This window comes from Nocardioides sp. GCM10027114 (assembly GCF_042659625.1).
Classification (GTDB): domain Bacteria; phylum Actinomycetota; class Actinomycetes; order Propionibacteriales; family Nocardioidaceae; genus Nocardioides.
This window is the reverse complement of sequence record NZ_JBHSSS010000007.1, coordinates 1-57466: the sequence shown is the minus strand read 5'-3', so window position 1 is coordinate 57466 and position 57466 is coordinate 1. Positions and strand designations below refer to the sequence as shown.

Sequence of the window (57466 nt, the reverse complement as noted above, 5' to 3'; positions counted from 1 at the left end):
GGCGTGGGCCAGGACGGCCAGGCCGTCCAGGACCAGGTCGGGGGCCACGGTGAGCAGGACCTGGTCCTTGCGTGACAGCGGCTCGCCCTCCATGGCGTTGCCGACGACGACGACGTGGTCCGGCGGGTGGTGCAGGAACGACGAGAGCTTCCGGCTCGTCGCGAAGCCCGCGCCCCCACGGCCGGTCAGGCCGGCCGCGTCCAGCATGGCCACCAGGTCGGCGGCGTCGGGCATCGGCGTGGGCGCGGTCCCGCCCCCGTCGAGCAGCCGGGCCGGCGTCGCCGGGCCGAGGCTGGCCACGGTCTGGTGCACGGAGGTCATCGCGGGACACCTCCCGGTGTGCGGCGCAGCGGGCGGACGGCGACGGGTACCGGCCCGCGGGCGGCCGCTCCGGAGCGGCCCGGCCGCCGCGGGATGCGGCGGTGGCCCCGGGACCTGACGCCCGGCGTGAGCCGCCAGCCGAGGGCCACCACGAGGAGGGCGGTGCAGGCCGCCACCAGTCCCAGCGCCCACGGCGCCCGGCCGTCGGTCCCCGCCCCGAGGAAGTGCAGCGCCGCCAGCGGCCAGGCCAGGAGGGTGAGGGCGTGCACCACCGCGAAGCCGCGCGGGCTCAGCCGGCCGCGCAGCAGGCCGGTCGCCGAGCCGACGAGGACGCCGTACGTCGCGAGCACGCCGAGGCCGACCCAGACCGGCGCGTAGCCGCTGGTGAAGGGCACCAGCGCGGCGAGCGTGCTGACGCCCGCCACCGAGTCCAGGACGACCGTGACCACGTGGACGGCCAGCAGGCCGAGGGCGGTGAGCGCTGCCGTGTGGTGCAGCTCGAGCAGCCCGTAGCGACCGACTCCGGCGACGTCGCGGCCACTGCGGCTGAGGATCCCCAGCAGCAGCGCGAGCGTGAGCAGGACGAAGGCGACGATCCCCGTGCTGCGGGAGACCCACCACAGGACCTCGTTCATGCCGCACGCTCCCGGGGGAAGGTGCACCGCTGGTGCGTCTGCCCGGTGTGGTCGACCAGTCGCAGCGGGGCGGGGTGGGAGGTGAGCCAGTCGTCGACGGCGTCGCCGAGCACCAGCGCGGCGGTCGACCAGGTGTTGGCGGCGACGCAGGTGCGCGCGACGGCCGTCGCGGTGCGCCACGGCCCCGAGACGGACCGCCCGCTCCGGGGGTCGAGGACGTGGCCGGTGTCCGGCGCGTCCGGGCGGGTGCGGCGGTGCAGCGTGCTGGACGTGGCGATGGCCATGCCCGGCTCGAGGGTCACGACGAGCTCCGGGTCCGAGGGGGCGTCCTGCACCCGGACCTGCCACCCGTGGACCGGGCCGGCGCCGGCCGTGGCGATGTCACCGCCGAGGTTGACCAGGACCCCGCCCCCGATCCGGCGACGGACGAGGTGGGCGGCGAGGTCGGCTGCGTAAGCCTTGCCCAGGGCACCGAGGTCGAGCCGGACTCCGTCCGGCAGCCACACCCGGTGGTCGAGCACCTCGAGATCGGTCCAGTGCGCCGTGGTCGCGTCGCGGCCCGGTCCGGCGGATCCGTCGCGCCAGCGGAGGACGGCCTCCCCGATCGTCGGATCGACGGCACCGCCGGTGGTGCGGGCGGCCCAGAGGGCGGCGGTGATCGCGCCGGCGAGCACGGGCGAGACGTGGTTCCACCCTGCGCGGAGTCGCACGATCTCCGTGTCGTCGCGCCACGTGCTGAGCGCGTCCTCCACCTCGTCCATCACCCGGTCGCACCCCCGGCGGGCTGCGAGCAGCTCCTCGGGCTGGGTGGTGACCACGCTGCAGGTGGTGCCCCAGCGGTCCCAGGTCTGCGCGAACGTCATCACGACCCCCTCGTGGTGCTGTGGGCGGGGCCGCCGCTCCCGTGGGAGACGCCGCTGCCGTGCTGATCCGCCGGCACCACCGTGGTCGTCTGGCCGTTGACCTGCTGGAGGTCGGCCAGCGCGGGGGCGGCGAGGCCGCCGGCGAGGGCGGCCGACCCGGACAGGGAGAGCGCCACGAGGACGGCCTTCGCCCTCCCGACGCGACGGATGCGGTCCTGGGGTTCCATGTCAGGTCCTCCACTTCGTTCTGCCCGTGTGCCCGGCTCCGGTCGGCGAGCACCTCGATGACCCGATGGTGGAGCCGGGAGCCTGAACGCCACCTGACCACCGGCCGTCGCTGCCCCACACGTGGCGGCGAGCGGGGCAGACTGGAGGGGTGAACGTCGGTGTGTGCGAGGACGACCCGGTGATCCGCGACGTGCTGGTGCGCGGGCTGCGCCACCTGGGGCACGACGTGGTGGCGGCCCACGACGGGGCGGAGGCGATCGCCCTGTTCGTCGGCTCGCCGCTCGACGCTGTCGTGCTCGACATCGGCCTGCCGGACTCCGACGGCCGCGACGTGTGCCTGGCGCTGCGGGCGTCGGGCCAGGCGGCGCCGGTGCTGTTCCTGACCGCCCTCGGGGAGACCCATGACGTGCTGGCGGGCTTCGGCGCCGGGGCCGACGACTACGTCGCCAAGCCGGTCGAGCTGTCGGTCCTGGCCGCCCGGCTGGAGGCGCTCGCACGCCGCGCGCCCCGCGAGGTCGGTGACGACTCCCTGGCGCTCGACCCTCGACGGCACGCCGTCCGCACCCCCGGGGGCGAGGCGCTGCTGTCGCCCACCGAGTTCCGGATGCTCGCGCTGCTCCTCGGCCGCCGCGGGGAGGTGGTACGCCGGCGCGAGGTGCTGGCCGCCGGCTGGCCCGACGGCGCGATCGTCCAGGACAACACCGTGGACGCCTTCGTCCACAAGATCCGCAAGAAGCTCGCTTCCGTCGAGGCGCCGGTCACGGTGGAGACGGTGCGGGGAGTCGGCTACCGGGTTCCGGATGACCGTGGCTGAGCCGCGGGTCCGGGGGTCGAGGGCCCGACTCCTGTGGCGCAGGCCGGTCCTCGTGGCGCTCGCCGGCAGCGTGGCGACCGGGCTGGTCTTCGTCGCCATCGTGGCCTGGAGCGTGCAGGGCCTGACCGCCCGGGGAGCCGACCAGGTCCTGGACGACCGGACCGCCGCCGCGCGGGCGGCAGTGACCACCGGTCCCGGCGCGCTGGTGCGCGTCGACGCGGACCGTGTCGAGCCGGGGACGGTCGTCTACGACGGCGACGGTGTCGCCGTCGCCGGCCGCCCGCTGGCGAGCCTGGCCGCGACGTACCGGGAGCTCGCGACGTCCGGGAGCCCGACGACACGGACGGTCGGCGACGACTACCGGCTGCGGGCGACCCCGCTCACCGGGCCGGACGGGACCCGGTTCACGGTCGTGGCGGTCGCGGAGGTGCGGGGCTACGAGAGCGCCCGGCGGCTCGCTCTGCTGCTGGCGTTCGCGGCTGCCGCCGCGCTCGTCCTCGTCGCCACGAGCGCCGCGGCCTGGGTCGGCCGCCAGACCATGCACCGGGTGGACCGCATCGCCCGCACCGCCCAGGCCTGGAGCCGGCACGACCTCGACCGTCGGTTCGACGTGGCGAGCGGGGATCCGGAGCTCAACCTCCTCGCGGACACCCTGAACGGGCTCCTCGACCAGGTGTCGGGCGCGCTGACCGCCGAGCGGCGGCTGACCGCCGAGATCGCGCACGAGCTGCGTTCGCCGTTGGCGGCAGTGCAGGGCCTGGCCGACCTGCTCGCCCTGCGGGACGACCTCGACGACGCCGCGCGGCAGGACGTCGCCGGCATCCGGGACGCGTGCGCTCGCATGGCCCGCACCATCGCGACGCTGCTCGACGCGGCCCGACTCTCGCCCGGGGGAGCGCGCCGCGCGACCTCCCTCCCAGCCGTCGTCGACGCTCTCGTGCAGGCCCTGCCCCCCGGCCGCACTGTCGAGCTGCCCGACCGGGAGTCCGCCACGAGCGTCGCCGTGGGGGTGCCGCTCGACGTGGCCGTCCGCACGGTGGGGCCGCTCCTCGACAACGCACTGCGCCACGGCGACCGGGCGCGCCTGGTCGTGGACGGCGGATCCGACGGCGAGGCGGTGGCGGTCCACGTCGACGACGACGGCCCGGGGCCGCCGGAGGTGGACCGGGAGCGCATCTTCCTGCCCGGGGTCAGCTCCGGGACCGGGGCCGGGCTCGGGCTGCCCCTGGCCCGCAGGCTCGCCCGTGAGCTCGGAGGAGACGTGACCACAACCCGCACCGAGGACGGGTGGACCCGCTTCACGGTCCGTCTCCCGGGCGCCTCGCCCGACGATCCCACGGGTGAGGTCGCGGGGGCTGCCGCCCCGGCCCCCGAGGGTCCCCCCGTGACGCGCCCCTGACGGGGCCGCGCCTCAGCCCGCGGCGGCACCGACCTCGAACGTCACGTCGTCGACGAAGCAGAACGCCCAGTCCTCGCCGGGCTCGGCGCTTCCGATGACCGCGTGACCGGTGGCCTCGTGGTGCGCGCGCGAGTGACGGCCGGCGGAGGAGTCGCAGCAGCCGACGTTGCCGCACGCGAGGCACACGCGCAGGTGCACCCACTGGTCGCCGGCGCGCAGGCAGTCGAGGCAGGCGGCCGCGGTCGGCAGGACCGGGCGTGAGTCCGCGGCGTGCGAGCAGCCCGAGTCGTCGGGGACGGGCACGTGCATGAGACGGGTGGTGTCGGCCCAGGTGCGGTCGCCGGTCCCGGGCGGCGGGATGGCCGGGCGCGGCATGGCGAGCCGGTCGAGCATCGCCTGGAACAGCCGCCACCGGCTCGCCACGGAGGGATCGACCACGTGGTCGACCCCGGCCGCCGCCAGCGCGTCGAGGTCGACGTCGCCGTGGGCGCGCACCATCAGCGGCGCGTCGGTGAGCCCCCGGACGACCGTGGCCACCCGGGCCGCCTGCTCCGGCTCGTCCTCGGCGATCACGACCATGCGGGCGCGCGTCAGCCCGGCCCGCTCGAGCACGGCGACCCGTGTCGAGTCGCCGGTGATCACGGGTACGCCGGACTGCTCGGCCGCCAGCGCTCCCGCCGGGTTGAGCGTCGTCATCACCACGTCGACGCCGCGGCCCTGCAGCTCGCGGGCCAGGGCGATGCTGTCCTCTCCCCACCCGAGCAGGACGACGTGGTCGGCCCGGTCCTCGTCGTCGGCGTGCGAGGGAGCGGCCTCGGGGAGCTCGGGCGCGGGCTGGCCTCGCAGCAGCCGGTCGCCCGCGGCGGCGAGAGCGGGGGTCGCGACCATCAGCAGGACCGTCGTCGCGACCACGGCCTGGAACCCGTCGTCGCCGAGGCCGGCCGGGCTCAGGCCGGCGTCGTCGCCGACCGTGAGCAGCACGAACGAGAACTCCCCGATCTGGCCGAGCAGGAGCGCCGCTGCCACCGCCTGCCGCCAGCCGACCCCGGTCGGGAGCAGCGCCGCGAAAGTGGTTGCCGTCTTGAGCAGCAGGACCGCCGCCGCGAGGCCGAGGACGAGCGGCAGGTTCGACACGAGGAAGCCGAGGTCGAGCAGCATGCCGACGGACACGAAGAAGACCGCCGAGAAGATGATCTGGAGCGGAAGCACCTCCGAGAGCGCCTGCGTGCTCTGCCGCGACTCGCTGACCACCAGGCCCGCGAGGAACGCCCCGAGCGAGACGCTGACGCCGGCGAGGGCGGTGAGGTACGCCGTACCGAAGCAGATCGCGACCACCGCGAGCAGGAACACCTCGGGCGAGCAGAGCGCGGCGACCTTCTCGAGCACGGGAGGCATGAGCCGCCGGGCGACCACGAGCACGACAGCGACGACGGCCACGGCGGTGCCCAGCGCGCGCACCAGTGCGCCCGCGCCACCGTCGGCGTCCGCGCCGAGCAGCGGTACGACGACCACCATGGCGACGACGGCCAGGTCCTGGAGGATCAGCACCGAGAGGGCCAACCGGCCACGGACCGTCGAGGTCTGCCGCCGATCGGCGAGGATCGTCAGCACGATCGCGGTCGACGACAGCGCGACCACGAACCCCGTGAAGAGGCCGGTCCGCCAGTCGTCGGTGGCGAGGCCGACCAGCAGGGTCGTGACCAGCGTCGCCAGCAGCACCTGACCGCCGCCACCGAACACGATCCAGCGCCACACCCGGGCCAGGCGTTCGAGGGAGAACTCGATGCCGATGGTGAAGAGCAGCAGGATCACGCCGACCTCGGCGGCCGCGTCCACCGCCTCGGTCGAGGCGACGAGGCCGAGCTGGGCGGGCCCGATCAGCACGCCCGCCAGCAGGAACCCCACGATCGGAACCACCCGGGCGCGCACGCTCAGGTAGCCGATCAGCGCCGCCGCGACGACGAGCGCCGCCGCCGGAGCGAGGTACGCCGGCACCTCGGTGCCCGCCAGTACGGTCATGCCCGCTCCTTCCGCGCGCGGATCCAGCGACGGTACCGGGCGCACCACTGGGAGGTTTGGTCCAGTGCGGAGATGGGGAGCATGATCGCGCCGAACCTGTGGACGCGAGGATGAACAGGGGGAGGTTCGTGGCGGGGGAAGTGCATGCCTCGTTCTCTGGGATGACCCAGCTCGCAGACCTCTGCCGTGACCAGGAGGTCCACCTTCGTCGGGTCGAGGACCTGGTGCACGGTCCGTGCGCGAACGTGGGCGCGTTCTCCGGCTTCATGGCTTTGTTCGCTTCCGCCTACCAGGATGCGCAGGCAACGGTGGCCGAGGAGATCGGCGCCCACTGGAGTGCCGACGAGGTCCGAGACGAGATCGTCGGCGACGCACGCGCCGAGATCGATCGACTCGAGCGGGACGATGCCGAGATGTCCGACCGGTACCGTCGGCACGCGTCGCTGAGACGTGGCGAGAAGATCGTGGAGTGGAGTCCATGACAGGCAAGCGACAGCTCACTCCTCGGGAGGACGAGCACCTGAACCGGACCGTGAAGCAGCTCGAGTGGTGGGCGCTCCTGCGGGTTGCCTTCCCGCTGGTCTTCGTTGGCTTGGGTGGGGCGGGCCTCTACGGCGCTTTCGCCTGGGGCCCCGATGGGGTCAAGGTCTTCTGGCTGGGCGTGCCGCTCGGCCTCGCCGGGTCGGTGTGCGCCTTCCTCGGCTACCGCGGCCGGCTCCGTGAGATCAGCGAGCCGGGGGCGCCGACTGCCCGCCACTACCCGTGGCTGTTCATCGGGTGGGCACTCGTCGTGGCAGGGCTCCTCATTCCGCCGTACTCCGTGGCCTGAGCCACCTGCCGGCGCGTACTCCACATTGGGGCTTCACTGCGTCCCGCAACCCTGCCTAGCGTGGGTGGCCTCGATGCGCGGGGTGCCTGAGAGGGAGTGGAACCCATGCTGAAGAGACTGACGGCCGGCCTCGCCCTGGCGCTGGTGGCGGCGGTGGCCCCGCCCGCGAGCGCCGACCCACAGGGATTCATCGAGGACGAGCTCGACTTCGGGTTCTTCTACGGGACCTTCGACCAGCAACCCAACGTGGCCCTGTTCTCCGGAGGGCCACTCGAGCAGTTCTGCGACTTCAACGATCCCGGGACGGCGCCGCTGCGCGTGTTCCTGCGCAATGACGGCACGGTCGACCTGAAGGTCAACGACAAGCACCAGCCGATCTACCTCTACGAGACGGACTTCAACGACATCCCGACCTGGCTCGGGGCGATCTGTCCGGGGATCGCGGAAGGCGATGCGCCGCCCCAGCCGTTCGCCACGGGTCAGGCCGACCTGAAGGTGCGCATCAGCGTCATCTCGGACGACCTCCTCGAGATCTTCAACTCCGTCAACGGCAAGGCGATGGGGACCGACGGCACCGAGTACAAGGTCCGTGGCACCGCCGACCTCGTCGTCGAGAACGGCGTGCCCGTCGGTGACCCGCGGGACTTCGTCGGCTTCAAGCTGACCGAGATCCGCCGCTGAGGTCAGCGCACATCAGCCGCTTGACCAACCTCCCCGGGCAGTACGGCTAGTCGGTGCTCCCCGGGGGCGGCCTCCAGCGCGACGGGTCCTGCTCGAAGCGGCGGAACTCGTCCAGCACGATGGTGGCGAGGTCGGGATCGAGGTCGCGGTGCTGCCAGACGAGCTCGCGGAGATGGTGCTCGAAGTGCCGGTGGTGACGGAGCGTCTCCTCGGCGACGGCGAGCTCGGGACCCGCAGGAAGGGCCACGGTCGCCCTGCCGGCCGACCGGCCCACCTGGAGCCCGACCAGGAACGCCGCTGCGACCATCACGAGTCCGATCGCTGCGCCCATGCCAATGCCCTTCCCTGCGTCCCGCCTGACGAGTGGCTCACTCGAGAACTGCGACCACCACGGTACGCCGCGGCTGGTGGCGCCCAGGTCACGCCGCAGGGCGTCCCTCGTGGTCCCGGCATGCGCAACGGCCCCGATCCACGGAACGTGGGTCGGGGCCGTTGCGCGCGGGATCAGATGTCGAAGTACAGCTCGAACTCGTGCGGGTGCGGCCGCAGCGCGACGGGCTGGATCTCGGCGGTGCGCTTGTAGTCGATCCACGTCTCGATCAGGTCGGGGGTGAAGACGCCACCCTCGAGCAGGAAGTCGTGGTCGGCCTCGAGCGAGTCGAGCACCGCGTCGAGCGAGCCCGGCACGGTCGGGATGTTGGCGTGCTCGTCCGGCGGGAGCTCGTAGAGGTCCTTGTCGACGGGCTCGTGCGGCTCGATCTTGTTCTTGATGCCGTCGATGCCGGCGAGCAGCATCGCGGAGAACGCGAGGTACGGGTTCGACGACGGGTCGGGGCAGCGGAACTCGATGCGCTTGGCCTTCGGGTTCGGGCCCGTGATCGGGATCCGGACGCAGGCCGAGCGGTTGCGCTGGCTGTAGACCAGGTTGACCGGGGCCTCGAAGCCGGGGACCAGGCGGTGGTAGGAGTTCACCGTCGGGTTGGTGAACGCCAGCAGCGACGGCGCGTGCTTCAGGATGCCGCCGATGTAGTAGCGCGCCATGTCCGACAGCCCGGCGTACCCGGTCTCGTCGTAGAACAGCGGCTCGCCGTTGTTCCAGATCGACTGGTGGCAGTGCATGCCCGAGCCGTTGTCGCCGAAGATCGGCTTCGGCATGAAGGTCGCGGTCTTGCCGTTGCGCCACGCGACGTTCTTGACGAGGTACTTGAACTTCATGACGTCGTCGGCGCTCTTCAGCAGCTCGTCGAAGCGCCAGTTGATCTCGGCCTGGCCGGCGGTGCCGACCTCGTGGTGGGCCCGCTCGACGAGGAGGCCGGCCTTCTCCATCTCGATGACGATCTCGTCGCGGAGGTCGCCGAAGTGGTCGTACGGCGCGACGGGGAAGTACCCGCCCTTGTACTTCACCTTGTAGCCGCGGTTGTTGTCCTCGGAGCCGGTGTTCCAGGCGCCGGCCTCGGAGTCGATGTGGTAGTACCCGGCGTTCTGCTTGGTCTCGAAGCGGACCGAGTCGAAGACGTAGAACTCCGCCTCCGGCGCGAAGTACGCCGTGTCGCCGATGCCGGTGCTGGCGAGGTACGCCTGCGCCTTGCGGGCGATGTTGCGGGGGTCGCGGGAGTACGCCTCGCCGGTGAGCGGGTCGTGGATGAAGAAGTTGACGACCAGGGTCTTCGCGGAGCGGAACGGGTCGAGGTACGCCGTCGTCGGGTCCGGGAAGAGCGCCATGTCGGACTCGTGGATGGCCTGGAAGCCGCGGACCGAGGAGCCGTCGAAGTTGAGGCCGTCGTCGAAGACCGACTGGTCGAACGAGGAGACCGGCACGGTGAAGTGCTGCATGATGCCCGGCAGGTCGCAGAACCGGACGTCGACCATCTCGACGTTCTCGTCCTTGAGGTACTTCAGCAGCTCGTCGCTGTTTGCGAACATTCGTCCTCCTTGACCGCGTCCACGTTCCGGAGGCGGCCGGCAAGTCTGTGCGAGGGAGCGCGGTGCGGCGCTGCACCGGGCTTTCCACGCAACGTAGGTGGGAGCAGTTTCTCGACCGTATCGGTTTTGTTTCGCGCATGTAACAGGTCCCCGGGAGGGCGGGACCGGGCCTGCAGTGCCCCCGACCGGCCCCGACCGCCCCGCCGGTAGCGTGACCCCGTGATCGAGACCGCCTCCTGGGCGCACCGCACCGGCGCCCTGTTCGTCGACTGGTTCGCCTCCACCCTCGTGGTGGTCGCGCTCGTCGGTTTCCCCGAGCTCGGCACCGGCGACTCGACCTTCAACCTGCTCGTGCTCATGATGTTCGTGCTCGAGGCGTCGGTCCTCGTGCCGACGATCGGCGGCTCGTTCGGCCAGGTCCTCACCCGGCTCCGCGTCGTCCGGGTCGAGGACGGCGGCAACGTCGACTTCCTCAGGTCGGTGCTGCGGGCCGTGCTGGTTGCGCTCGTCATCCCGCCGCTGGTGTTCAAGCCCGACGGTCGCGGCCTGCACGACCTCGCCGCCGGCTCTGCCGTCGTGACCCTCCGGACGGCGAAGTCCGGGGATCTCGCGGCCCGCTGAGCCCGACCGGCTCGCCGGCTCCCGGCCGCCTCAGGGTGCGGCCCGTAGCGTTGACGCACGTGACCGATGGATCGGGAAGGACCGGCATGCGACGTACCACCGCGACCAGGGCGGCGGCAGCGGCCGCCGCGCTGCCGCTGCTGCTCGGCACGGCCGCGTGCGCGGGCGACCCCGAGGGCACCACGGCCGCCGAGGCGGCGGAGGAGCTTCCCCCGCCCGGTGAGCAGGTCCCGGTCGAGGACTTCGTCGCCGACTACACCGAGGGCCTCGACGAGGCGACGACCGCCCAGGTCGACGCCGAGCTCGGCGTCGCCGGCCAGGAGTTCGAGATCGACGGCGAGATCGACTACACGACCGACCCGACGAGTGTGGCGTTCACGCTGGCCGGCGCCTCGATCGGCGAGCGCGCCTTCGAGGCCCGCGCGGTCGAGGGCGTCTACTACGTGAACCTCGGGCCGATGAGCGAGGACCGGTTCGTCAGGTACGACGCCGACAGCGAGGAGCTGCCCTCGGAGCTCTCCGACCTGACCGGGCAGCTCGACCCGAAGGGCCTGCTCGCCGAGTTCGAGCCGGCGATCGAGCGGGTCGTGTTCGTCGGGACCGAGGACATCCAGGGCGACGAGTTCAACCACTTCGCGGTGGTGCTCGACGCGGCCGCCGTCGCCGAGGAGCAGGGCATGCCCGCGACCGGCCTGCCCGAGACCGTCGAGTACGACGTCTGGTTCGACGGCGAGTACCAGCTGCGGCGCCTCGACATGCAGGTGAGCGCCCTGGGGATCACCACCAACGTGCGGGTCGACGCGACCGCGTGGGGCGAGCCGGTCGACATCGCGGCGCCGGCTGACGACGAGGTCGTCGACCCGTCGGAGGTGCGGGGGATCGGCTGAGCCGCTGCGCGCTCCCGGTGCGGCTCAGCGGCCGCGCATGTTGCCGCGCATGCCCTTCATGCTCGTCGGCACCGGGCCCTTCGGCAGCGGGATGTTGGAGCGGTTGGCGTCGAGCGCCCGGAGCCGGCCGATGAGCTCGGTCTGCTCGTAGGGCTTGAGGTTCTTGCCGAGCTTCTGGATGTGGCGGACCAGCTTCGGCAGCGGGACCTCGCCCTCGCCGCGGCCACAGATGACCTCGTGGATCGGGGCCTCGGCGGCGACACGCTCGTGCTTGCGGCGCTCGTTGGCGAGCAGCGTCCGCAGCCGGCCGGCGTTGCCCTCACCGACCAGGACGATGCCCGGAGGGCCGACGACCCGGTGGACGACGTCCTGCTGCTTGGTGAAGCCCACCATCGGGTAGGTCTTCCAGCCGCGGCGCAGCATCGACAGCGCGCTCGCGGCGGCACCGACCTGCCCCTCCATCTGGCCGTACGCCGCCTTCTGCGCGCGGCGGCCGAAGATGATCACCGCGGCGAGCAGGCCGAGCAGCAGGCCACCGACGACGGCCATGACGACGTCGAACCAGCCGCCCTGCGGGGGCAGCACCCAGAAGAACGCGGCGCCGAGCAGGCCGACGACGAAGAACGAGCCGAACACCCACAGCCCGAGCCTCGTGTCCGTCCGCTTCGCCATCCGGTAGGTGGCGGCGATCTGCTGGCGGCGCTTCATCTTGTCGGGCTCGACGTTGGACATCGCGGTGCGTCCTGGCTCTCTTCTGGTGGTGAGGATCGTGGGTCAGGCGGGGGAGGCGGCGCGCGCCTCCATGGCCTGACGGTACAGCCGTCCGGCGCGGTAGGACGAACGGACCAGCGGCCCGGACATCACCCCGGAGAAGCCGATCTCGTCGGCCTCGTCCTTGAGCTCGACGAACTCCTCGGGCTTGACCCACCGCTCGACGGGGTGGTGGCGCACCGAGGGGCGGAGGTACTGGGTGATGGTGATCAGCTCGCAGCCCGCGGCGTGCAGGTCGCGCAGCGCCTGGGAGACCTCCTCGCGGGTCTCGCCCATGCCGAGGATCAGGTTGGACTTGGTGACCAGCCCGAAGTCGCGGGCCTGCGTGATCACGTCGAGGGAGCGCTCGTAGCGGAATGCCGGCCGGATCCGCTTGAAGATCCGCGGCACCGTCTCGACGTTGTGGGCCAGCACCTCGGGCCGGGACTCGAAGACCTCGGCCAGCAGGTCGGGCTTGCCGTTGAAGTCCGGGATCAGGTTCTCCACCCCGGTCTCGGGGTTGAGGTCGTGGATCGCGCGCACGGTCTCGGCGTACAGCCAGGCGCCGCCGTCCTCGAGGTCGTCGCGGGCGACTCCGGTGATGGTGGCGTAGCGCAGCTCCATCTTCCTGACCGACTCGGCGACCCGGCGGGGCTCGTCGCGGTCGAGCGGCTGCGGCTTGCCGGTGTCGATCTGGCAGAAGTCGCAGCGGCGGGTGCACTGGTCGCCGCCGATGAGGAAGGTGGCCTCGCGGTCCTCCCAGCACTCGAAGATGTTGGGGCAGCCGGCCTCCTGGCACACCGTGTGCAGGCCCTCGGACTTCACGAGGTTCTGCAGGTGCTTGTACTCCGGACCCATCTTCGCGCGGGTCTTGATCCACTCCGGCTTGCGCTCGATCGGGGTCTCGGCGTTGCGGACCTCCAGGCGCAGCAGCTTGCGGCCGTCAGGGGCGGTCGGAGAGGCAGTCACGTCGCCCAACTGTACGCCGGGGGCCCAGCGCAGCCGAATGCCGGACCCACGGGCCGATCGCAACTCCGCGTGCCGCGGATCAGGGCACGTCCCGGCGTCGGAACGACCACACCGACAGCGCCACGGCGGCGGCCAGGAGGACCCCGAGGTTGCGGGCTGCGGTGGCCAGCTCGAGCCGGCCGAAGCCGCTGCAGTCGACGCCGTCCGGTGCGGGTCCCCGGCCGAAGCACGCGGACGGCGACTCGACGTAGTACCGGGCGCCGTCCCAGAGGATCGCGGAGATGTTCTTGTGCGGGTACCACTGCTCCCCGACGCCGAGGGTCGCCAGCACCACCGTCGCGCCCGCGACGACGGCGAACATCGCGCCGAGCGTGAAGACCGTGCTGCGGAAGAGCATCGTCACCGCGTAGGCGCCTACTGCCGCCGCGCCGATCAGCAGGACTGCGCGGCCGGCGCTGGCCGCCACCCACCCCGGCACCTCGGGCGGGACCTCGAGGCCCCGGGAGTCTGCGAGCAGCACCAGACCACCCGCGAAGGCGACGAGCAGGACGGCGGACGTCGCCATGGCCAGGAGCAGCACGGCCCCGGCCTTCGCCAGCCACACCCGGGCCCGGCGGGGCTCGAAGAGCAGCTGGTTGCTCATCGAGCCGGAGTTCCAGTCGGCGCCCGCGAAGGTGGTGCCGACGAGCATCAGCAGCCCGAGCATCACGGTGATGACGGCCAGGCCCGCGGTCCGGAACGCCGTACGGACGCCGAGCTCCTGGCGGTAGAGGTACCAGTCGAGCTGCGGGCCGGCGAGCTCCTCGCAGGCGGCCGGGTCGGCAGCGCCGTGCAGGTCCGGGTTCTTCTCGCAGCGGGCGATCTCGCGCTGCACCCAGGGCTGCTCGCGGTCCCGCTCCAGCTCGGCCTGCGCTGACCGCATCTCCTCGGGGGACACTGGACGGGTCTCCCAGGCTGTACCCCCGAGAGCCACGGCGGTGGCGAGCGCGCAACCGGCCAGCAGGACGGCGACCGCGCGTCGCCAGCGCAGCCGGGTCAGCTCGACGAGGATCAGGCGGGTCATCGGACGGCCTCGCTCTCGGCGCCGAGGTGCTCCCCGGCGGTCAGGTCCAGGAAGAAGGTCTCGAGGTCCGGCCGCAGCGGGGTGAGCTCGGACAGCCAGATCCCCTGCTCGCCCAGCAGGCGGGTGATCTCGGCGGCCGGGCGGTCGGTCTCGACCGTGAGGCTGCCGTTGACGTGGCTCACCTCGAACCCGGACGCCGTGAGGGCACCGGCCGCGGCGGCGAGGTCGGGCGCGCCCACCCGGAACGCCGTGCCGTGGCCCAGCAGCTCGTCGACGCTCCCGGAGGCCAGCAGCCGGCCGTTGCCGATGATCGTGGCGGAGGTGCAGACCTGCTGCACCTCGGCGAGGATGTGGGAGCTCAGCAGCACGGTCACGCCGGTCTCGCTCAGGGTACGGATCGTGTCCCGGATCTCGCGGATGCCGGCGGGGTCGAGGCCGTTGGTCGGCTCATCGAGGATCAGCAGGTCGGGCTCCTTGAGGAGCGTCGCCGCGATCGCCAGCCGCTGCTTCATGCCGAGGGAGTACGACTTGTAGCGGTCCCCGTCGCGGCCGGTCAGCCCGACCGTCTCGAGCGCCGCGTCGATCCTGGTCGACGCGACCCCGCGCGAGTCGGCGAGCAGTGCGAGGTTCTGGCGCCCGGTGAAGTTGGGAGCGAACTTCGGCATCTCGACGACCGCGCCGACGCGGTCGATCACGTGGGGGAGCCGCTTCGGCAGCGGCTGGCCGAAGAGTCGCATCGTGCCCGTGGTCGGCCGGGAGAGCCCGAGGAGCATGCGGATGGTCGTGGTCTTGCCCGAGCCGTTCGGCCCGAGGAAGCCGTGGACACCACCGGCCGGGACGGCGAGGTCGAGGCCCTGGACGGCCACCCTCAGCCCACCCCGCCGGGTGCGGTACTCCTTGCGGAGGCCCTTGGTCTCGATCACCAGATCCGCCACGCCGCCCCCACCGTCCCCGAAGTCACGAGCGAGGATCCTGCCACCCCGGGTTCGAACGGCCCGCGCCGGCCTCGCCGGGGAGAACCGGTCAGGGGGTGACGAGCTGGATGCGCGGGGTCCGGCCGGGCTCGGGACGGGGCTCGTAGTCGGGGGTCGGCGTGTAGTCGGACCAGGAGAGGTACTCGCGCAGGTGGCGCTCGGCGAGGGGCAGGACCTCGGCGATCGTGACGTCCCGGCCGAGCTCCTTGCTCAGCGAGGTCACCCCGGCGTCGGCGATGCCGCAGGGGACGAACCGGTCGTACCAGCCGAGGTCCACGTCGCAGTTCAGCGCGAAGCCGTGCATCGCCACGCCACGGCTGACCCGGATCCCGATCGCGGCGATCTTCCGCTCCGGGCCCCTGTCGTCGGCCTGCAGCCAGACCCCGCTGCGCCCCGGCACCCGCGCGGTGGTGACGCCGAGGTCGCGGCAGACCGCGATCAGCGCCTCCTCGAGGCGGCGTACGTAGTCGACGACCTTGACGTGGTCGGGCAGCGTGACGATCGGGTAGCCGACGAGCTGGCCGGGGCCGTGGAACGTGATCTTGCCGCCGCGGTCGACGTCGATGACCGGTGCGCCGCCGGGGTCGGCCGGGCGCTCGTGGGGGTCGGTGCGCTTCCCGGCGGTGAAGACCGGCGGGTGCTCGAGCAGCAGCACGGTGTCGGGGGAGCGGCCCTCGACGACATCCGCGTGGACCCCGCGCTGGAGGTCCCACGCGGCGAGGTACTCGACGGCGTCGTCGCCGAGCCCGGCGACGCGGAAGGCAAGCTCGCTCACCCGGGCAGCCTACCTCCGCCCACTACTTGCGGGCCTTCGGCTCCTTGGCCAGCGCGGAGGCGAGGACCGAGGTGACGTCGCGGTCGCGGAACGAGAAGCCGGCGGCCTCCAGCGCGGCGGGCCGCAGGTTCTGGGAGCCCAGCACCTCGGGCGCCATCCGGCCGGCGGCCACCTTGAGCACCGGCGCCGGCACGAACGTGAGGGCCGGGCGGTTCACGGCGCGCGCCAGGGCCCTGGTGAACTCGGCGTTGGTCGGGGTGGTGGGGCAGCAGAGGTTCACCGGCCCGCTGAGGTCGTCGTTCTCCGCGAGCCAGGTGACCGCCGCGACCCAGTCGCGCAGCGAGATGACGGGGAAGTACTGCCGGCCGTCGCCCAGCCTGCCGCCGAGCCCGGTCTTGAAGAGCAGCCGCAGCTGCTTGAGCGGCGGGCTGGTCCGGTCCATCACGGGCGCGGTGCGGAGGATCGCGACCCGGGCGCCGGCATCGACCGCCGGCTCGGCCGCGGCCTGCCACTCGCGGCAGACCTGGGTCATGAGGGAGTCGCCGCGGCTGTCGGCGTCCTCGGTCAGCACCTCGCTGCCGTGGTCGCCGTAGAACGCGATCGCGTTGCCGGCGAGGAACACGGGCTTTGAGTCCGTCGCGGCGATGGCGTCGGCGAGCACCTGCGTGGTGACGACCCGGCTCTCGCGCAGCTCGCGCGCCCACTTCTCCGAGTGGGGGTTGCCGGCGGTGGGGGAGCCGGCGACGTTGACGACGACGTCGGCCTCCTCGATGAGGCCCTGGTCGACCTTGCCCTCGTAGGGGTCCCACGTGGACTCGTCCGGCGCCGAGCTCTGCTTCCGGGTGAGGGCCGTGACCGCGTGACCGCGGTCGATGAGGGACTTGCTCAGGTGGCGGCCCAGGAAGCCCGAGGCCCCGGCGATGACGACGTGGCGGGTCATGCCGCCAGCCTTGCAGCCCCGGTCAAGGGCTGGTCGTGGTGGTGGGGAGTGCCGCGACACGCCCGACACGCCGACCACGACATCTGGGTCCCACCATCGGGGCCCACCCCTACATATGGTGGCGGACGCAGCTGGTTCGACGCCCCACCCAGGGGTGTCGAGGCAAGAGGGAACCCGGTGTGACTCCGGGACTGCCCCGCAGCGGTGAGTGGGAACGACCGCCGTCATCAGCACTGGTCCGACGGGACCGGGAAGCGACGGCCAGTAGGGGTCGAGCGGTGCCACCCGGCGCCGTACGACGTGCCCGCGAGTCCGAAGACCTGCCAGCGCACCGCACCCGACGGGTGCGGTGGTCCGAGGCCTCGCGGGTGGGCCGACGGCTGGTACGACGCCGCGCGCGGCCCTGTCGGGGGCCCGGTGCGGGGTCGCCCGGTCCCCTCCCGCGTGTCCCGGACCTCCGAGACCGATCTCGCGAGGAGAGAGACATGACGGTCACCGAGACGCCCACCAGACGGGCGTCCATGCAGGTGCGCAAGCGCAACGGGGACACCGAGCCCGTCGACGTCAACAAGATCGTCCGGGCGGTCGACCGCGTCGCCCGCGACCTCGACGACGTCGACCCGATGCGGGTCGCGACCCGCACCATCAGCGGCCTCTACGACGGGGCCACCACCGCCGAGCTGGACCGGCTCTCGATCCAGACGGCCGCCGAGATGATCGGCGAGGAGCCGCAGTACTCCCGGCTCGCCGCCCGGCTGCTCGCCGGCTACATCGACAAGGAGGTGCGCAACCAGGGCGTCGCGTCCTTCAGCCAGTCCGTCGCCCTCGGCCATGCCGAGGGGCTGATCGGCGACGCGACCGCGGCGTTCGTCAAGGACAACGCCCGCAAGCTCGACTTCGCCGTCGACGACACCGCCGACCGGCGGTTCGAGTACTTCGGGCTGCGCACCGTCTACGACCGCTACCTGCTGCGGCACCCCACCACACGGCTGGTCGTCGAGACCCCGCAGTACTTCCTGCTCCGGGTGGCCTGCGGGCTCGCACAGAGCCCGGGGGAGGCCATCCGCTTCTACCGGCTGATGTCGTCGCTGGCCTACCTGCCGTCGTCGCCGACGCTCTTCAACTCCGGGACCCGGCACACCCAGATGTCGTCGTGCTACCTCGTGGACAGCCCGCGCGACGACCTCGACTCGATCTACAGCCGCTACGCACAGGTGGCGAAGCTGTCGAAGTTCGCCGGCGGGATCGGGATCTCCTTCACCCGGGTCCGGTCCCGCGGGGCGCTGATCCGGGGCACCAACGGGCAGTCGAACGGGATCGTGCCGTTCCTGCGGACGCTGGACTCGTCGGTCGCCGCGGTCAACCAGGGCGGCCGCCGCAAGGGCGCCGCCTGCGTCTACCTCGAGCCGTGGCACCCCGACGTGGAGGAGTTCCTCGAGCTGCGCGACAACACCGGTGAGGACGCCCGGCGCACCCACAACCTCAACCTCGCCCACTGGGTGCCCGACGAGTTCATGCGGCGGGTCGAGGCCGACGAGGCGTGGTCGCTCATCGACCCGGACCAGGCGCCGGAGCTGCCGGACCTGTGGGGCGAGGCGTTCGACGCGGCGTACCGGCGGGCCGAGGAGGAGGGCCGCTACGTGCGGCAGGTGCCTGCCCGCGAGCTCTACGGCCGGATGATGCGCACGCTCGCCCAGACCGGCAACGGCTGGATGACCTTCAAGGACGCCGCCAACCGGACCTGCAACCAGACGCGCGACCAGCATCCGGGAGAGGGGCCCGGCGGCCCGGTGGTGCACCTGTCCAACCTGTGCACCGAGATCATCGAGGTCTCCTCGGACGACGAGACCGCGGTCTGCAACCTCGGCTCGGTCAACCTCGCCCAGCACCTGGTCGGTGACCCCACGTCGGTCGAGCTCGTCGAGACCATCGACTGGGAGAAGCTCCGCGAGACCGTCCGGACCGCCGTCCCGCTGCTCGACCGGGTCGTCGACATCAACTACTACCCGAGCCCGGAGGCGGCCGCGTCGAACCCGCGGTGGCGGCCGGTGGGGCTGGGGCTGATGGGGCTGCAGGACGCGTTCTTCGCGCTGCGGCTGCCCTTCGACTCCGACGAGGCGCGCGAGCTCTCGACGCGGGTGCAGGAGGAGATCTACCTGACCGCGCTCGAGGTGTCCTGCGAGCTGGCTCGCCTCCACGGACCCCACCCCTCGTACGCCGAGACGCGGGCCGCCGCGGGCGTGCTGCAGCCGGACCTGTGGGACGTCACCGGCACCCAGACCGAGCGGTGGGAGCGGGTGCGCGGCGGTATCGCCGAGCACGGCCTGCGGAACTCGCTGCTGGTCGCGATCGCGCCGACGGCGACGATCGCGTCGATCGCCGGCTGCTACGAGTGCATCGAGCCGCAGGTCTCCAACCTGTTCAAGCGCGAGACGCTGTCGGGGGAGTTCCTGCAGGTCAACACCGCGCTCGTGCGCGAGCTCAAGGCGCGGGGGCTGTGGACCCCGGAGGTCCGCGACGAGATCAAGCGCGCCGAGGGATCGGTGCAGGGGATCGCCGCGCTGCCGGAGGACGTCCGGGTGCTGTTCCGCACGGCCTGGGAGCTGCCGCAGCGGGCGCTGATCGACATGGCCGCCGCCCGGCAGCCGTTCATCGACCAGAGCCAGTCGCTGAACCTGTTCATCGCCGGCCCGTCGATCGGCAAGCTCTCGTCGATGTACCTCCACGCCTGGAAGTCCGGGCTGAAGACGACGTACTACCTGCGGTCGCGCCCCGCGACCCGGATCCAGCAGGCGACCACCTCCGTCGAGTCGACCGCGGCCCGGCCCACGCCGGTCGAGCCCGTCGAGACCACTGGCGCCGACGCGATCGCCTGCTCCCTCGAGAACCCCGAGACCTGTGAGGCCTGCGAATGACCAGCCAGACGACCAGCCCCGACAGCACTGCGACCGACACGACCGAGACCCGGATGCTGCTCGACCCGGGGATGAACCTCACCCTGCGGCCGATGCGCTACCCGCACTTCTACGAGCGCTACCGCGACGCCATCAAGAACACCTGGACCGTCGAGGAGGTCGACCTGCACTCCGACCTCAAGGACCTGCAGCGGCTCACCGAGGCCGAGCGGCACCTGGTGTCGAGGCTGGTGGCGTTCTTCGCGACCGGCGACACGATCGTCGCCAACAACCTGGTGCTGAACCTCTACCAGCACGTCAACAGCCCCGAGGGCCGGCTGTACCTCTCACGGCAGCTCTTCGAGGAGGCCGTGCACGTGCAGTTCTACCTGACCCTGCTCGACACCTACGTGCCCGACGAGAAGGAGCGGCACGAGGCGTTCGCCGCGGTCGACAACATCCCGTCGATCAAGCACAAGGCCGACTTCTGCTTCAAGTGGATCGACTCGGTCTTCGAGCTGCAGGAGCTGCGCACGAAGGGCGACCGGAGGGCGTTCCTGCTCAACCTGATCTGCTTCGCGGCGGTGATCGAGGGGCTGTTCTTCTACGGCGCGTTCGCGTACGTCTACTTCCTGCGGTCGCGCGGCCTGCTCAACGGCCTCGCCTCCGGCACCAACTGGGTGTTCCGCGACGAGTCCATGCACATGGCGTTCGCCTTCGACGTCGTCGACACCGTCCGCGAGGAGGAGCCCGACCTTTTCGACGACGAGATGGCGCAGCAGGTCCGCGACATGCTGATGGAGGGCGTGGAGGCGGAGGCCCAGTTCGCCGAGGACCTCCTCGGCCAGGGTGTCGCAGGCCTGTCGACCGACGACATGCGGGCCTACCTCGAGCACGTCGCCGACCGCCGGATGCAGCGCCTGGGCCTCGAGCCGATCTACGGCTCGAGCAACCCGCTCGCCTTCATGGAGCTGCAGGACGTCCAGGAGCTGTCGAACTTCTTCGAGCGCCGCGTCTCGGCGTACCAGGTCGGGGTCTCCGGCTCGGTGTCGTTCGACGACGACTTCTGACCCCGAAATGACGCCGACCCGCCCGAAAGCTTCGGGCGGGTCGGCGTCAGTGCTTGCTCAGACCTCGAACTGGCCGGCCTCGAGCCGCTGCTTGACCTCGGTGAGGTAGCGGGCGGCGTCGGCGCCGTCGACCAGGCGGTGGTCGTAGGTCAGCGCGAGGTAGACCATCTGGCGCACCGCGATCGTCTCGCCGAGGTTCGGGTCGTCGATCACGACCGGACGCTTGACGATGGAGCCGGTGCCGAGGATGGCGACCTGCGGCTGGTTGATGATCGGCGTGTCGAACAGGGCACCGCGGCTGCCGGTGTTGGTCAGCGTGAAGGTGCCGCCGGAGAGCTCGTCGGGACCGATCTTGTTGTTGCGGGTGCGGTCGGCCACGTCGGCGATCTTGCGGGCCAGTCCCGCGATCGACAGGTCGCCGGCGTCCTTGATCACCGGGGTCAGCAGACCCTTCTCGGTGTCGACGGCGATCGCGAGGTTCTCCTTGTCGTAGTAGGTGACCTCGCCCTTCTCGGTGTCGATCGCGGCGTTGAGCGACGGGTGCTGCTTGAGCGCGTCGATGGCCGCCTTGGCGAAGAACGGCATGAACGACAGCTTCACGCCCTCGCGCGCCTGGAAGTCGGCCTTGACCGAGTCACGCAGTCGCGCGATCGCGGTGACGTCGACCTCGACGACCGTGGTGAGCTGGGCGCTGACCTGCAGCGACTCGACCATCCGCTTGGCGATGACCTTCCGCAGCCGCGACAGCGGCTCGGTCTTGCCACGCAGCGGCGACGGGGTGACCGCCGGGGCCTGGCCGGCCTGACCGCCCTGGGCGGCCGGGGCGGACGGAGCCGCCTCGGCGGGAGCCTCCTTGGCCTTCTTGGCTGCCTCGGCGGCGTCGAGGACGTCCTGCTTGCGGATCCGCCCACCGACACCGGTGCCCTTGACGCTCGACAGGTCGACGTCGTGCTCGGCCGCCATCTTGCGGACCAGCGGGGTGACGTACGACGAGGGCTCGTTGCGGTCTGCCGGCTGCTCCTGCTTGGGGGCCTCCTGCTTCGGGGCCTCCTGCTCGGGGGCCTCCTGCTGGCGCTGCGGCTCGGGCTGCTTCTGCTCGGGCTCCGGCTTCTTCTCCGGCTCGGCCTGCTTCTGCTCGGGCTCGGGCTGCTTCTCCTCCTGCTGCGGAGCCGGCTCCTCGGCCTTCTCCTGGGGCGCGGCGTCGCCCGAGCCGACGACGGCCAGCTCTGCGCCGACCTCGACCGTCTCGTCCTCCTGGACCTTGATCTCCAGCAGGGTGCCGGCGACGGGGGAGGGGATCTCGGTGTCGACCTTGTCGGTCGAGACCTCGAGCAGCGGCTCGTCGACGGCGACCTCGTCGCCGACCTGCTTGAGCCATCGGGTGACGGTGCCCTCGGTGACCGACTCGCCCAGCGCGGGCAGGGTCACCGGGGTGCCGGAGCCGCCGCCGGAGCCGCCGGACTCGCCGCCGGACTGCTCCTGCTGCTGCTGCGGCTCCTCGGCCTGCTGCTCGGACTCCTGCTCGGACTGCTGGGGAGCCTCCTCCTGCTGCTCGGCCTGCTCGCCACCCGACTCCTCGCCACCGGACTCCTCGCCACCGGACTCCTCGGAGCCGCCGGAGTCGCCGGCGGACTCGCCCTCGTCACCGATCATGGCGAGCACGGCGCCGACCTCGACGGTGTCGTCCTCGTTGGCCTTGATCTCCAGCAGGGTGCCGGCGACGGGGGAGGGGATCTCGGTGTCGACCTTGTCGGTCGAGACCTCGAGCAGCGGCTCGTCGACGGCCACCTGGTCGCCGACCTGCTTGAGCCAGCGGGTGACGGTGCCTTCGGTGACGGACTCGCCGAGTGCCGGGAGGTTGACTTCGGTCGCCATGGACTTCCTTCGGTTCGCTGTCGGTGACTTCGTTGTCGGTGTCTGTGCTGGGGGGATCAGGAGTGCGCGTGGAGCGGCTTGCCGGCCAGCGCGAGGTGGGCCTCGCCCAGCGCCTCGTTCTGGGTGGGGTGGGCGTGGACCAGCGGGGCCACGTCCTCGGCGTGGGCCTCCCAGCCGTAGATGAGCTGGGCCTCGCCCACGAGCTCGCCCACCCGGTCGCCGACCATGTGGACGCCGACCACGGGTCCGTCCTTGCGGCGGACGAGCTTGATGAAGCCCGACGTCTTGAGGATCTGGCTCTTGCCGTTGCCGCCGAGGTCGTAGGTCAGCGCCTCGACCTGGTCCTGGCCGTGGGCCTCGACGGCCTGGGGCTCGGTGAGGCCGACCGAGGCGACCTCGGGGTGGGAGTAGGTGACGCGCGGGATGCCGCTCTCGTCGATCGGGGTCGGCTCGAGGCCGGCGATCTCCTCTGCGACGAAGATGCCCTGCTGGAAGCCGCGGTGGGCAAGCTGCAGGCCCGGGACGATGTCGCCCACGGCGTACACGCCCTCGACGCTGGTCCGGCAGCGCTCGTCGGCGAGGACGAAGCCGCGCTCCATCTTCACGCCCTGCTCGTCGTACCCGAGGCCGTCCGTGGCGGGGCCGCGGCCGACGGCGACGAGCAGCAGCTCGGCCTCGATCACGTCGCCGCCCTCGACGGTGACGGCGACGCCGGCGTCGGTGGTCTTGACGCTCTGGAAGGGGGTGCCGGTGCGGAAGGTGATCTTGCGCTTGCGGAAGGCGCGCTCGAGGGCCTTCGAGCAGGCCTCGTCCTCGGCCGGCACCAGCCGCGGCAGCGCCTCGACGATGGTGACGTCGGCGCCGAACGACTTCCACACGCTCGCGAACTCGCAGCCGATCACGCCGCCGCCGAGCACGACGACCGAGCTCGGCACGCGGTCGAGCCGCAGCGCCTGGTCGGAGGTGATGACCTTCTCGCCGTCGATCTCGAGACCCGGCAGCGACTTGGGGTAGGAGCCGGAGGCGAGGACGACGTGCTTGCCGGTGTACGCCTTGCCGCCGACCGTCACCTCGCGCTGACCGGTCAGCCGGCCCTCGCCCTCGATGACGGTGACGCCGCGGCCCTTGACCAGGCCGGTGAGGCCCTTGAACAGGCGGGAGACGACGCCGTCCTTGTAGGCGTTGACGCCGGCCATGTCGATGCCCTCGAGGCTGGCCTTCACGCCGAACTGCTCGGAGTCGCGGGCCGCGTCGGCGACCTCGGCGGCGTGGAGCAGCGCCTTGGTGGGGATGCAGCCGACGTGGAGGCAGGTGCCGCCCAGGTTGCCCTTTTCGACGAGCCCGACCCTGAGCCCGAGCTGAGCCGCGCGGAGTGCGCAGGCGTACCCGCCTGAGCCTGCTCCGAGGATGAGTACGTCGAAGTCGGCGTCGGCCACGCTGATCCTTCCGTCCTGGACTTGTGGGGCCCCATCTTTGCACTCTTCGCCACCGTGTCCACACCGGGCCTTTCGGGTCGGATGGGACACTGGCGACATGGGCTTGTTCGACCGCTTCCGCCGCTCCGGGCCGCGCATGCGCCGTCCCGGGCGCGACACCGCCCGCACCGGCTCAACCACGGTGCGCGCCTCCGACGGCACCGACGAGAAGCACCTGCTCGACTTCGTGACCAGCCGTCGCGGCGTCGAGGGGTTCGTCGAGCCGCGGACGGCGGTCAGCGACGTCACGCTGCTGCTGGTGGCCCATGACGGGGAGTGGACCCGGCGGCGGGTGCCGTCGGTCGACTGGGCTCACAAGTTCGCCAACAAGCACCAGGTGCCGTCGTACGACGCGGCGGTCGTCGGCATCCCGCAGCGGATGCGGGAGTACAACCGCAGGCGCAAGCAGCAGGGGATCTGAGCCCCTGCCGCCTGCGCGCGGGTCAGGACGCCAGCGTGCGGGCGTAGTCGACGACCGTGGCGACGGCGAAGCCGGTGCCGCCCGGGGTGACGTGGCCGTAGGCGGAGCCGGTGTGGAACGCCGGGCCGGCGATGTCGAGGTGGGCCCAGGGCACGCCGTTGGTGAACTCCCGCAGGAACGCGGCCGCGAACAGCCCGCCGCCCCAGCGGACCCAGTCGTGCTGGGCGAGGTCGGCGATCTTGCTGCTCTTCACGCGCTCGACCATCTGCTCCGGGATCGGCATCGGCCACTGCGCCTCGCCGGCCGACTTGCCGGCGGCGACGACCGCGTCGACCACGTCGTCGCTGCCGAGCACTCCGCCGACCCGCTCGCCGAGCGCCAGCACCATGTGGCCGGTGAGGGTGGCGACGTCGAGGATGACGTCGGGCTCGAGCTCGGTCGCGCGCACCAGCGCGTCGGCCAGGATCAGCCGGCCCTCGGCGTCGGTGTTGAGCACCTCGACGGTCTTGCCGCCGTACATCTTCAGCACGTCGCCGGGGCGGGTCGCGGCGCCGGAGACCATGTTCTCCGCCATCGGCGCGAAGCAGGTGACCTTGACCGGCAGCCCGAGCGCGGCGATCGCGAGCGTCGCCTGGACGACCGCGGCGGCCCCGGCCATGTCGCACTTCATGGTGTTCATGCCGGTGGCCGGCTTGATGCTGAGGCCGCCGGAGTCGAAGGTGACGCCCTTGCCGACGAGGGCGAGGTGGCTCTTGGCGCCCTTGGGGGAGTAGGTGATCTCCACGAGTCGCGGCGGGGCCGAGGAGCCGGCGCCCACGCCGAGGATGCCCCCGCAGCCGAGCTCGGCCAGCGACTTCTCGTCGTGGACCTTGACCGAGAGCTTGGGGGCGCCGCGGCCCTTCCCAGCGGCCTTGACGGCCTCGGTCACGGCCTCCGCGAAGAGCGGCGGGGTGAGGTCACCCGGAGGGGTGTTGACCCAGTCGCGCGTGGCGGCGATCGCCGCCGCCACGACCTGGGCGTCCTCGAACGCCGCGGCGACGTCCTTCTTGCGGGCCGACGGGCTGAGGACGGTCACGGTGCCGACGGCGGGCTCGTCGTCGGACTTCTTCTTGTACGCCGTGAACGTGTAGCCGCCGAGCGTGTAGCCCTCGGTGACCGCGCGGACCTGGCCGGCGGTCTCGGCGGGCAGCGCCACGGTGACGGTGCCGGAGTTGGTGACCGCACGGGCGGCGGCGCCGGCGGCACGGCGCAGAATCTCGTCGTCGAACTCCTTGCCGAGGCCGACGAGGACCAGCAGCGGCGAGGAGAGGGTGCCGGCAGTGGGCACCTTGTGGACCTCGCCGGCCTTGCCGGTCACGCCGAGGGTGGCGAGCAGCGGCTGGAACTTGCGGCCGTAGGCCTTGGCGACGTCCTCCCCACCGGGGGCGACGCGGGCGCCCTTCTCGTCCTGCACGATCCCCACGACCACGGCGTCGGCACGCGTCTTGGAGGGGCTGGCACTGCGGAGGTTGTACGTCGTCACCGGGGCAGGATAGCCAGCCGTGATCCAGCGCACTCCTGCGGTAGGTTCCTCGACATGAACGACTCGCTGCTGCAGTCCCCGCTGCACGACCGGCACGTCGCCCTCGGAGCCAAGTTCGCGGAGTTCGGCGGCTGGTCCATGCCGCTGGAGTACGCCTCCGGGGTCGTCAAGGAGCACACCGCCGTCCGGGAGGCCGTCGGCGTCTTCGACGTCAGCCACCTCGGCAAGGCGATGGTCGTCGGCCCGGGGGCCGCGGCGTACGTCAACGCCACGCTGAGCAACGACCTCGGCCGGATCGAGCCGGGCCAGGCGCAGTACACCCTCTGCTGCGACGACGCTACCGGCGGCATCGTCGACGACCTGATCGCCTACCTCCACAGCGACGAGCGGGTGCTGCTGGTCCCCAACGCCGCCAACACCGCCGAGGTGGTGCGCCGGCTGCGCGAGCAGGCGCCCGAGGGGGTCGTCATCCACGACCACCACACGGAGTACGCCGTCCTCGCGGTGCAGGGCCCGAAGTCCGACGAGGTGCTCGACGCCATCGGCCTGCCGACCGGCCACGAGTACATGTCGTTCGTCGAGGCGGAGTTCGGCGAGGCCGGCGTCGTGGTCTGCCGCACCGGCTACACCGGTGAGCGCGGCTACGAGCTGATCGTCCGCAACGACACCGCCGGCGCCCTGTGGGACGCGCTGATGTCGGCGGGTGAGGAGCACGGCATCCTCGCCTGCGGCCTCGGCGCCCGCGACACGCTCCGCACCGAGATGGGCTACCCGCTGCACGGCCAGGACATCTCGCTCGACGTCACCCCCAGCCAGGGCCGGGTCGGCTGGGCCGTCGGCTGGAAGAAGGACGCCTTCTGGGGCCGCGACGTGCTGCTCGCGGAGAAGGAGCGCGGACCCGAGCGGGTGCTGCGCGGGCTCGTCGCGGTCGGCCGGGGCATCCCGCGGCCCGGCATGAGCGTGAGCCTGACCGCGGACGTGCCGCTGTGCCAGATCACGTCCGGGACCTTCTCGCCGACGCTGAAGAAGGGCATCGGGCTGGCGCTCGTGCCGACCTCGGTCGCGTCCGACGCCGAGGTCGGCGTCGACATCCGGGGCCGGCGCGAGATCTTCCAGCTCGTGAAGCCGCCGTTCGTCGACACCTCCGTCCGCGAGTCCTGACTCCTGCCGCCCGCTGTCCGTCACCCAGCCGAGGAGCCGCCCCGTGAACCTTCCCGACCCGCCGTCGACCTTCCGCCAGTCCTCGTCCACCGAGCGGCCGTGGTGGTGGCGGCTCGAGGACGCGTCGGGTGAGGAGGTCACGGTCGGTGGCGAGCTCGCCGGGCAGCGGTTCTCCAGCCAGGCCGACGCCGAGTCCTGGGTCGGGGAGATCTGGGCCGACCTGGCCGACGAGGGCGTGGACGCCGTGACGCTCTTCGAGCACGACCGGCAGGTCTACGGCCCGATGTCGCTGCACGCGTGAGCCTGCGCTGACCCGGGCGCCGTCCATCCAGCACGGTGGCGACACCGAATACCTGCAGGATGATGGGTGCAGGAGCGGGAGGTGAACCGGTGGGTGACCAGAGCGACTTCACCTCGTACGTCGTCGCCCGCTGGCCGGTCCTCGTCCGCACGCTGGTGGTGGCGGGGGAGGAGCCCGCTGCTGCGGAGGTCGCGGCAGTCGAGGGCCTGTCGCACTGCCTCATCGGCTGGGACGAGGTCCCGCACGGCGACGTCGACGTGTGGGTCCACCGGCACCTGTTCGCGGCGGCCGGCCCGGGGGGCGACGACGCGGTGCGTGTGGCGGCGCTGCTCCACGTCGCGGACCTCGACAAGGGCCAGGTCGCCGAGGTGCTCGGGATCGACCTCGGGGAGGTCGGCACGGCCCAGCGGGCGGGGCCACCCGCGGACCAGGTCCGCGCCCGAGCGGCCGAGGTGGTGGTCGGTCAGCCACGGGTCATGGAGGCCATCGCGCTGGCCCGGGCCCGGCGGGCACGCCGGCTCCGGTGGACGCTGGCCGTGCTGGTGGCGCTGCTGCTCGTCGGCGGACTCGCCACCTGGGTGACGAGCCGCGCCGCACCACCGCTCGAGGACGCCGAGGTCACCCGGCTGGCCAACCCCGCCGACATCGAGTGGTTCGCCGGCGGACGGCTGCAGCTGGAGCAGGTCGCCCTCGACCTGCCGCAGGTCGAGCACCTCGTGACCGTCACGCAGGGTGTCGTGTACACCGACACCGAGGGCCGGGTCGTCCACGTGCGGCCGGACGGCGAGCAGGCCCAGCTGGGGTGGGCGGAGCCCGACGGCCGGGTCGTGTCGTCGTCGCTGGGCGGCTGGGTCGCGTGGGTGGACCGGGCCCGCTCCGAGATCATCTTCTTCAACACCGTTCGCGACGAGGAGATCGGGCGGCTCCGCCTCGAGAGCGACGTGGAGCTCGTCGCCATCGACCAGGGACTCGTCTACGGGAACGACGATGACGGATCGTGGCGGTGGAGCCCCTCGTGGGACACGGCCCAGCGCGTCTCGGACGAGACGCTCCTGGACGTCGCCTCGACGGTCCGGGTCACCAGGGCGTCCGGGGTGGCCCTCCGGGTCACGCAACCGGTCTTCGGCCGGGAGGTGATCGTGCCGGGAAGTGACGCCATGCTGTCGACCGACGGCGACTTCGTGCTGACGGGGTCGGGGCCCGGGGGCGACGCCCGGCTGTCGATCTGGTCGACCAGGACCGGCCAGCGGATCGATGTCTCGATCGGCTCGCAGTTCCGGGTGCTGGCCGGCACCTTCGGACCGGGCGACACGGTCTTCTACATCGTCGCCCTCCGCAACCACGAGTCCGGGCCCGACCGCTACGTCCGGCTCTCCGAGACCGGCCCCCACCTCCTCCGCACCTGCCGGATCGCCACCGGCGACTGCCAGACCGTCGCCCAGGTCCCCAACAGCCGCGGCCGCCCGGTCCTCCCCGGCTGAAGACGCCGGCAGGTGCGCAGGGCGGCGACCCACGGTGGTCGAGCCGTCGAGACCCAGCGGTGCAGGGCGGCGGCCCAACGGCGGTCGAGCTCGTCGAGACCCAGTGGCACCGGTGGTTGAGGTGCGAGCGCAGCGAGCCTCGAAACCCCCGCAGCCGAGGCAGGGCGGCGATGTAGCCGGTCGAGCTCGTCGAGATGCGTTGCCTCGGTGGTCGGGGCCCTGCCTCCCTTCCGGGGCTTCGAGGCTCGGCGCCGGGGCGCCTCGCACCTCAACCACCGGCTCGGGTTGCGGTCTGCGATTTCTTTACCTTGTTCTTTCCCCAGATGGCCTCAACCGCGGGCTTTTCGGGCCGGGACTGTCGGTGGTCGCTGCTTGAGTAGACCCATGACAGCGACCACGGTCTCCACCTCTGCGGGCGACAGCCCCGTCGAGGTGCTGGCCTTCGCCCGGGACCGCCGACAGGCGGCGCAGGTGGCTGAGGCCGAGCTGTTGGTGGCGGCGGTCGGGTGGGCGGTCCAGCACCCCGCGGAATCCCTGGTCGAAGCGGCGGGGTTCGAGCTCGACGGGTCCGAGACCACGGTCCCGATCGCCGGCGAGGGCACCCCGCTGATCACCGAGTTCTGCGTCGCCGAATGGGCCGCCTCCTTGGGGATGTCGACCGACGCCGGCCGCGCCTACTTGGGTGAGGCGGTCGAGCTGCGCTACCGGCTCCCGCGGCTCTACCGACGGGTGGTCCACGGGGACCTGCCGGCGTGGCGGGCCCGCCACACCATCGCGCTCAACCCCGACGCGGCGGAGTTCGTGGACCGGCACGTCGCCCACGTGGCGCACAAGATCAGCCTGGCCCGGCTCAAGGACCTGATCGACGAGGCCATCGCCCGCCACGACCCCGCCCTCGCCGCCGAGCGGTTCAAGGCCAAGGCCGACCACCGCGGCTTCGACATCCACCTCGACCAGGCCACCCTCGACGGGACCGTCGATGTCCACGGCGTCCTCGACGCCGCCGACGCGATGGATCTCGAGCACGCGGTGGCCGACCTCGCCACCCAGCTCCGCCACCTCGGCTCCGACGAGTCCCTCGACGTCCGCCGCTCCAAGGCCGTCGGGGAGCTCGCCCGCGGCGCCCAGACCCTCGACCTCACCGGCAGCAATGAGGAAGAGCCGGAGTCAGGCTCTCCGCGGCGGCTGCACCGCCGCCCGACCCGTCGCCGCAAGATCAGCCTCGTCATCCACCTGTCCGAGGACGCGGTGGTCGGTACAGGCCCGCTGGGCCGGGTCGAGGGCCTGCGGTGTCCGGTCACCACCGACCAGATCAGGACCTGGCTCGCCGCACCCGAGGCCCAGATCGTCGTGAAGCCGGTGGTCGACCCGTCCGGCTGCGCACCGGTCGGCGCCTACGAGGTCCCGGACCGGCTGGCCGACCTGGTCGACGACCGGGACCACCACTGCGTGTTCCCGTGGTGCACCCGCAAGGCCAGGTCCTGCGACCACGACCACGTCGTGCCAGACAGTCGCGGCGGTCCGACCTGTCGGTGCAACCTCGCCGCACTCTGCCGCAAGCACCACCGACTCAAGACCCACGGCGGCTGGACCCACACCCACGTCGACGACGGCACCTTCCTCTGGCGCTCACCCCACGGCCACACCTACCTCCGCGACGAGACCGGCACCCGCGACGTCACCCCCGACCCCGCCGCAACCCGACGCCGCATCGTCGAGGCGCACCGGTCCGCGGATCCGCCCGAGGAGTAGCTGCCCCGCCCCACACCCCGCCAGGCACGGCTCGGCGGGGGCACGGGCATGTCACCACGCCTGTTTCTGGGTCTCGACGGGCTCGACCACCGTGGGGTCGCCGCGGGGTGGCTAAGGTCCGAGCATGCGGTTCAGCCAGGTCGACGTCTTCTCCGCGCACCCGCTGATGGGGAACCCGGTCGCGGTGGTGCACGACGCGGGGGAGGTGAGCGAGGAGACGATGCGGGCCTTCGCGCGGTGGACCAACCTGTCGGAGACGACGTTCCTGCTGCCGCCGACGGACGAGGCGGCGGACTACCGGCTGCGGATCTTCACGCCGGAGGAGGAGCTGCCGTTCGCCGGGCACCCCACCCTCGGCAGCGCCCACGCCTGGCTCGAGGCTGGCGGGAAGCCGGGGGAGGACGGCTTCGTGATCCAGGAGTGCGGGGCCGGGCTGGTCCGCATCCGTCGGGGCGAGCGGCTGGAGTTCGCGGCGCCGCCGCTGATCCGGAGCGGGCCGGTCGACGACGAGGACCGCGGCCGCGTCCTGGCGGCGCTCCGCCTCGGCGAGGACGACGTGGTCGACATGGCCTGGATCGACAACGGCCCGGGCTGGGTGGGGGTGCTGCTGGAGGACGCCGACCGGGTCCTGGCGCTCGACCCCGACTGGGCGGCATTCGACGGCCTCGACATCGGCGTGGTCGGCCCGCGCCCGGCGGGGAAGGAGACGGCGGCCGAGGTCCGCGCCTTCTGCCCCGGCCTCGGCATCACCGAGGACCCGGCCACCGGCAGCCTCCACGCCGGCCTTGCGCAGTGGCTCGCGGGGGACCGCCTCCCTACGTCGTACGTCGCGGCACAGGGCACCGCGCTCGGCCGTGCGGGCCGCGTCCACGTGGAGGTCGAGGGCGACACGGTGTGGGTGGCCGGGGACACGCTGACTACCATCTCCGGCGACGTCCGCCTGTGAGGGCCCGCGGGGCCCTGTTGAGGAGCCCCCGTTGAAGACCCCGTTCACCACCGCCGCCATGCGCACCACTGGGCGCACCACTGCTCGCACCACGAAGCTCGCCCGAGCGGGAGTGGCCGCCGGCCTGCTGACCGCGCTCGCCGGCTGCGGCGGCGACGACGCCTCGCCGGCCGCCGAGGGCCCCACCGCCATCGAGATGCCGGTCTCCGGCAACTCCCTGCTCGTCGCCGGGACGCCGGACGAGGTCGGCGACGTGCGCTTCGAGGGGACGCCCCGCTTCGTCAACGGCTGCCTGGGCGCGGAGGCCGGCTCGGCCGAGGGCCTCAAGAACTACCTCGTGGTCTGGCCCGACGGCACCACCGTCGCGGGCGCGGAGGACGACTCGCTGGTCCTCGACGGCGACGTCCTCGAGCCCGGCTCGTCCTTCGTCGGCAAGGGCATCGAGGTGTCGGGCCAGCCGTTCCCGGACGAGTTCCCCGACATCCCGATCCGCTGCCTGGGACCCAACCAGGAGAACATCTGGTGGGTGCAGGAGATCGAGGAGATCACCGAGTAGTCTCGCCGACGTGCGGCAGTACCTCGACCTCCTCCAGCGGATCCTCGACGACGGCGTCGAGAAGGGCGACCGCACCGGCACCGGCACGCTCAGCGTGTTCGGTCACCAGATGCGCTTCGACCTCGGCGAGGGCTTCCCGCTCGTCACCACGAAGAAGATCCACACGCGCAGCGTCTTCGCGGAGCTGCTGTGGTTCCTCCGCGGCGACACCAACGTCAAGTGGCTCCAGGACCGGGGCGTGACGATCTGGGACGAGTGGGCCGACGAGCAGGGCGACCTCGGTCCCGTCTACGGCTACCAGTGGCGGTCGTGGCCGACCCCCGACGGCCGGCACGTCGACCAGATCGCCCAGCTGCTCGAGCAGATCCGGCAGGACCCGAACAGCCGCCGCCACGTCGTCAGCGCCTGGAACGTCGCCGACATCCCGCAGATGGCGCTCGCGCCGTGCCACACGCTGTTCCAGTTCTACGTCGCCCCCTCCGAGTCCGGGCGCGGCCGGCTGTCCTGCCAGCTGTACCAGCGCAGTGCCGACGTCTTCCTCGGCGTGCCGTTCAACATCGCGAGCTACGCGCTGCTGACCCACATGGTCGCCCAAGTCACCGACCTCGAGGTGGGCGACTTCGTGCACACCCTCGGCGACGCGCACCTGTACACCAACCACCTCGAGCAGGCCCGGCTGCAGCTCACCCGCGAGCCGCGGCCGCTGCCGACGCTCCACCTCGACCCGTCGGTCCGCGAGCTCGACGCCTTCGACCTCGACCACATCCGGGTCGAGGGCTACGACCCCCACCCGGGCATCAAGGCGCCGATCGCCGTATGAGCCCAGAGTGAGCGCGGTATGACCACCCCGCGCGGCAAGCGGGTCGTCCTCGTCGCGGCCGTCGCCCGCAACGGGGTGATCGGCAACGGCCCCGACATCCCCTGGCGGCTGCCCGGCGAGCAGGCCGAGTTCAAGCAGCTCACCCTCGGCCACACCCTGCTCATGGGGCGCACCACCTTCGACTCGATCGGCCGCCCGCTGCCCGGTCGCACCACCGTGGTCCTCACCCGCGACCCCGACTGGCGCCACGACGGCGTGCTGGTCGCGCACGACCTCGACGCCGCCCTCGCCCTCGCCGACGGCCTCGACGGCGACTGCATGGTCGTCGGCGGCGCCCAGGTGTACGCCGCCGCGCTGCCGCACGCCGACGAGCAGGTCCTCACCGAGGTGCCCCTCGAGCCCGAGGGCGACGTGCACTACCCGGACTTCGACCGGTCGCAGTGGCGCGAGGTCCGGCGCGACCACGGCGACGCCTACGACCGGGTGTGGTGGACCCGCGCCTGACTCCCGCGGGCCGGCGCCCGGCGGATGTGGGCGTGGCCGGCCGGAGCGATAGCCTGTGCCAATGACCTCGCCAGCCCCCTTCGGCCGCATGCTGACCGCGATGGCCACGGCGTTCAAGGACGACGGCTCGGTGGACCTCGAGGGGACCGCCCGCATCGCCGCCCACCTCGTCGAGCACGGCAACGACGGCGTCGTCGTGTCCGGCACCACCGGCGAGTCGCCGACCACCAGCACCGAGGAGGACGGCCAGATCCTCGCGGCCGTCAAGGACGCCGTCGGCGACCGTGCCTCGGTCATCGCCGGCGTCGGCACCAACTCCACCGCCCACTCGGTGGAGCTGGCGCGCCAGGCGGCCAAGGTCGGCGCCGACGGAGTGCTGCTGGTCACTCCCTACTACAACAAGCCGTCGCAGGCGGGTGTGCTGCAGCACTTCCGCACCGTCGTGGAGGTCAGCGACCTGCCCGTCATGCTGTACGACGTGCCGCCGCGCACCGTCACGGCCATCTCGCTTGACACCTACGCGGCGATGCGCGAGCTCCCCCAGGTGGTCGCCGTCAAGAACGCCACGGGTGACATCCCCGGCACGGCCCACCTGGTCGACCTCGGCTACGCCGTCTACTCCGGCGACGACGCCGCCACGCTCGGTTACCTCGCCTACGGCGGCTGCGGCCTGGTGTCCGTGGTCGGTCACGTGGCCGGTGAGCAGCTCAACGCAATGATCGAGTCGTTCCTGGCGGGCAAGCACGACGAGGCGCTGCGCATCCACACCGCTCTCCAGCCGGCGTTCGACGCCGTCATGGGGGTGCCGAACTACGGCGCCACCACCGCCAAGGCTGGCCTCCAGCTGCTCGGCGTGCTCGACAACCGCAACGTCCGCGGGCCCCTGGTGCCCCTGGACGACCACGAGGTGGCCGCGCTGCGCGAGGGACTCGCCGCCGCCGGCCTGCTGTGACGAAGGAGCCTCCTTGAGCCACCCGCACCCCGATCTCTCCGCGCCCGGCGAGCTGCCGAAGGGAGGGCTGCGGGTCATCCCCCTGGGCGGGCTCGGCGAGATCGGTCGCAACATGACCGTCTTCGAGTACGACGGCCGGCTGCTGATCGTCGACTGCGGCGTCCTCTTCCCGGAGGACCACCACCCGGGCGTCGACCTGATCCTCCCCGACTTCGACCCGATCCGGGACCGGCTCGACCAGGTCGAGGCGCTCGTGCTGACCCACGGCCACGAGGACCACATCGGCGCCACGCCATACCTCCTGCGCGAGCGCGACGACATCCCGCTGGTCGGCTCCGAGCTGACCCTGGCCCTGCTCGGCAGCAAGCTGCGCGAGCACCGGCTCAAGGAGACGGTCCACCACGTCGTCAAGGAGGGCGACCGGATCAGCTTCGGGCCCTTCGACCTCGAGTTCGTCGCGGTCAACCACTCCATCCCCGACGCGCTGGCGGTCGCCATCCGCACCGGCGCCGGGCTCGTGCTGCACACCGGCGACTTCAAGATGGACCAGCTGCCGCTCGACTCCCGCATCACCGACCTGCGCGCCTTCGCGCGGCTCGGCGAGGAGGGCGTCGACCTGTTCATGACCGACTCGACCAACGCCGAGGTGCCGGGCTTCACGACGGCCGAGCGGAGCATCGGGCCGGTCCTCGACCGGGTCTTCTACCAGAGCAAGCAGCGCATCATCGTCGCCTGCTTCGCCTCCCACGTGCACCGCGTCCAGCAGGTCCTCGACGCCGCCGTCGAGCACGGCCGCAAGGTCGCCTACGTCGGTCGCTCGATGGTGCGCAACATGGCCATCGCCCGCGACCTCGGCTACCTCACCGTCCCGCCGGACGTGCTGGTCGACGCCAAGGACCTCGCCGACCTGCCGCCCGAGAAGCAGGTGCTGATCTCCACCGGGTCGCAGGGCGAGCCGCTGTCCGCGCTGAGCCGGATCGCGCAGCGCAACCACAACTTCGTGCACATCGAGGAGGGCGACACGGTCGTCCTCGCCTCGAGCCTCATCCCCGGCAACGAGAACGCCGTCTACCGCGTCATCAACGGCCTCTCGCGGTGGGGCGCGAACGTCGTGCACAAGGGCAACGCCCTCGTCCACGTCAGCGGCCACGCCAGCGCCGGCGAGCTGCTCTACTGCTACAACATCGTCCGGCCGCGCAACGTGCTGCCGATCCACGGCGAGATCCGCCACATGCGGGCCAACGCCGAGCTCGCCCGCCTGACCGGCGTCCCCGACGAGAACGTCGTCATCGCCGAGGACGGCGTGGTCGTCGACCTCGTCGACGGCCGGGCCACGATCGCCGGCAAGGTGGACTGCGGCTACGTCTTCGTCGACGGCTCCTCCGTCGGCGACATCACCGAGACCTCGCTCAAGGACCGCCGGATCCTGGGCGAGGAGGGCTTCATCTCGGTGATCGTGGTCGTCGACTCCGTGAGCGGCAAGGTGGCCGGTGGGCCGGAGATCCACGCCCGCGGCTTCGCCGAGGACGACTCGACCTTCGACGACATCAAGCAGCCGATCATCGACGCGCTCGACCGTGCGGTCCGTGACGGCGTCGACGACTCGTACCAACTTCAGCAAACCGTGCGCCGAGTCGTGGGACGCTGGGTCAACAACACGCACCGGCGGCGTCCGATGATCATCCCGGTGGTCATCGAGGCCTAGTCACGGCCAAGAAGGGGATCGATGACGGCGAGGGAGATGACGCACGCCGAGGGTGTGCGCCGGCTGGCGGAGCTGATGCGCCGGGTGAACTCGCCGAACGACCTGGGGGACGTGCTCCAGGAGGTCGCCCACGGCGTCGTGGAGGGTCTCGGCTACGGCGTCGCCGCGATCTCGCGGCTCGAGGGCGACACCCTGGTGATGGTCGCCGTGGCGGGGCCGGAGGAGGTGCGCGAGGCGATCATCGGCCGGCGCACCCCGTCCTCCGACATCTTCGACGAGTTCGCCGCGGCCGACCAGTGGGGGATCCTGCGCTACGTGCCCCACGGCCGCGTCCCGACCGAGGCCTACAACAACCTGTGGATCCCGGACTTCGAGCCGGACGACGACCCGGAGAGCTGGCACCCGCTCGACGCCCTCTACGCCCCGCTGTACTCCGCCGACGGTGTCATCCTCGGCAACATGTCGGTCGACCTGCCGCCCGACAACCGGATCCCCAACCAGGAGCAGCGCGACCTGCTCGAGATGTTCGTCGTGCAGGCCGGGCTGGCGTTCGCCAACGCCCAGCAGCGCGAGAAGCTCGCCGAGCAGGTCCGGCTCGGGCAGGCCCTCAAGGAGGTGGCGCTCGCCGGCTCGCTGGGCGACCTCGATGCCGTGCTCGCCGAGGCGGCCGCCGCGCTCCACCGGGGGATACCGACCGCGCAGGTGTCGATCCGCTGCTACCGCGACACGACGGAGAACCAGGTCGAGCACGCTGCGGGGTTCCCGCTGGAGAACCCGTCCAGGGCACCCGTCCCGTCGCTGCGCGGCGACCTGCTCGCGCACGTCGCGCAGCGTGGTCCCCGGCCGATCGTCGTCGACGTCGAGGGGCCGGGCTGCGAGCTGCTCCCGAACAGCTGCGGCGACCTCGCGGACCTGATGGGGGCGAACGGCTGGGCCCGGCTGGTGATCGCGCCGCTCGGGGCCGGCGCGGAGACGCTGGGCTACCTCGGCGTCAAGCGCACCCGCGACCAGCCCGAGTTCAACCAGGCGGAGCTCGACGCGATCCACGAGGCGAGCCGAGAGCTGGGCCGGCTCGTGCTCGAGGCCCGGGTCCGCGAGACGGAGCGCCGGCTGGTCGCCGAGCTGCAGGAGGTCGACCGCTACAAGGGCGAGCTCATCGCCACGATCTCCCACGAGCTGCGGACTCCGCTCACCTCGATCGTCGGCCACGCCGAGATGCTCGAGGACACCGCGGCACCGGCGTCGTCGGTGGCCGCCATCACCCGCAACGCCAACCGCCTCCACCGGCTCGTCGACAACCTGCTCAACTACGTGCGGGTGCAGGACCGGCGCGAGCAGGCGAGGTGCCGGATCGACCTCGTCGAGGTGTGCCGCAACACCGTCGAGATGCTGGCGATCCAGGCGGAGGTCGCCGGCGTCGAGCTCACGCTCGAGGCACCCGACGAGAAGCTGCTGGTGGTGGGCGACCCCGACGAGCTGCCCCGGGCGATCGACAACATCTGCAGCAACGGCGTGAAGTACACCAAGCCCGGCGGCAGCGTGGTCGTCCAGGTGTCCCCCGTCGGCGACCACGGTCAGGTGCGGGTGACCGACACCGGCATCGGCATCGCGCCCAGCGACCAGGGGCGGCTGTTCTCCGCCTTCCACCGCTCGTCCAACCCGGAGGCCCTCACCATTCCCGGCACGGGCCTGGGCCTCGCGATCGCGCGGCGGATCGCCGAGCTCCACGGTGGCACCATCGAGGTGCGCTCCGAGCTCGGCCGCGGCAGCACCTTCACGCTGCGGGTGCCGCTGCCGGAGTAGGCCCGCCCGAGTGGCCGTCGGGCCACCCGTCACACCTTGGTCAGCACGCCGAGCACGATCAGCGCCTGCCCGACGTGGTAGGTCACCATCAGCACCAGCCGGGCGTGGGGGAGCGGACGCACGAAGCGGTCGATCGACAGGATCGAGTCGCTGGCGACGAAGATCGTGGCGCCGAGGGCCACCAGCGGCTCCCCGGTCAGCCACGCGGTGACCAGCATCGCGCCGATCACGCCGGAGTACGCCGCCACCATGATCCCGGCGGTCCCGCCCGCGGCCCGCAGCACGCCCGGCACGACGTCCCGGGTCGCGACGAGGGCGACGACGAGGGGCACCAGCCCGAGCCACGCCCACGCCGGCCGAGGCAGCCCGAGCGCCACGAAGCAGGCCACGTAGGCCAGGTGGCCCACCAGGAACGCCGCCACCCCCGCCTTGAACCGCGCGACCGTGTCCGACAGCAGCGCGATGTCGCCCAGCAGTCCGAAGAGGAGCGCGACCAGCAGCCACCACCCGGTCCCGCTCCCGGCGGCGCCGAGGACCAGCGCCGTCACCATCAGCGACGTGAGCACCGCGGGTTTCGCCCACCGCTCGGTACGCCGGTCGTCGCGCGCCACGGCATACCAGTCGACGAGGGCGAGGACGGCAGGGAGCGCCCAGATCAGCTCGGGAGACACCCGCGCAGCATGGCAGAGCCCGGGCCGCCGGGCGGCCGGCCCGGCGACACGCTCCTGTGGTCCGTGTGACGGGTGTGACGAAGCCCTAGGGTGGACAGCATGGCGACCCGTACGTCTTCCCCGCCGGGGTCGCGGAGCAAGAGCACGTCCTCGTCCAGTTCGAGCAAGTCCGGTTCCAGCCGGTCGGGCTCCACGAAGCGAGGAGGCTCGAGCACCCGATCCCGGAGTACCTCCAGCCGCAGCAGCACGCGCTCGACCAAGAGCTCGCGGCCGGCTCCGCGCGCCGTGCGCAGCGGTCCCGGCCCGGTCGCGCGCGGCTTCACCACGCTCGGACGGGGACTCGCCGCGGTGTGGATGGCGATCGCCCACGCCGTGGGGGCGACGGCACGCAGCATCGGCCGCACCGCCCGCGAGCTCGATCCCGAGCACCGCCGCGACGGCGTCGGCCTCGTCCTCTTCGCGCTGTCAGTCATCACCGCCGCGGCCGTCTGGTGGCAGCTGCCCGGCGGCGTCATGGACTTCTTCCGGACCGTGGTGTCCGGATCGGTGGGCAAGGTCGGCTGGTTCGTCCCGCTGATGCTGGTCGTCATCGGCTGGCGCAACATGCGCGACCCCGAGCACAACGGCCCGGCGGGCCGCCAGGTGATCGGCTGGAGCGCGCTCGGCTTCGGCATCCTCGGCATCGTCCACATCGCCAACGGCAGCCCGCAGCCCGTGCTCGGCGACTCCAGCTCCCTGGAGACCGCCGGCGGCGCCATCGGCTTCGTCGTCTCCAGCCTGCTGCTCGACCTGCTGCGCACGCCCTTCGTGGTGGTGCCGCTGCTCGCGATGCTCTCCTTCTTCGGCGTCCTCGTCATCACGGCGACGCCCGTCTACCAGGTTCCCCACCGGCTCGCCGAGACCCGCGACAAGCTGCTCGGGCGCCACTCCGCCGACGACGCTGCCGCTCGCCGCTCCGGCGACCGCGAGATCGACCCGGACATGGGCGACCCGGCGTACGACAGCCCGGTCGTCGAGGACCGTGAGGTCCGCAAGCGGCGCTCCCGCAAGCCCGCGCCCGTCGAGGACGACGCCCACACGGACGCCGAGACCGACGCCATCCCGGCCGTCGGCCTCGACGTCTTCGGCGCCCCCGAGCCGGCGGCGCCCGCCGGCAAGGCCGAGCTCGAGCCGCCGCCGCACACGCCGCTGCCGCCGCGGGTCGAGCAGCTCGCCCTGTCCGGCGACATCGCCTACTCGCTGCCCAGCGGCGAGGTGCTCAAGCCGGGCTCGCCCCACAAGGCGCGCTCGAAGGCCAGCGACGAGGTGGTCGGCCGGCTCACCCAGGTGCTGGAGGAGTTCGGCATCGACGCGCAGGTCACCGGCTACACCCGGGGCCCGACGGTCACCCGCTACGAGGTCGAGCTCGGCCCGGCGGTGAAGGTCGAGAAGGTCACCGCGCTCTCGAAGAACATCGCGTACGCCGTCGCCTCGGCCGACGTGCGCATCCTGAGCCCGATCCCCGGCAAGTCCGCCATCGGCATCGAGATCCCCAACGTCGACAAGGAGATCGTGTCGCTCGGCGACGTGCTGCGGTCCAACACCGCGCGCTCGGACCACCACCCGATGGTCGCCGGCCTCGGCAAGGACGTCGAGGGCGGCTTCGTCGTCGCGAACCTCGCGAAGATGCCGCACCTGCTGGTCGCGGGTGCCACCGGCTCCGGAAAGTCGTCGTTCATCAACTCGATGATCACCTCGGTGCTGATGCGGGCCACGCCCGACGAGGTTCGGATGATCATGGTCGACCCCAAGCGGGTCGAGCTCAACGCCTACGAGGGCGTGCCCCACCTGATCACCCCGATCATCACCAACCCGAAGAAGGCCGCCGAGGCGCTGGCCTGGGTCGTGCGCGAGATGGACATGCGCTACGACGACCTCGCCAACTTCGGGTTCCGCCACATCGACGACTTCAACAAGGCGGTCCGGGCGGGCAAGGTGGAGGTGCCGCCGGGCAGCGAGCGCGAGCTCGCGCCGTACCCCTACCTGCTGGTGATCGTCGACGAGCTCGCCGACCTGATGATGGTCGCCCCGCGCGACGTCGAGGACGCGGTCGTCCGGATCACCCAGCTCGCGCGTGCGGCCGGCATCCACCTGGTGCTCGCGACGCAGCGGCCCTCGGTCGACGTCGTCACCGGCCTCATCAAGGCGAACGTGCCGTCGCGACTCGCGTTCGCGACCTCGTCGCTGGCCGACAGCCGGGTCATCCTCGACCAGCCCGGCGCGGAGAAGCTGGTCGGCCAGGGTGACGGCCTGTTCCTGCCGATGGGCGCCTCGAAGCCCGTCCGCGTGCAGGGCTCGTGGGTCACCGAGGCCGAGATCCACCAGGTCGTCCGGCACTGCAAGGAACAGCTCGCACCGACCTACCGCGAGGACGTCACCGCCCCCGCCGCCAGCAAGCGCGAGCTCGACGACGACATCGGCGACGACATGGACCTCGTGGTCCAGGCGATCGAGCTGGTGGTGTCGACCCAGTTCGGCTCCACGTCGATGCTGCAGCGCAAGCTCCGCGTCGGCTTCGCCAAGGCGGGCCGGCTCATGGACATCCTCGAGAGCCGCGGCGTGGTCGGCCCGAGCGAGGGCTCGAAGGCACGCGACGTCCTGGTGAAGCCGGACGAGATCGACGGAGTGATCGCGACCATCCAGGGGGAGTCGTGAGCGAAGCGCGAGAGCGCTACGGGCGCAAGAGGACAGACCAGATGGACGTCGCGGTCGAGCTGCGAGCGATCCAGGGGGAGTCGTGAGCGAAGCGCGAGAGCGCTACGGGCGCAAGAGGACAGACCAGATGGACGTCGCGGTCGAGCTGCGAGCGATCCAGGGGGAGGGACAGTGATGGGTGCTGCAGAGGTCCACGACATCCACGACGGCCAGGACGAGGCCGGCACCATCGGCACCCCGGCCGGCGAGCCGCTGGGCCTGGCCCCCGACGTGGTCGAGGTGCGGCGCAACGCCGGCCTGGCCGCCCTCGTCGGCGCGCTCGGCTCGGCCGTCGCGATCGCCTACCTGGCGCGCGCCAGCGCCACCGGCGCCCCGCTCGACTGGGTGCTGGCCGGCGTGATGGGCGTGCTCGGCATGGTCCACCTGGTCGCCCTCGTCGACGCCCGCACGCCGCTGCTGGTGGCCGACGCCCAGGGCGTCCGGATCCGCCTCGGCCGCTCGTGGCGCGGGCTCCCGTGGGGCGCGCTGCGCCGGGTGGAGCACCGGCCGCGCCGCGGCCTGCTGCGCGACGGCCGGCTCGTGATGGTGGTGCACAACCCGGAGCGCCTCGTCGAGGAGCTCGATCCGCGGGGCCGCCGCCAGTCCCGGCTGGCCCGCCGCCTGTACGGCGCCCCGTTCGCGGTCCCGCTGGCCCTCTCGACGCGCGTCACCGGCGCCGGCGACGACCTGTCCGCGGCGCTCGAGCGGCTGTCGGGCGGCACGGTTCCCGTCGTCGACCCGACCCCCGTGCCCGAGACGACCGAGGCGTCGGAGGCGGACGAGCCGCCCGCCGCCGCCGCGGAGCCCGCGGAGGACATCGTCCGCGTCGAGCCCGACGAGCCCGAGACCGGCGACGACGACCAGCGCGAGGGGTCGCCCCGCGCCTGGCGCGACCCGCGGCCCGCCCTGGCCCACGGCCTCGGCGTTGCCGTGTCGCTGCTGCGGCGCCGCCGCCGCGAGCACGTCGAGCCCGCGGACGCCGTGGAAGCGGCCGACCCCGCCGGGCCCGAGGCCGACGAGCCCGTCGAGGCCGCCAGCCCGACCCCCAGCCCGCTGCGGATGCCCGTCATCGCCGCCCGGGTGGAGATGCGCGTCGAAGCCACGAAGGCCGGCGACACCGAGGAGACCGAGGAGCCGGGCGGGCGCCACCTGCGCCGTCCCGGCAGCGTCGACCTGGTCGAGGACACCCAGGTCTGGGGCGAGCGGGTGCGTCCGATCGCCAAGCCGGGCAGCGCGGTGGAGCCGCTGCTCATCGACGAGTTCGCGGTCGAGCCGGCCGAGGACCCCGTCGTCGGGCCCGAGCTGGTCGCGGCGCGGACCCGGCTGGGCCTGACCGTCGACCAGCTCGCCGAGCGGACCCGGATCCGGCCCCACGTCATCGAGTCCATCGAGGTCGACGACTTCGCCCCGTGCGGCGGCGACTTCTACGCGCGCGGCCACCTGCGCACCCTCGCCCGGGTGCTCGGGATCGACGTCGTGCCGCTGCTGGCGGCGTACGACGACCGCTACGCCGACGCCCCGATCAACGCGCGCCGGGTGTTCGAGGCCGAGCTGGCCACCGGTGCCCACGGCTCGATCCGCGGCACCCGCGGCGGTCCGAACTGGTCGGTCCTGGTGGCGGCCGTGATGGCGCTGGTGCTGGTCTGGTCGGTCGCCCGGCTCGTCATGGACAGCCCGGTCGAGCTGCGGGGCACCGCGCCGGTGCTCAACGGGTCGGCGGGCGTCGACAACGCCCCCAAGGCCGGCGAGCCCGTGCCCGTCGAGCTGACTGCCGCGGGCGGCGGCGCGCACGTCGTCGTGCGCGACGGCACCGGGTCGGTGGTCTTCAAGGGCAGCCTCGCCTTCGGCGAGACGCAGACGCTGCAGGTCTCGCCGCCGGTGCGGATCCAGTCCTCCGACGGCTCGCTGAAGGTGAGCATCGCCGGTCAGGACCGTGGGGCCCTCGGCGCGACGGGGGAGACGGCGCAGAACACCTTCCCCGTCGACTGAGCGTGGGCTGTGTCACTGCCGCCGGGTTCGCGCCCCCGGCGGCGGTGGCGCCATACTCGGTCTGATCATGACTTCCACCCCCACTGCCCCCGGTGCCGGCCCCCGCCCCGCCGACGCCCCGCTCCTCTCCGTCGCGATGGTCACGCTGGGCTGCGCGCGCAACGAGGTCGACTCCGAAGAGCTGGCCGGCCGCCTCGAGGCCGACGGCTTCCACCTCGTCGAGGACGCCTCCGAGGCCGACACCGTGGTGGTCAACACCTGCGGCTTCGTCGAGGCCGCCAAGAAGGACTCCGTCGACACGCTGCTGGAGGCGGCCGACCTCAAGCAGTCCGGCCGCACCCAGGCCGTCGTCGCGGTCGGCTGCCTCGCCGAGCGCTACGGCAAGGACCTCGCCGAGTCGCTGCCGGAGGCCGATGCGGTCCTCGGCTTCGACGACTACCCCGACATCGCGGCGCGGCTGCGCTCGATCGTCGCCGGGGAGGTGCACCACCCGCACACCCCGCAGGACCGTCGCAGGCTGCTGCCGATCTCGCCGGTCGACCGCGACGCCACCGCCGTCAGCGTCCCCGGCCACGGACTCGAGACGATCGGCGACGGCGCCCCCGCCACCGGGCCCCGCGCCGTCCGCCGCCGCCTGGACGGCGGCCCGATGGCGCCGCTGAAGCTGGCCAGCGGCTGCGACCGCCGCTGCTCGTTCTGCGCCATCCCGAGCTTCCGTGGCTCCTTCGTCAGCCGCCGCCCGTCTGACGTGCTCGCCGAGGCCCGCTGGCTGGCCGGGCAGGGCGTCCGCGAGCTGTTCCTCGTCAGCGAGAACTCCACCTCCTACGGCAAGGACCTCGGCGACCTGCGGCTGCTCGAGACGCTGCTGCCCGAGCTCGCCGGCATCGACGGCATCGCCCGGGTGCGGGTGTCCTACCTGCAGCCCGCCGAGACCCGGCCGGGCCTGGTCGAGGCGATCGCGTCGACGCCGGGCGTCGCGCCGTACTTCGACCTGTCCTTCCAGCACGCCAGCGCCACGGTGCTGCGGCGGATGCGCCGCTTCGGCGACCCGGAGAGCTTCCTCGGGCTGCTGGAGCGAGTCCGCGCGCTGGCGCCCGAGGCGGGGGTCCGCTCCAACGTGATCGTCGGCTTCCCCGGCGAGACCGAGGAGGACCTCGAGACGCTGTGCGACTTCCTCGTGGCCGCGCGGATGGACGTGACCGGCGTGTTCGGCTACTCCGACGAGGACGGCACCGAGGCCGCGTCGTACGACGGCAAGCTCGACGAGGACGAGGTCCGCGCCCGCACCGAGCACGTGACCGCGCTGGTCGAGGAGCTCAACGCGCAGCGCGCCGAGGAGCGCATCGGCGAGACCGTCGAGGTGCTCGTCGAGTCGGTCTCCGCCGGAACGGCCGAGGGCCGTGCCCACCTGCAGGGCCCGGAGGTCGACGGCACCACCGTCCTCGAGCCCGCCCCGACCGGCGTCGCCGTCGGTGACCTGGTCACCGCGGAGGTCGTCGCCACCGACGGGGTCGACCTCGTCGCCCGACCGACCGGAGGAGTGCAGTGAGCGGCACCGAGGCGCAGGCCAGCAACCTGAACCTGCCGAACGCCCTGACGACCCTGCGCATCGTGATGGTGCCCTTCTTCGCGTGGGCGCTGCTCCAGGACGGCGGGGACTCGATCACCTGGCGCCTGGTGGCGTTCGGGATCTTCGTCGCCGCGATGATCACCGACAAGATCGACGGCGACATCGCGCGGGCCCGCAACCTCGTCACCAACTTCGGCAAGATCGCCGACCCGATCGCCGACAAGGCGATCACCGGCATGGCCTTCATCGGGCTGTCGCTGGTCGGCGACGTGTGGTGGTGGGTCACCATCCTGGTGCTGCTGCGCGAGTGGAGCGTCACGCTGCTGCGGCTCTCGATCCTCCAGCACGTCGTCCTCGCCGCCTCGCAGAGCGGCAAGATCAAGACGACCCTGCAAGGCGTCGCGCTGTCCGTGCTGCTGCTGCCGCTGCCGCACGGCAACGCCCACGGCGGCAACTTCGACGCCTTCGGGCTCCCGGGCGAGATCCTCTTCTACGCCGGGCAGCTCGTCCTCGCCGGTGCCGTCGCGATGACGGTCTGGTCGGGCTACGAGTTCTTCCGCGACGTGTGGCGCCAGCGCCACACCATGCGCGCGGGGCGCGACCAGGAGTGACGCCGACGCGCCGGCGTTTGCCGGCGCTCGCGGAGGCCACGGACTAGGGTGTGCCGGGTCACGCCCCGGCCGTGAGGCCACGATCTCGGGAGCCCTGCCTTGCCCGCCTTGCCTGCGTCCATACCTGTCTCCGGGCCTGCCCCCAGGAAGCCCGCCGTGCTGATCGCCGGCCTCGCCGCGCTCGCCACCGGCCTCACCGCGGTTGCGACGGTCCCGGCCGCGCACGCGGCAGACCCCGCGGGACAGGGGGTCGTCATCAGCGAGGTCTTCGGCGGCGGCGGCAACAGCGGCGCCACGCTCAAGCAGGACTTCATCGAGCTCTACAACCCCACCGGCACGGCGGTGAGCGTCGACGGCTGGTCCGTCCAGTACCGCTCGGCCACGGGCACGACCGCTCAGGTCACCGCGCTGTCCGGGTCGGTCCCGGCGCGCGGCCACTACCTCGTCCAGCAGGCGGCGGGCACTGGCGGCACGCAAGACCTGCCGACCCCTGACGCCACGGGCAGCATCCCGATGTCGGGCTCGGCGGGGGTCGTCCTGCTCACCAGCAGCACCACCCCGTTCACCGCGACCGGCGACCTCGCCGGCAGCACCGCGGTCGTCGACGCGGTCGGCTACGGCAGCACCCCGACGACGTACGAGACCGCCCGCACCGGCGTCAACCTGACCTCCACGACCTCGGCGCAGCGCGCCGCGGCCGGCACCGACACCGACCACAACGCCAACGACTTCGAGGAGGCCGCGCCCACGCCCACCAGCTCGCAGACCGGCGGGGATCCCGAGCCCGAGCCGGCTCCCGAGGTCGTGACGATCGCCCAGGTCCAGGGCACCGGCGACGCCTCGCCGCTGGTCGGCCGGACCGTCACCACCCGCGGCGTCGTCACCGCCAACTACCCGAGCGGTGGCTTCAACGGCTTCTACATCCAGACCGCCGGCACCGGTGCCGGCGAGGACGCGACGCCGGGCGCCTCCGACGGCCTGTTCGTCTACGGCGCCGCCGTCGACGAGTCCACGCTGGCGATCGGCGACCACGTGCAGGTCACCGGCGAGGTCGGTGAGTACACCCAGGGTGGGGGCGGCCGGACCAGCTCGCTCACCCAGCTCCGCCCCGCGGCTGCCGGCGACGTCATCGTGCTCGCCGAGCCGGCCGTCGCTCCCAAGCCGCTGGTGACGACGTGGTTCGCCACCGACGCCGAGCGCGAGGCGCACGAGGGCGAGCTCGTCGAGCTGACCGGCCCGCTGACCGTCACCAACAGCTACAACACCCACCAGTACGGCGAGGTCGGGCTCGCGGTCGGCACCACCCCGCTCGTGCAGCCGACCGAGGTGGAGGACGCGCAGACCGGGGACGTCGCCGGCGTGGCTGCCGACAACGAGCGGCGCCTGGTGACCCTCGACGACGGTAGGAGCGTCAACTTCGCCGGCTCGGCGAGCGGCACGCCCATGTCGTGGCTCACGGCCGACCGCACGGTCCGCACCGGCGCCGCCGCGACCCTGCTCGCGCCGGTTGTGGTCGACCACCGCAACGGCCTCTACAAGGTGCAGCCGACCTCGCCGGTCGAGGGCGCGGGCGCCGACGTGGCCGCGTTCGAGGACACCCGGACCGACGCCCCCGCGGAGGTGGGCGGCGACATCCGGCTCGCGACGTTCAACGTGCTCAACTACTTCCCGACCACGGGCGCGGAGTACGTCGCCTCCGGCGGCAGCTGCAGCTACTACACCGACCGCGCTGGCAACCCGGTCACCACCCGCGACTGTGGGCCGACCGGTCCGCGGGGCGCGGCGAACGAGGAGAACCTCGCCCGCCAGCAGGCGAAGATCGTCGCCGCCATCAACCGCCTCGACGCCAGCATCGTGGGGCTCGAGGAGATCGAGAACAGCGCCAAGTACGGCAAGGACCGCGACTTCGCGGTCGCCCGGCTCGTCGAGGCGCTCAACGCCGACGCCGGCGCCGGCACCTGGGACTACGTCCCCTCGCCGGCGCAGCGGCCCGACGTGTCGCTGGAGGACGTCATCCGCACCGCCTTCATCTACCGGCCCGACGACGTGGTGCCGGTGGGGGAGAGCGCGATCCTCGAGGACGAGGTCAACTTCGACAACGCCCGGGAGCCGCTCGCCCAGGCCTTCACCGCGGCGGACGGTGAGGAGGACCCCGAGGGCACCGACGCGTTCGCGGTCATCGTGAACCACTTCAAGTCCAAGGGCTCCGGCGTCGACGACGGCACCGGCCAGGGCCTCGCCAACCCCGACCGCATCGGGCAGGCCCAGGCGCTCCGCGACTTCGCGGACACGTTCGCCGCCCAGCGCGGCACCGAGGCGGTCTTCCTGACCGGCGACTTCAACGCCTACACGATGGAGGACCCGATGCAGGTCCTCTACGAGGCGGGCTACGAGGCCGTGGAGTCCTCGACCCCCGGTGAGGAGACCTACGTGTTCGGCGGTCTCGTCGGCTCGCTCGACCACGTGCTCGCCAACGAGGCGGCAGCCGCGATGGTCACCGGTGCGGACGTATGGAACATCAACGCCGTCGAGCCGGTCGGCTACGAGTACAGCCGCTACAACGCCAACGTGACCGACCTGTACGCCGCCGGGCCGTTCCGGTCCTCCGACCACGACCCCGAGGTCGTCGGCCTCGACCTCGACGGCGAGACCGAGCCGGGAGAGCCCGCGGGCGACCTCCGGGTGAAGGTGACGCCGCGCCGCGTCTGGGAGGACCGGACCCGGCCCAAGGTGCACGTGCGGGTCGCCGACAGCGAGGAGCCCGGCACCGGTGAGGTCGCCGTCGCGGTCGACGGCGAGCAGGTCGGCACCTGCGAGCTGCGCGGCGGCGCCTGCCGGGTCCGGCTCATTGCCTTCGAGGAGGCCGGTGACCACACCGTCACGGTGACGTGGCCGGGCGACGGGTCCGCGGCTGCCGTGTCGGAGAGTGTCGTGGTGACCGTCCACGAGGTCCGCGGCAAGGGTGGCAAGGACAAGGGCGACCAGACCAAGGGCGGCAAGAACAAGAAGGACAAGAAGAACCGGAAGCGCTGACCCGCCCGGAACTTCGCCCCGACCCGCCCGAAGGCTTCGGGCGGGTCGGTGTGCTTCAGGCGTCGGCGAGCACGTACGCCGCCTGCACCAGGGCGAGGTGGCTGAACGCCTGGGGGAAGTTGCCGGTCATCCGGCCGCGCCCCCCGTCGTAGGTAGGGTCGTACTCCTCCGAGAGCAGCCCCACGTCGTTCTTCAGCGCGCAGAGCCGGTCGAAGAGGGCGTGGGCGTCGTCGACCCGGCCGCACATCGCATAGGCGGAGACGAGCCAGAACGAGCAGGCGAGGAAGGGGCTCTCGTCGCCGGCGATCCCGTCGACCCCCGTCTCGGTCCGGTAGCGGAGCAGCAGGCCCTCGTGCATCAGGTCCTGCTCGATGGCCTCGATGGTGCCGATCATGCGGGGGTCGTCGCCGTCGATGAACCCGACGAGGGGGAGCACGAGCAGGGAGGCATCGACCTCCCGCGTGTCGTAGTGCTGGGTGAAGGTGTTGCGCTCGGGGTCGAAGCCGCGGGAGAGCACCTCCTCGCGGACCTTGTCCCGCAGCCGGCGCCAGTCCTCGACAGGTCCGGGCAGGCCGTACTTCTCGACGGCCATGACGGCTCGGTCGAAGGCGGCCCAGACCATCACTCGCGAGTGCGTGAAGTGCTGCTGCGGCCCGCGGATCTCCCACAACCCGTGGTCCGGCTCGTCCCAGTGCCGCGCCAGCTCCTCGACGAGGACGGTCTGCAGCGCCCATGCGTGCTCGTCGCTGTCGAGCCCGCAGGACCGGGCCTGCTCGAGCGCGATCATCACCTCGCCGAGCACGTCGGTCTGGCGCTGGCAGACAGCGCCGTTGCCGATGCGGACCGGTGTCGAGCCCTCGTAGCCGGGGAGGTGGGGCAGCTCGTGCTCGGGAAGCCTCCGGGCTCCGTCGACGGCGTACATGATCTGCAGGTCCTCGGGGTCGCCCGCCACGGCGCGCAGCAGCCAGTCGCGCCACAGCTCGACCTCGTCGGTGTAGCCCGCCGCCACCAGTGACTCCAGCGTCAGGGCGGCGTCACGCAGCCAGCAGTAGCGGTAGTCCCAGTTGCGCTCGCCGCCGATCGCCTCCGGAAGCGAGGTCGTGGGGGCGGCCACGATGCCGCCGGTCTGCTCGTGGGTCAGCAGCCGCAGCGTCAGCAGCGACCGGAGCACGACCTCGGCGTGCGGCACGCCGCGCGTCCGCGCCCGGCGCACCCAGCGGGCGTCGTCGTGCCGCGTGGTGTCGATGCAGCCGCTGACGTCCACCAGCTTCGGGTGCTGCTTGTACGACGGCACCCACGTGGTGGAGAAGGTGAGCTCGTCGCCCTCGCCCACGTCGAACACGTCGCCGTGCCGGTGGTCCGTGGCATGCGGGAGCCGGGGTCCGCGCAGGATCAGCATGTCGGGACCCGCGGTGGCGGTGATGACCGTCTCCCCGTGAATACGCCGCCGTCGTACCCACGGCGTCACCGCGCCGTAGTCGAGGCGGACGATCCAGGAATGGCGCATGCGCACCGTGCCGCGGACCCCGGTGATCCGCCGGACCAGGTCGGCGCGCCCGTCCCCGGTCGGCATCAGGTCGAGCAGCGTGACCTCTCCGGAGGCGGTCGTGAACGTCGTCTCGAGCAGCGTCGAGTGGTCCACGTAGCGCCGCGAGACGTCGTAGGGGCCGTCCGGGCACAGCTGCCACCGGCCGTGGTCCTCGTCGCCGAGCAGCGCGGCGAAGCAGGCAGGGGAGTCGAAGCGGGGCAGGCACAACCAGTCGACGGAGCCGTCCAGCCCGACCAGGGCCGCGGTGTGCCGGTCGCCGACGAGTGCGTAGTCCTCGATGGGCAGGGCCATGCTGTGAGGCTATCGAGGCGCAAAACCGGGGCGGGCCTAGTCTCGGGGCATGGCCGACCAAGCTGCCCGCGTGCTCGACCTCCTCCGCGCCGCCGGCCGGACGGTCGCCACCGCCGAGTCGCTCACGGGCGGCCGGCTCGCTGCGCGGCTGACCGCGGTGCCCGGGTCGTCGGACGCCTACGTCGGCGGCGTCGTCTCCTACGCCACCGCGCTGAAGGTCTCGCTGCTCGAGGTGCCGCAGGCGTTGGCCGACCGGCACGGCGTGGTCTCGGCCGAGTGCGCGCGGGCGATGGCCGAGGGGGTGCGGCGGGCGACGGGGGCGTCGTACGGCGTGAGCACCACCGGCGTCGCGGGTCCGGGGCCGCAGGACGGTGTCCCGGCCGGCACGGTCTACGTCGGTCTCGCCGGCCCGGACGGGTCCGCGGCCCTGGCCCTGGAGCTGCCGGGAGGGCGGCACACGGTGCAGGACCGCACCTGCGAGGAGGCCTTGTCGGCGTTCGCTGACATGCTCGCGGGCAACACGGGTGCGGGCAACGGTGTCGATCTCGGCGTGGATCAGGGTGGGGAAGAAACCACCCTCGGGTAGCGTTGCCCACGAGTCACACAGGAAGGACAGGGCCATGGTGCTGTTTCGTCGACTGCTCGGCGACGTGCTCCGCGACCGGCGGATCCGGCGCGGCATGACCCTGCGCCAGGTGTCCGCGGAGGCGCGGGTCAGCCTGGGCTACATCTCCGAGATCGAGCGCGGCCAGAAGGAAGCCTCCTCGGAGCTCCTCTCGTCCCTGTGCGCCGCCCTCGACGTGCCGCTCTCCGACGTGCTCCGCGAGGTCTCCGACGCCGTCGCGGTCGAGGAGGCCGCCGCGGCCGCCACCCCGATCGCCGTCAGCCAGCGCGTGTCCGGCGAGGTCGTCGCCTCCGCCGCCTGACCTCCGGGTCGGTTCTCAGCCGTCCCCCCAGGTCACCCCGCCGGCCGGCTCCGGCTGGCAGGCCGGGCACCAGTACGCCGCCCGCTCGCGGCCGTTCGGCCCCGACATCTGCACCGTGACCGGGGTGCCGCAGCGTCGGCACGCCCGCTTGTCGCGTCGGTAGACCCACATCCGCTCGCGCTCACGCAGGTCGCCGGTGGTGGTCTGCACCGCACGCTCCTTGTTGAGGTCGAGCATCTGCCGCGCCCGCCGCACCAGCCGGCGCAGGTCGGGCACGTCGCCGATCGGGGCACGGGGGTGGACGCCGCTGGTGAAGCACAGCTCGGCGGCGTACATGTTGCCGATGCCGGCGAGGTTGGTCTGGTCGAGCAGCGCCTCGTGGACCGGCCGCCCGGGGTCGCGCAGCAGCCGACGCAGCGCCTCCTCCTCGTCCCAGTCGGGTCCGAGCAGGTCGGGGCCGAGGTGGCCGACGACGTCGTGCTCGAGGTGGCGGGGGATGAGCTCGACGATCCCGAGGGTGAAGCCGACCGCGACGCGGTGCTCGGTGGAGAGCACGACCCGCGCCTCGTGGGCGGGACGGCGCCACCGCTGGTGGGGCTCGTAGACCTGCCATGCGCCCTCCATCTTGAGGTGGGTGTGGAGGGTCCACGGCTGGCCGCCGTTGTCGGGCGAGGCGTCGATCCGGGTGAGCAGGTGCTTGCCGCGGGACAGCGTGTGGAGCACGGTCGCGCCGGACAGGTCGACCGTCGCCAGCTGTGGCACCCGGAAGTCGGTGGCGGTCAGCGTCTGCCCGGCGAGGGCCCGGTCGAGGGTCCGCGCCGCGCGGTAGACGGTGTCGCCCTCAGGCACGGAGCCGCAGTCCCTTCGGCGTGGAGAGGAATCCGGCGTCCTGCAACGCCTGCCGCAGCGGGGTGGTCCCGGCGCCGAGCAGCTGCTCGCCGTCGGCGCGCTCCACGGTCAGCCGGCCGAGCGAGCCGCGGCGGGCGGCCTCGGCGAGCGACTCGGCCGCGGGCGCGAGCAACGCGGCGTCGTCCGACCAGGTCAGCAGGCTGCGGCCACCGCGCTCGACGTACAGGACGAGCCGCCCGTCGACCAGGACCACGAGCGCGCCCGCCTTGCGGCCTGGCCGGTGGCCGCTCGCGCCCTCCCGGGTCTCGTCGGTGGCCTCGCGCTCCGGCCACGGCAGCGCGGCGCCGTAGGGGTTGGCGGGGTCTGTCGCGGCCAGGGCGACCGCGACCGGCTTGGCGTCCGGGTCGGTCTCGCCGAAGGTGCGCAGCCGGTCGACCGCGCCGGCCGTGCCGAACTGGGCGGCGCCGAGCCCGGAGACGAAGTAGCCGCGGCGGCACCGGCCGGACTCCTCGAAGGCGGAGAGCACCTTGTAGACGGCGGCGAACCCCCCGGGGGCGCGCTCGCTGACGACGGCGCCGCGGATGACCACGCCGTGGCGGTCGAGCAGCCGCTCGGCCGCGGCGTGGGCGCGTCGGGTGGGGTCGGTGTCGATCTCCGGCAGCATCGCCCAGCGTCCGGCGGTCTCGGGCGGGCCGGTGCGCACGGGCATGCGGGGCCGTCCGGAGCTGCTGGTGCGGATCCGGGCCGGTGGCCGCCGGCTGCGGTGGCTGCTGCTGCCGGAGCGGGTGAGGGCGCGCAGCGGTGCGAGCGTGTCGTTGCCGATCCGGCCGGCCCACACCAGCTCCCACAGCGCCGCCGCGAGCGCCCGGTCGTCGGTCGAGCCGACGGCGTCCGAGAGCTGGCGGAAGAACCACGCGCCGCCCGGTGCCAGCGCGTCGAGGACGGCCTGGTGGAGCTCGGAGTGCTCGAACGGCGCGGGCTCGGGCAGCGTGAGCGGTGCCTGGTCGGCAAGGTGCAGCGAGACCCAGCCATCGGTGCCGGGCAGCGAGGCGTGGCCGGCCCACAGCACCTCGCCCGTGCTGGTGAGCTCGTCGAGGTACGCCGGCTCGTAGTCGCGGACCCGGGACGGGAGCACCAGGCTCTCCAGCGCCGATGCCGGGACCGGGGCACCGGCGAGCTGGTCGATGACGGTCAGCACGCCGTCGACTCCGCGCGGGCCCCGGCCGGTGCGGCCGTCCGAGGAGACGACGTGCTGCCAGGCGGTGAGGAACCTGCCGAGCGCCTCCGGCTCGACCGGCTCGACCTCCTTGCGTAGCCGTGCCAGCGAGCGGCGGCGCAGCTTGCGCAGCACCTCGGCGTCGCACCACTCCGACCCCGCGCCGGACGGCCGGAACTCGCCGTCGAGGACGCGGCCCTGCGCGGCCAGCCGCTGCAGGGTGTGGCGGACCACGGCGGCACCGAGCCCGAGTCGAGTCGCCACCTCCTCGGTGGTGAACGGTCCGTGGGTGCGGGCGTGCCGGGCGACGAGGTCGCCGAGCGGGTCCTCGACCGGGTCGACGAACGCATCGGGAGTGCCGGGCGGCACGGGGACGCCGAGACCGTCGCGGAGCCGGCCGACGTCCTCGACGGTCGCCCAGCGCTCCTCGCCCGCGACCCGGACCTCGACGACGCGGCGCTGCCCGGCGAGCGTGTCGAGCCAGTCGGGGACGGCGTCGGGGGTGGTGCTGCGCGCCTGCACCTCAGCGGTGGTGAGCGGGCCCAGCAGCCGCAGCATGTCGGCGACTGCCTCGGCGTCCCGGGCGAGGCGGTCGGGCGCGAGCCGCTGCAGCTCGGCCTCCACCTCGGCGAGCACCTCGGGGTCGAGCAGCTCGCGCAGCTCGGCGCGGCCGAGCAGCTCGGCGAGCAGCCCCTGGTCGAGGGACAGCGCGGCTGCCCGGCGCTCGGCGATGGGGGAGTCGCCCTCGTAGACGAACTGGGCGACGTACCCGAAGAGCAGGGTGCGGGCGAACGGCGACGGCTGGTGCGTGGAGACGTCGACCACCTGCACCTCGCGCTGGTCGACGCGCTTCATCAGCGCCAGCAGCGCGGGCAGGTCGTAGACGTCCTGCAGGACCTCGCGGACGGCCTCGAGGACGATGGGGAACGACGGGTACTTCGCGGCGACCTCGAGCAGCTGTGCAGAGCGCTGCCGCTGCTGCCACAGCGGCGAGCGGCGGCCGGGGTCGCGGCGGGGGAGCAGCAGCGCACGAGCGGCACACTCGCGGAACCGCGCGGCGAACAGAGCGGATCCGCCGACCTCGTCGGTGACGATCTGCTCGATCTCGTCGGGCTCGAACGCGATGAGCTCGCCGGTGGGCGGCTCGGCGTCGGTCTCGGGGACCCGGATGACGATGCCGTCGTCGGAGGCGACCGCCTGGCCGTCGATGCCGAACCGCTCGCGCAGCCGGGCGTTGATGGCCAGCGCCCAGGGGGCGTGGACCGGGGTGCCGTACGGCGAGTGGACCACCAGCCGCCAGTCGCCGAGCTCGTCGCGGAACCGCTCGACCAGCAGCGTGGTGTCGCTGGGCACGACCTGGGTCGCCTCGACCTGCTCGCCGAGGTAGTCGACGAGGTTGCCGGCGGCGTACTCGTCGAGGCCGTCGCGGCGGGCCCGCTCGACGGCCTTCTTGCGGGGGAGCGCGGTGAGCTCGCGGGTGAAGGCGCCGATGGCACCGCCCAGCTCGGCGGGGCGGCCGAGGCTGTCGCCCTTCCAGAAGGGGAGCCGGCCGGGGACACCCGGGGCGGGCGTGACGAGCACCCGGTCGTGGGTGATGTCCTCGATGCGCCAGCTGGTGGCGCCCAGTGCGAAGACGTCGCCGACGCGGGACTCGTAGACCATCTCCTCGTCGAGCTCGCCGACGCGGCGGCCGGGGCCCTCTCCACCGACGAGGAAGACGCCGAAGAGGCCGCGGTCGGGGATGGTGCCGCCGCTGGTGACGGCGAGCCGCTGCGCGCCGGGGCGGCCGGTGAGGACGCCGGTGACCCGGTCCCAGACGATGCGCGGCCGGAGCTCGGCGAACTCGTCGGACGGGTAGCGGCCCGCCAGCAGGTCGAGGGTCGCCTCGAACGCCGAGCGCGGCAGCGCAGTGAACGGGGCGCTGCGCTTGACGAGCTCGAGCAGGTCGTCGACCGGCCAGGCATCCATCGCGGTGGCCGCGACGACCTGCTGGGCCAGCACGTCGAGCGGGTTGGTCGGCACCCGCAGCGCCTCGATGCCGCCGGTGCGCATCCGGTCGACCGACACCGCGGTCTGGGCGAGGTCGCCGCGGTGCTTGGGGAACAGCACGCCGCGGGACACCTCGCCGACCTGGTGGCCGGCGCGACCCACGCGCTGGAGCGCGCTGGCCACGCTGGGCGGCGACTCGATCTGGACGACGAGGTCGACCGCGCCCATGTCGATGCCGAGCTCGAGGCTGCTGGTGGCCACCACGCACGGCAGCCGCCCGGCCTTGAGGTCGTCCTCGATGAGGGCGCGCTGCTCCTTGGAGACCGAGCCGTGGTGGGCGCGGGCGATCACGGCCTCCGCGCCCTGGGACTGGCCGGCCTGGGCCATCACCTGCGCGGGCACCCGGCCCGTCGAGTCGGGACCTCCAGCCGTCGAGTCGGGAGTTCCTGCGCCCGAGTCGGGACTCCCGGTGAGCGCGGCCAGCCGGTCGGTGGCGATCTCGTTGAACCGGGCAGTCAGCCGCTCGGCCAGGCGGCGGGAGTTGGCGAAGACGATGGTCGAGCGGTGGCTGCTGATCAGGTCGACCACGCGCTCCTCGACGTGCGGCCAGATGCTGGCGTTGCGGGTCGGGTCGCCCTCGCCGGAGTCGTCGTACGGCTCGGGGGCGGTCATGTCCTCGACGGGGACGACGACCTTGAGGTCCCACTGCTTCTCCGACGGGGGCGCCACGATCTCGACCGGGGCGGACCCGCCGAGGAAGCGGGCGACCTCCTCCAGGGGCCGGACCGTCGCGGACAGCCCGATCCGCTGGGCGGGCTTGTCGAGCAGGGCGTCGAGCCGCTCGAGGGTGACAGCGAGGTGGGCGCCCCGCTTCGTGCCGGCGACGGCGTGGACCTCGTCGAGGATCACCGTCTCGACGCCGCGCAGCGACTCGCGGGCCTGCGAGGTGAGCATCAGGAAGAGCGATTCCGGCGTCGTGATCATGATGTCGGGCGGGCTGGTCGAGAGCCGGCGCCGGTCGGCGGCGCTGGTGTCGCCGGACCGCACCCCGACGGTCACCTCGGGGACGGGGGTGCCGAGCCGCTCGGCGGTGTTGCGGATGCCGATGAGCGGCGCGCGCAGGTTGCGCTCGACGTCGACGGCCAGCGCCTTGAGCGGGGAGACGTAGAGGACCCGGCACCGGCGCTGCTTCTCCGCCGGCGGCCCCTCGACCATGAGCCGGTCGAGCGACCACAGGAAGGCGCTGAGCGTCTTGCCCGAACCGGTCGGTGCGACGACGAGGGCGTTGCGCCCGGCGCCGATGGCGTCCCAGGCGCCTGCCTGAGCAGCGGTCGGCTCCGCGAACGCCGCCGCGAACCAGGTGCGGGTCGGTTCGCTGAAGGCGTCGAGGGCGGTCACCAGTTCATCTTGCCTGACGCCACCCACAGCCCCGGCGCGTCGCGGGCCCGGTCGGGGTCAGATCCTGGCCGGGCCGGCGGCCAGGTCGGCGTCGAGCTCGACCTCCACCTTCCAGCGAGGGTCGAGCAGCCCGGCCACCACCACCATCGTGCTGGCCGGCCTCACGTCGCCGAAGACCTCGCCGTGCACGCCACCGACAGCTACCGCGTCGGCCGCATCGACGACGTACTGCCGGGTGCGGACGACGTGCTCCGGCCCGCCACTCAGCTCGGCCAGCGCGGCGAGCGCGATCTCCCAGCAGCGCCGGGCCTGCACCGCTGGGTCGGGGTCGACCTCGCCGTCCGGCCACACCGGCGCGGTTCCGCTGACCGCCACCAGGTCCCCGTGACGCACGGCCCGGCTGAACCCGATGGACTGCTCGTACGGCGAGCCGGAGGCGGCGTGGGTGCGCGACATGCAGCGAGCCTAGGGCCAGTGAGATGGGCAGGGCGGTGACCGTACGCCGGTCGAGCCCGTCGAGACCCGGGGGACGTAGGCAGGGCGGTGACCGTACGCCGGTCGAGCCCGTCGAGACCCGGGGGACGTAGGCAGGGCGGTGACCGTACGCCGGTCGAGCTCGTCGAGACCCGGGTGAGGTGGGCAGGGCGGTGACCGTACGCCGGTCGAGCTCGTCGAGACCCGGGTGAGGTGGGCAGGGCGGTGACCGTACGCC

Annotated in this window: 49 protein-coding genes and 1 riboswitch (1 of these 50 cut by a window edge); of the genes, 28 read left to right on the top strand and 21 right to left on the bottom strand. The window is 72.6% G+C overall.

The annotated features are described in order from the left end of the window. The 4 genes in view from ACFP2E_RS04315 to ACFP2E_RS04300 are tightly spaced (each overlapping or abutting the next) and all read right to left on the bottom strand, a layout consistent with a single transcriptional unit that may run on beyond the window. Positions 1-321: the beginning of an NADH-ubiquinone oxidoreductase-F iron-sulfur binding region domain-containing protein gene (locus tag ACFP2E_RS04315; protein WP_378521343.1), read on the bottom strand. It extends 882 nt beyond the left edge of the window; 321 of the gene's 1203 nt are visible here — the first part of the coding sequence; the start codon lies at positions 319-321; its stop codon lies off the left edge, out of view. Further along, complete coding sequence (locus ACFP2E_RS04310) at positions 318-956, bottom strand: ferric reductase-like transmembrane domain-containing protein (protein ID WP_378521344.1); 639 nt, start codon at positions 954-956, stop codon at positions 318-320. Before ACFP2E_RS04310 ends, ACFP2E_RS04315 begins: the two co-directional genes overlap by 4 nt. Next, positions 953-1819 carry an FAD:protein FMN transferase gene (locus ACFP2E_RS04305; protein ID WP_378521345.1) on the bottom strand — a complete coding sequence of 289 codons (867 nt, stop codon included), beginning with the start codon at positions 1817-1819 and terminating at the stop codon, positions 953-955. The genes ACFP2E_RS04310 and ACFP2E_RS04305 overlap by 4 nt, the downstream gene beginning before the upstream one ends. After that, positions 1819-2046: a hypothetical protein gene (locus ACFP2E_RS04300; RefSeq protein WP_378521346.1), complete on the bottom strand. Its 228-nt coding sequence runs from the start codon at positions 2044-2046 to the stop codon at positions 1819-1821. The genes ACFP2E_RS04305 and ACFP2E_RS04300 overlap by 1 nt, the downstream gene beginning before the upstream one ends. Before the next feature lie 149 nt (positions 2047-2195). Between ACFP2E_RS04300 and ACFP2E_RS04295 the strand changes: the two genes are divergently transcribed. Next, positions 2196-2861, top strand: coding sequence for a response regulator transcription factor (locus ACFP2E_RS04295; RefSeq protein WP_378521347.1), 666 nt, complete (start codon positions 2196-2198; stop codon positions 2859-2861). After that, a complete protein-coding gene (locus tag ACFP2E_RS04290; RefSeq protein WP_378521348.1) occupies positions 2848-4260 on the top strand; it encodes a sensor histidine kinase in 1413 nt (470 codons plus the stop codon). The genes ACFP2E_RS04295 and ACFP2E_RS04290 overlap by 14 nt, the downstream gene beginning before the upstream one ends. 12 nt (positions 4261-4272) lie before the next feature. On the opposite strand, the gene ACFP2E_RS04285 is transcribed toward ACFP2E_RS04290, so the two are convergent. Beyond that, on the bottom strand, positions 4273-6279 hold the full coding sequence (locus tag ACFP2E_RS04285; RefSeq protein WP_378521349.1) for a cation:proton antiporter: 2007 nt from the start codon (positions 6277-6279) through the stop codon (positions 4273-4275). A gap of 128 nt (positions 6280-6407) precedes the next feature. Between ACFP2E_RS04285 and ACFP2E_RS04280 the strand changes: the two genes are divergently transcribed. The 3 genes from ACFP2E_RS04280 (at position 6408) to ACFP2E_RS04270 (ending at position 7789) form a co-directional block, all read left to right on the top strand. Beyond that, positions 6408-6761 (top strand): hypothetical protein, encoded by a 354-nt coding sequence (locus tag ACFP2E_RS04280; RefSeq protein ID WP_378521350.1) that lies wholly within the window; start codon positions 6408-6410, stop codon positions 6759-6761. Then, positions 6758-7108: a hypothetical protein gene (locus ACFP2E_RS04275; protein WP_378521351.1), complete on the top strand. Its 351-nt coding sequence runs from the start codon at positions 6758-6760 to the stop codon at positions 7106-7108. The genes ACFP2E_RS04280 and ACFP2E_RS04275 overlap by 4 nt, the downstream gene beginning before the upstream one ends. A 105-nt stretch (positions 7109-7213) precedes the next feature. After that, positions 7214-7789, top strand: coding sequence for a hypothetical protein (locus tag ACFP2E_RS04270; RefSeq protein ID WP_378521352.1), 576 nt, complete (start codon positions 7214-7216; stop codon positions 7787-7789). 46 nt (positions 7790-7835) lie between these two features. Here the strand turns inward: ACFP2E_RS04270 and ACFP2E_RS04265 are convergent, their stop codons facing one another. Further along, positions 7836-8120, bottom strand: a complete 285-nt coding sequence (locus tag ACFP2E_RS04265) for a hypothetical protein (protein WP_378521353.1) — start codon at positions 8118-8120, stop codon at positions 7836-7838. A gap of 173 nt (positions 8121-8293) precedes the next feature. Further along, positions 8294-9712: a type I glutamate--ammonia ligase gene (gene glnA / locus ACFP2E_RS04260; protein WP_378521354.1), complete on the bottom strand. Its 1419-nt coding sequence runs from the start codon at positions 9710-9712 to the stop codon at positions 8294-8296. 219 nt (positions 9713-9931) lie between these two features. On the opposite strand from glnA, the gene ACFP2E_RS04255 reads away from it, so the two are divergent. Then, positions 9932-10333 carry an RDD family protein gene (locus ACFP2E_RS04255; RefSeq protein ID WP_378521355.1) on the top strand — a complete coding sequence of 134 codons (402 nt, stop codon included), beginning with the start codon at positions 9932-9934 and terminating at the stop codon, positions 10331-10333. A gap of 86 nt (positions 10334-10419) precedes the next feature. Next, positions 10420-11220, top strand: a complete 801-nt coding sequence (locus ACFP2E_RS04250; RefSeq protein WP_378521356.1) for a hypothetical protein — start codon at positions 10420-10422, stop codon at positions 11218-11220. 24 nt (positions 11221-11244) lie between these two features. On the opposite strand, the gene ACFP2E_RS04245 is transcribed toward ACFP2E_RS04250, so the two are convergent. The 6 genes from ACFP2E_RS04245 to ACFP2E_RS04220 all read right to left on the bottom strand — a co-directional run bounded on the left by ACFP2E_RS04245 (position 11245) and on the right by ACFP2E_RS04220 (position 16691). Next, positions 11245-11952, bottom strand: coding sequence for a DUF4191 domain-containing protein (locus ACFP2E_RS04245; protein WP_378521357.1), 708 nt, complete (start codon positions 11950-11952; stop codon positions 11245-11247). A gap of 42 nt (positions 11953-11994) precedes the next feature. Next, positions 11995-12939 (bottom strand): lipoyl synthase, encoded by a 945-nt coding sequence (gene lipA, locus ACFP2E_RS04240; RefSeq protein WP_378521358.1) that lies wholly within the window; start codon positions 12937-12939, stop codon positions 11995-11997. A gap of 79 nt (positions 12940-13018) precedes the next feature. Next, positions 13019-14002, bottom strand: coding sequence for a hypothetical protein (locus tag ACFP2E_RS04235; protein WP_378521359.1), 984 nt, complete (start codon positions 14000-14002; stop codon positions 13019-13021). Continuing rightward, on the bottom strand, positions 13999-14937 hold the full coding sequence (locus ACFP2E_RS04230; RefSeq protein ID WP_378539277.1) for an ABC transporter ATP-binding protein: 939 nt from the start codon (positions 14935-14937) through the stop codon (positions 13999-14001). The genes ACFP2E_RS04235 and ACFP2E_RS04230 overlap by 4 nt, the downstream gene beginning before the upstream one ends. Before the next feature lie 88 nt (positions 14938-15025). Then, positions 15026-15751, bottom strand: coding sequence for a lipoyl(octanoyl) transferase LipB (gene lipB, locus ACFP2E_RS04225; protein WP_378521361.1), 726 nt, complete (start codon positions 15749-15751; stop codon positions 15026-15028). Positions 15752-15773: 22 nt separating this feature from the next. Continuing rightward, positions 15774-16691: a TIGR01777 family oxidoreductase gene (locus ACFP2E_RS04220; protein ID WP_378521362.1), complete on the bottom strand. Its 918-nt coding sequence runs from the start codon at positions 16689-16691 to the stop codon at positions 15774-15776. Positions 16692-16806: 115 nt separating this feature from the next. Then, positions 16807-17034, top strand: a riboswitch (cobalamin riboswitch). Between the two features lie 142 nt (positions 17035-17176). On the opposite strand from ACFP2E_RS04220, the gene ACFP2E_RS04215 reads away from it, so the two are divergent. Further along, positions 17177-19606: a ribonucleoside-diphosphate reductase subunit alpha gene (locus tag ACFP2E_RS04215; protein WP_378521363.1), complete on the top strand. Its 2430-nt coding sequence runs from the start codon at positions 17177-17179 to the stop codon at positions 19604-19606. Beyond that, positions 19603-20655 (top strand): ribonucleotide-diphosphate reductase subunit beta, encoded by a 1053-nt coding sequence (locus ACFP2E_RS04210; protein ID WP_378521364.1) that lies wholly within the window; start codon positions 19603-19605, stop codon positions 20653-20655. The genes ACFP2E_RS04215 and ACFP2E_RS04210 overlap by 4 nt, the downstream gene beginning before the upstream one ends. A 57-nt stretch (positions 20656-20712) precedes the next feature. Here the strand turns inward: ACFP2E_RS04210 and sucB are convergent, their stop codons facing one another. Together sucB and lpdA are read right to left on the bottom strand one after the other, a co-directional pair. After that, positions 20713-22530, bottom strand: coding sequence for a 2-oxoglutarate dehydrogenase, E2 component, dihydrolipoamide succinyltransferase (gene sucB, locus ACFP2E_RS04205; RefSeq protein WP_378521365.1), 1818 nt, complete (start codon positions 22528-22530; stop codon positions 20713-20715). A gap of 56 nt (positions 22531-22586) precedes the next feature. Further along, entirely contained in the window at positions 22587-23966 is a 1380-nt protein-coding gene (lpdA, locus tag ACFP2E_RS04200) for a dihydrolipoyl dehydrogenase (protein ID WP_378521366.1), read from the bottom strand. Positions 23967-24063: 97 nt separating this feature from the next. Between lpdA and ACFP2E_RS04195 the strand changes: the two genes are divergently transcribed. Next, positions 24064-24426, top strand: coding sequence for a hypothetical protein (locus ACFP2E_RS04195; RefSeq protein ID WP_378521367.1), 363 nt, complete (start codon positions 24064-24066; stop codon positions 24424-24426). Positions 24427-24448: 22 nt separating this feature from the next. Here ACFP2E_RS04195 and ACFP2E_RS04190 read toward each other — a convergent pair whose 3' ends face one another. Beyond that, positions 24449-25948 carry a leucyl aminopeptidase gene (locus ACFP2E_RS04190; RefSeq protein ID WP_378521368.1) on the bottom strand — a complete coding sequence of 500 codons (1500 nt, stop codon included), beginning with the start codon at positions 25946-25948 and terminating at the stop codon, positions 24449-24451. Between the two features lie 54 nt (positions 25949-26002). Here ACFP2E_RS04190 and gcvT point away from each other — a divergent pair, with 54 nt between their 5' ends. The 11 genes from gcvT to ACFP2E_RS04135 all read left to right on the top strand — a co-directional run bounded on the left by gcvT (position 26003) and on the right by ACFP2E_RS04135 (position 37929). Next, complete coding sequence (gene gcvT, locus ACFP2E_RS04185) at positions 26003-27109, top strand: glycine cleavage system aminomethyltransferase GcvT (protein WP_378521369.1); 1107 nt, start codon at positions 26003-26005, stop codon at positions 27107-27109. Positions 27110-27152: 43 nt separating this feature from the next. Beyond that, the gene (locus tag ACFP2E_RS04180) at positions 27153-27410 is read left to right on the top strand and encodes a hypothetical protein (RefSeq protein ID WP_378521370.1); all 258 of its coding nucleotides are present in this window, start codon (positions 27153-27155) and stop codon (positions 27408-27410) included. 89 nt (positions 27411-27499) lie between these two features. Next, positions 27500-28891 (top strand): hypothetical protein, encoded by a 1392-nt coding sequence (locus ACFP2E_RS04175; protein ID WP_378521371.1) that lies wholly within the window; start codon positions 27500-27502, stop codon positions 28889-28891. Positions 28892-29275: 384 nt separating this feature from the next. Continuing rightward, positions 29276-30643 (top strand): HNH endonuclease signature motif containing protein, encoded by a 1368-nt coding sequence (locus tag ACFP2E_RS04170; protein ID WP_378521372.1) that lies wholly within the window; start codon positions 29276-29278, stop codon positions 30641-30643. A gap of 124 nt (positions 30644-30767) precedes the next feature. Next, on the top strand, positions 30768-31589 hold the full coding sequence (locus ACFP2E_RS04165) for a PhzF family phenazine biosynthesis protein (RefSeq protein WP_378521373.1): 822 nt from the start codon (positions 30768-30770) through the stop codon (positions 31587-31589). A gap of 31 nt (positions 31590-31620) precedes the next feature. Beyond that, positions 31621-32145 (top strand): hypothetical protein, encoded by a 525-nt coding sequence (locus ACFP2E_RS04160; protein ID WP_378521374.1) that lies wholly within the window; start codon positions 31621-31623, stop codon positions 32143-32145. Between the two features lie 10 nt (positions 32146-32155). After that, positions 32156-32965: a thymidylate synthase gene (locus ACFP2E_RS04155; protein WP_378521375.1), complete on the top strand. Its 810-nt coding sequence runs from the start codon at positions 32156-32158 to the stop codon at positions 32963-32965. Positions 32966-32983: 18 nt separating this feature from the next. After that, the gene (locus ACFP2E_RS04150) at positions 32984-33469 is read left to right on the top strand and encodes a dihydrofolate reductase (RefSeq protein WP_378521376.1); all 486 of its coding nucleotides are present in this window, start codon (positions 32984-32986) and stop codon (positions 33467-33469) included. 61 nt (positions 33470-33530) lie between these two features. Continuing rightward, the gene (gene dapA / locus ACFP2E_RS04145) at positions 33531-34421 is read left to right on the top strand and encodes a 4-hydroxy-tetrahydrodipicolinate synthase (protein WP_378521377.1); all 891 of its coding nucleotides are present in this window, start codon (positions 33531-33533) and stop codon (positions 34419-34421) included. A gap of 13 nt (positions 34422-34434) precedes the next feature. Further along, positions 34435-36126, top strand: coding sequence for a ribonuclease J (locus ACFP2E_RS04140; RefSeq protein WP_378521378.1), 1692 nt, complete (start codon positions 34435-34437; stop codon positions 36124-36126). A gap of 21 nt (positions 36127-36147) precedes the next feature. Continuing rightward, the gene (locus tag ACFP2E_RS04135; RefSeq protein WP_378521379.1) at positions 36148-37929 is read left to right on the top strand and encodes a sensor histidine kinase; all 1782 of its coding nucleotides are present in this window, start codon (positions 36148-36150) and stop codon (positions 37927-37929) included. A gap of 29 nt (positions 37930-37958) precedes the next feature. On the opposite strand, the gene ACFP2E_RS04130 is transcribed toward ACFP2E_RS04135, so the two are convergent. Beyond that, on the bottom strand, positions 37959-38600 hold the full coding sequence (locus ACFP2E_RS04130; RefSeq protein ID WP_378521380.1) for a lysoplasmalogenase: 642 nt from the start codon (positions 38598-38600) through the stop codon (positions 37959-37961). 99 nt (positions 38601-38699) lie between these two features. Between ACFP2E_RS04130 and ACFP2E_RS04125 the strand changes: the two genes are divergently transcribed. The 5 genes from ACFP2E_RS04125 to ACFP2E_RS04105 all read left to right on the top strand — a co-directional run bounded on the left by ACFP2E_RS04125 (position 38700) and on the right by ACFP2E_RS04105 (position 48536). After that, entirely contained in the window at positions 38700-41294 is a 2595-nt protein-coding gene (locus ACFP2E_RS04125; RefSeq protein WP_378521381.1) for a DNA translocase FtsK, read from the top strand. Between the two features lie 174 nt (positions 41295-41468). Beyond that, positions 41469-43322 (top strand): helix-turn-helix domain-containing protein, encoded by a 1854-nt coding sequence (locus ACFP2E_RS04120; protein WP_378521382.1) that lies wholly within the window; start codon positions 41469-41471, stop codon positions 43320-43322. Between the two features lie 67 nt (positions 43323-43389). After that, a complete protein-coding gene (gene rimO / locus ACFP2E_RS04115; protein WP_378521383.1) occupies positions 43390-44871 on the top strand; it encodes a 30S ribosomal protein S12 methylthiotransferase RimO in 1482 nt (493 codons plus the stop codon). Then, complete coding sequence (pgsA, locus tag ACFP2E_RS04110; protein ID WP_378521384.1) at positions 44868-45503, top strand: CDP-diacylglycerol--glycerol-3-phosphate 3-phosphatidyltransferase; 636 nt, start codon at positions 44868-44870, stop codon at positions 45501-45503. Before rimO ends, pgsA begins: the two co-directional genes overlap by 4 nt. A gap of 156 nt (positions 45504-45659) precedes the next feature. Continuing rightward, a complete protein-coding gene (locus ACFP2E_RS04105; protein ID WP_378521385.1) occupies positions 45660-48536 on the top strand; it encodes an ExeM/NucH family extracellular endonuclease in 2877 nt (958 codons plus the stop codon). A 55-nt stretch (positions 48537-48591) separates the two neighbouring features. On the opposite strand, the gene ACFP2E_RS04100 is transcribed toward ACFP2E_RS04105, so the two are convergent. Next, on the bottom strand, positions 48592-50376 hold the full coding sequence (locus tag ACFP2E_RS04100) for a glycoside hydrolase family 15 protein (protein ID WP_378521386.1): 1785 nt from the start codon (positions 50374-50376) through the stop codon (positions 48592-48594). Between the two features lie 49 nt (positions 50377-50425). Between ACFP2E_RS04100 and ACFP2E_RS04095 the strand changes: the two genes are divergently transcribed. Both ACFP2E_RS04095 and ACFP2E_RS04090 read left to right on the top strand, forming a co-directional pair. After that, positions 50426-50962, top strand: coding sequence for a CinA family protein (locus ACFP2E_RS04095; protein WP_378521387.1), 537 nt, complete (start codon positions 50426-50428; stop codon positions 50960-50962). A gap of 34 nt (positions 50963-50996) precedes the next feature. Continuing rightward, positions 50997-51302 carry a helix-turn-helix domain-containing protein gene (locus ACFP2E_RS04090; RefSeq protein ID WP_378521388.1) on the top strand — a complete coding sequence of 102 codons (306 nt, stop codon included), beginning with the start codon at positions 50997-50999 and terminating at the stop codon, positions 51300-51302. 15 nt (positions 51303-51317) lie between these two features. Here ACFP2E_RS04090 and ACFP2E_RS04085 read toward each other — a convergent pair whose 3' ends face one another. From ACFP2E_RS04085 to ACFP2E_RS04075, 3 genes are read right to left on the bottom strand one after another with little or no spacing between them, the layout of a single operon-like run. After that, entirely contained in the window at positions 51318-52151 is an 834-nt protein-coding gene (locus ACFP2E_RS04085) for a DNA-formamidopyrimidine glycosylase family protein (RefSeq protein WP_378521389.1), read from the bottom strand. Then, entirely contained in the window at positions 52144-56754 is a 4611-nt protein-coding gene (locus ACFP2E_RS04080; RefSeq protein ID WP_378521390.1) for an ATP-dependent helicase, read from the bottom strand. Before ACFP2E_RS04080 ends, ACFP2E_RS04085 begins: the two co-directional genes overlap by 8 nt. A gap of 57 nt (positions 56755-56811) precedes the next feature. Further along, entirely contained in the window at positions 56812-57210 is a 399-nt protein-coding gene (locus ACFP2E_RS04075; protein WP_378521391.1) for a RidA family protein, read from the bottom strand. Between the last annotated feature and the right edge of the window lie 256 nt (positions 57211-57466).

What these genes read in the sequence shown, in the direction of transcription:
- ACFP2E_RS04310 (WP_378521344.1), bottom strand. Translation starts at nt 956, where the DNA reads ATGAACGAGGTCCTGTGGTGGGTCTCCCGCAGCACGGGGATCGTCGCC.
- ACFP2E_RS04305 (WP_378521345.1), bottom strand. Translation starts at nt 1,819, where the DNA reads ATGACGTTCGCGCAGACCTGGGACCGCTGGGGCACCACCTGCAGCGTG.
- ACFP2E_RS04300 (WP_378521346.1), bottom strand. Translation starts at nt 2,046, where the DNA reads ATGGAACCCCAGGACCGCATCCGTCGCGTCGGGAGGGCGAAGGCCGTC.
- ACFP2E_RS04290 (WP_378521348.1), top strand. Translation starts at nt 2,848, where the DNA reads ATGACCGTGGCTGAGCCGCGGGTCCGGGGGTCGAGGGCCCGACTCCTG.
- ACFP2E_RS04285 (WP_378521349.1), bottom strand. Translation starts at nt 6,279, where the DNA reads ATGACCGTACTGGCGGGCACCGAGGTGCCGGCGTACCTCGCTCCGGCG.
- ACFP2E_RS04275 (WP_378521351.1), top strand. Translation starts at nt 6,758, where the DNA reads ATGACAGGCAAGCGACAGCTCACTCCTCGGGAGGACGAGCACCTGAAC.
- ACFP2E_RS04270 (WP_378521352.1), top strand. Translation starts at nt 7,214, where the DNA reads ATGCTGAAGAGACTGACGGCCGGCCTCGCCCTGGCGCTGGTGGCGGCG.
- ACFP2E_RS04265 (WP_378521353.1), bottom strand. Translation starts at nt 8,120, where the DNA reads ATGGGCGCAGCGATCGGACTCGTGATGGTCGCAGCGGCGTTCCTGGTC.
- glnA (WP_378521354.1), bottom strand. Translation starts at nt 9,712, where the DNA reads ATGTTCGCAAACAGCGACGAGCTGCTGAAGTACCTCAAGGACGAGAAC.
- ACFP2E_RS04250 (WP_378521356.1), top strand. Translation starts at nt 10,420, where the DNA reads ATGCGACGTACCACCGCGACCAGGGCGGCGGCAGCGGCCGCCGCGCTG.
- ACFP2E_RS04245 (WP_378521357.1), bottom strand. Translation starts at nt 11,952, where the DNA reads ATGTCCAACGTCGAGCCCGACAAGATGAAGCGCCGCCAGCAGATCGCC.
- ACFP2E_RS04235 (WP_378521359.1), bottom strand. Translation starts at nt 14,002, where the DNA reads ATGACCCGCCTGATCCTCGTCGAGCTGACCCGGCTGCGCTGGCGACGC.
- ACFP2E_RS04220 (WP_378521362.1), bottom strand. Translation starts at nt 16,691, where the DNA reads ATGACCCGCCACGTCGTCATCGCCGGGGCCTCGGGCTTCCTGGGCCGC.
- ACFP2E_RS04215 (WP_378521363.1), top strand. Translation starts at nt 17,177, where the DNA reads ATGACGGTCACCGAGACGCCCACCAGACGGGCGTCCATGCAGGTGCGC.
- ACFP2E_RS04210 (WP_378521364.1), top strand. Translation starts at nt 19,603, where the DNA reads ATGACCAGCCAGACGACCAGCCCCGACAGCACTGCGACCGACACGACC.
- sucB (WP_378521365.1), bottom strand. Translation starts at nt 22,530, where the DNA reads ATGGCGACCGAAGTCAACCTCCCGGCACTCGGCGAGTCCGTCACCGAA.
- ACFP2E_RS04195 (WP_378521367.1), top strand. Translation starts at nt 24,064, where the DNA reads ATGGGCTTGTTCGACCGCTTCCGCCGCTCCGGGCCGCGCATGCGCCGT.
- gcvT (WP_378521369.1), top strand. Translation starts at nt 26,003, where the DNA reads ATGAACGACTCGCTGCTGCAGTCCCCGCTGCACGACCGGCACGTCGCC.
- ACFP2E_RS04170 (WP_378521372.1), top strand. Translation starts at nt 29,276, where the DNA reads ATGACAGCGACCACGGTCTCCACCTCTGCGGGCGACAGCCCCGTCGAG.
- ACFP2E_RS04165 (WP_378521373.1), top strand. Translation starts at nt 30,768, where the DNA reads ATGCGGTTCAGCCAGGTCGACGTCTTCTCCGCGCACCCGCTGATGGGG.
- ACFP2E_RS04150 (WP_378521376.1), top strand. Translation starts at nt 32,984, where the DNA reads ATGACCACCCCGCGCGGCAAGCGGGTCGTCCTCGTCGCGGCCGTCGCC.
- dapA (WP_378521377.1), top strand. Translation starts at nt 33,531, where the DNA reads ATGACCTCGCCAGCCCCCTTCGGCCGCATGCTGACCGCGATGGCCACG.
- ACFP2E_RS04135 (WP_378521379.1), top strand. Translation starts at nt 36,148, where the DNA reads ATGACGGCGAGGGAGATGACGCACGCCGAGGGTGTGCGCCGGCTGGCG.
- ACFP2E_RS04125 (WP_378521381.1), top strand. Translation starts at nt 38,700, where the DNA reads ATGGCGACCCGTACGTCTTCCCCGCCGGGGTCGCGGAGCAAGAGCACG.
- ACFP2E_RS04120 (WP_378521382.1), top strand. Translation starts at nt 41,469, where the DNA reads ATGGGTGCTGCAGAGGTCCACGACATCCACGACGGCCAGGACGAGGCC.
- rimO (WP_378521383.1), top strand. Translation starts at nt 43,390, where the DNA reads ATGACTTCCACCCCCACTGCCCCCGGTGCCGGCCCCCGCCCCGCCGAC.
- ACFP2E_RS04100 (WP_378521386.1), bottom strand. Translation starts at nt 50,376, where the DNA reads ATGGCCCTGCCCATCGAGGACTACGCACTCGTCGGCGACCGGCACACC.
- ACFP2E_RS04095 (WP_378521387.1), top strand. Translation starts at nt 50,426, where the DNA reads ATGGCCGACCAAGCTGCCCGCGTGCTCGACCTCCTCCGCGCCGCCGGC.
- ACFP2E_RS04090 (WP_378521388.1), top strand. Translation starts at nt 50,997, where the DNA reads ATGGTGCTGTTTCGTCGACTGCTCGGCGACGTGCTCCGCGACCGGCGG.
- ACFP2E_RS04075 (WP_378521391.1), bottom strand. Translation starts at nt 57,210, where the DNA reads ATGTCGCGCACCCACGCCGCCTCCGGCTCGCCGTACGAGCAGTCCATC.